Consider the following 55,778-nt stretch of genomic DNA (forward strand, 5'->3'; position numbering starts at 1 on the left):
TGCAGCTGCAGCCGATCCAGGCGGGTGCTGCTTTCCGGGCAATCACCGAGCGGATCGGTTTTGCCGAGCTTGCCGGTGTGCGCCGCCAGCGTGACGAATGGGCACGCGAGGCTTCACGGCTGTTTGCCCGCGGCGAGGTCGAGAAGGGGCTCGACGTCTATGCGCAACATGGTCATCTCGTCGAGGCAGCGACACGCCAGGAGGCAATCGGTCGCATCGTTGCTGATTGGACCGAAGCACGCAAACAGGCGATCGATCGCTCGGTTTCCGAGGGCAGGGATGGCCGCCTTCGCGGCGACGAGTTGCTGGTGCTCGCCCACACCAATGATGATGTCCACAAGCTGAACGAGGCACTGCGTCAGGTCATGAGGGCGCAGCAAGCGCTTTCTGACAGTCGGACGTTCCAGACCGAGCGCGGCACGCGGGAGTTCGCCGCTGGCGATCGCATCATCTTCCTGGAAAATGCCCGCTTCCTTGAGCCCCGGGAAAGGCATTCCGGTCCGCAATATGTCAAGAACGGCATGCTCGGCACGATCATCTCCACCGGCGACAAACGCGGCGATCCGCTGCTGTCGGTCCTTCTCGATAATGGCGACAAGGTCGTCTTCAGCGAAGACAGCTATCGGAATGTCGATCACGGCTATGCCGCAACGATCCACAAATCGCAAGGCGCCACGGTCGACCGCACCTTCGTGCTTGCCACGGGGATGATGGACCAGCATCTGACCTATGTGTCGATGACCCGCCATCGCGACCGCGTCGATCTCTATTCGGCGAAGGAGGATTTTGAGGCAAAGCCGGAATGGGGACGCAAGCTGCATGTCGATCATGCCGCCGGTGTGACCGGCGAGCTTGTCGAAACCGGAGAAGCCAAGTTCCGGCCGAATGACGAAGATGCCGACGACAGTCCCTATGCCGATGTCAGGACGGAGGACGGAACCGTCCATCGCCTTTGGGGCGTCAGCCTGCCGAAGGCGCTCGAGGAGGCGGGCATCTCTGCAGGCGATACCGTCACCCTGCGCAAGGATGGCGTCGAGCGGGTCAAGGTCCAGATAGCAGTCGTCGACGAGGAGACAGGCCAGAAGCGTTACGAGGAGAGGGAAGTCGATCGCAACGTCTGGACGGCGAGACAGATCGAAACCGCCGAAGCGCGCCAGCATCGCCTCGAGCGGGAAAGCCATCGGCCGGATATGTTCAAACAGCTCGTCGAGCGATTGTCGCGCTCCGGCGCCAAGACGACGACGCTCGATTTTGAAAGTGGGGCCGGTTATCGCGCCCAGGCGCAAGACTTCGCCCGGCGCCGCGGCATCGATCATCTTTCGTTGGCTGCAGTCGAGATGGAGGAAAGCCTCTCCCGGCGCTTTGCGTGGATTGCCGCAAAGCGGGAGCAGGTGGAAAGGCTCTGGGAGCGGGCAAGCGTGGCGCTCGGCTTTGCCATCGAGCGGGAACGGCGTGTCGCCTACAATGAAGAGCGGAGCGAAAGGATGGTCGAAGCAACCTCCAGCGAAGCACGCTATCTGATCCCGCCGACGTTCTTCGCCAGAAGCGTCGAGGAGGATGCGCGGCTGATGCAGCGTTCGTCCCCGGCCTGGACAGAGCGGGAAGCGATCCTACTTTCGCTGCTGGAGAAGATCTATCGCGATCCGGATGCAGCGCTTGCCGCCCTGAATGCGCTGGCATCGGACGCCGGCGTCGAACCGCGCAAGCTTGCCGACGATCTTGCCGCAGCCCCTGATCGGCTTGGCCGCTTGCGTGGTTCCGAATTGATCGTCGACGGACGCGCGGCACGTCAGGAGCGCAATGTCGCAATGTCGGCCGTGGACGAACTGCGGCCGCTCGCACGGGCCCATGCGACCGAATTCCGCAGGAATGCCGAACGGTTCGAACAGCGCGAGCAGACGCGGCGCTCCTATATGTCGGTATCGATCCCGGCGCTCTCCGAAAATGCGATGGCGCGGCTTATGGAGATTGAGGCGGTACGCACCCAAGGTGGTGACGACGCCTACAAGAGCGCCTTTGCGCTTGCCACCGAGGACCGCTCGGTCGTGCAGGAGATCAAGGCGGTCAGCGAGGCGTTGACGGCCCGCTTTGGCTGGAGCGCATTCACCGCGAAGGCGGATGCGGTTGCCGGACGCAACGTGGCCGAACGCATGCCGGAAGATCTGATGCCGAGCCAGCGTGAGACACTGATTAACCTGTTCGAGGCCGTGAAGCGTTTTGGCCACGAGCAGCATCTTGCCGAGCGTCAGGATCGCTCGAAGATCGTCGCAGCGGCCAGTGCCGTTCCGACTAAGGAGCCAAGGGAGGAGCCAGGCAAGGATTATGCGACGGTGTTGCCGATGCTTGCCGCCGTCACCGAGTTCAAGACGCCGGTCGACGAGGAGGCGCGATCGCGTGTGCTCGCAGCTCCTCTCTATCACCAGCAGCGTGCGGCACTGGCGAATACTGCAAGGACGATCTGGCGCGATCCGGCCGGCGCCGTCAGCATGATCGAGGAGCTGATCCTGAAAGGTTTTGCTGCCGATCGCATCGCGGCAGCAGTCACCAATGATCCAGCCGCTTACGGTGCACTGCGCGGTTCCGACCGTCTGATGGACAAGGTGCTTGCCTCTGGCCGGGAGCGGAAAGAAGCGGTGCAGGCCGTGCCGGAAGCCGCCGTCCGGCTGCGCTCACTCGGGTCATCCTATGTCAATCTGCTCGACGCAGAACGACGGAGCATTACGGCAGAGCGGCAGCGCATGGCGGTTGCCATTCCCGGCCTGTCGAGAGCGGCAGAGGAAGCGCTCATCCAACGGATGGCGCAGCGAAAGAATGGTCGCATGCTGAATATTCCGGCTGCACCTCTCGATGCAAACATCCGTCGGGAGTTTGCTGATGTCAGCAAGGCACTCGACCAGCGCTTCGGGCGCAATGCCATCATCCGCGGTGACAAGGAGCTCATCAATCACGTGTCGCCGACGCAGCGCCCGGCCTTCGCGGCGATGCAGGAGAGGCTGAAGGTCTTGCAGCAGACGGTTCGCCATGAAAGCAGCGAGGAGATTATTGCGGAACGGCGCCAGCGGGCGGTCAGCCGTGGCCGCAGTATCGATCTTTGAAGACCATCGAAGAAGTCAAGAGCCTGGCGAGATGTTCCCGCACGCGGTCTTGACCAGCATATGCAGGTCGTGCGGCCCGTTCGCCGAGCCCGATCAACATAGTCCCGCCTCCTTCCCGTAACCTGACCTTCCTCCCTAAGCTGGTCCGTGATCGCCGGTTGGCGGATGTGCCTGGCCGTCGCCTCTTCGCTGACTTCGAAGTGCTTCGAACAACGCACTTTCACGTGGGCTATCATTGATAGCGAGCGGCGATAGCGACCGGATGGGTGCTGAGCGCAAGGCCCGGAACGGCAAGCTTCCTCTTTGCCACCTGCGCATTCGCGATTTCGATGATCAGCATGTTCCGGACCGCGATCCGCTATCGAATCTGGGCGGTCGATCATTGCCTGCCGGCGCAGGCTCAGGGGAAACGTCCGAGGGCGTGGAGACAGGCCGCGGTTTATTGGGCAGCCTGCGCGATCATCAGCATGCTGATCCTCGCCCTCAGGCGGTTCAGCAAGATCGACGGCCGGGTCACTCCCATCATCGTCCTTTTGTCGGGCTTGGCCGTGGCAGCATTTTATCCGACGCGGAATCTGGACATTGCCAGCACCTTGATGGCGCTCCTTGGCGCTGGTTATAACTTGTCGAGAGTCCTGATCGATGTCGAGATACAGAGGCTCGTATCAAGCACCAAGCTCGGACGAGCGAAAGGTCGGGTACACGTCGCCTGTATGGGCTTCAGTCTGCTTGTCTATGTGGGCCTCGGTGTTTCCGGAGACGCGCTCGTTCCGTCCGCGGTATTCCTTGCTTTTGGAAGCGGAGTGATCGCCGTCGTTACCGCAGGCTATGGACTCCACTTGGTGAAAAAAAGAGCCTCATTACATCGGAGCATGCCGTTGTGACGGAGCCCAAAGATGCTGAAATTCTGGTGGTTTCAAAGCATGACGTGTTTGAATTTATCGGTACATTGTTTCCGTGGATCGCCGTGAGCGATCCCCAGCAGGCATTTTCGTAGGTGCTAATTTGGCGCCGCATTTTTCAGGTTGTGCGTGCCTGCGCGACACAAAATACACAATTCTGCCATCAAACCTTCGGCTTCCTTCCAGCCTTCATCGGTTGCGGTCTATCTCCCGGCAAAGGAATCGAAAATAACTGGGAGATATCTATTGATAGTGCGTCCGCGAGGCGATCGAGCAAATCAATAGAGATATTATATTTGCCTCTCTCCAAATCACTGATCACGGTCCTATCCACACGCGCATCTACAGCGAGTACTTCCTGCGTAAGCTTCTGCGCTGACCTGTGATGTCGCAAATTCCACGCAATGCGCGCACGAGTGTCCATGCACCATGGGCAACATCTTGCATGGAGTTAATCCATGGAATATATTCAACATATTAATCTTTTGAGTTCTAAAGTGCTCCTTTCGCACCTCCGCTCCTCGTTAACACAGGCGATGGGCGTCTCTCAGAGGAAGGCAACCCAATGCATGATCGGGTAGAAAAGCGGGTCGCGAGCCAGTCTCCGCGAAACACGTTTCGGACTGAAGACGACAACAATCAAGCATCGCACCCGGTCGACATCCATGTGGGCCAGCAGCTTCGCATCAGGCGCGTTCACACCAACCTGTCGCAAACCGAACTCGGTCAGAAAGTTGGTCTGAGCTACCAGCAGGTCCAGAAATATGAAAGTGGCAAGAACCGCATCAGCGCGTCGATGCTCTACGAAATCGCCGGCGGTTTGAATGTGCCAGTGGGCTGCTTTTTCGATGGGCTGCCGCAACCAGGTTCAGGGGAGGCGGCGACTATCGCACCCGAGGCAGATGAGCGTATCGCTTATCTCGCCACCGCGGAAGGACGCCGCTTTGTCGAGGAGATACTTCGTCTTCCGCCCAAACTCAGGACCCGCACACTGGCGGTGATCAGGGCAATCGCCGGAGATGAGGACAAAGCCGAAGAAGATTGATCGTCCCGTGATGCCCGGCAGATTTTAAGCAGGCGGCCGCCGATTGGCGTTGGAGCGGCGGAAAATGGTACCGTAGAAGTCGACTTCCTTGTCATTGTCCAGGACCCGCGGATCATCTGGCTGGGCATAGTTTGCCCTTTCCAGCTGGGAGCTTTGAAACGTCGCCTGAATGGTTTCCAGCATGTCGAATAGGGCTTGATCCGCCTCGAAGATCCTGGTCACGTCCAATTGGTTCACACCGGGTCTGGACGGTCGGCGGTTACTCGCATCTCGGCATACATGTTTCGAGGCCCAGGGCCTGCGTCCATGGCAACCAAGGCTATCTGTCGGTTACCGAAGGCTGCTGCGCCCGGCGTTGCGGCATGATCGCGGTCAAGACCGATACCAGTGTGGAGGAAACCATGGAGACGAACCTCCTCGAGCGTGGTCCTGCAACAGACGGTTCGCATGGAAAGCAGCCAGCAGGTTATCGCCGAAAGGCAGCAGCGGGCTGTTAGCCGTGGTGTCAAATTAGCGGGCCTTTAACAAACACCCAACGAACAGAAAACTCCAGCCTCTAGCGGTTGCCGAGATCTGAACAGCTAGGTCCCACTAAACCATACCGTTTTTTCCATAATAGAGGTCAAAACCTCGTTACGTTCATTTCGATGGAACCCAGGCCGCCTCGCGCCGTTCTCCAGGTTAACGGGAGAATATGCATGTCGAAAACTCTTCTCTACGGCGCGACCAAGATCGACGAGACAAACAGTGCCTATGCGCCGGTCGAAAGCCTTGCGGCGTTCCAGTGGAAGAACCGTGTCTTCGTCCTTTTCGCCGACAAGGACAATGCCCGCGCCGCTCGCCAGGAAAATCAGCTGCTGGCCGATCGCAGTGCACTCGATGAGCGCGACATGGTAGTGCTTAAGGTTTCCGGCGTCGGCGTCCGGCCGCTCTTCGGTGCGGCTGATGGTCTCGATAGCGAAGCCATCCGCCGCGATCTCGAGGTACCTGATGTGGGCGAACTCGCCGCTTTCCTTGTCGGAAAGGACGGCACCGTCAAGCTCAAGGTCAGCGAGCCGATCACCAATGGTGAGCTTTTCGCCATCGTCGACAGCATGCCGATGCGCGCTGCCGAAACGCTGAAGCCGGACAACTAGCGCCGGCCGAACATCCTCGCGAACATCATGAAAGGGAGGCGGTTATGTCCGTGCCCAACGAACCCATTCCCGATCAGCCGCCGATGCCGGCGCCCGGTTGGAAGCCGGTGCCGCCCATTACAGAGCCGGAGCCGGACCGGTTGCCCGACGAGGCGCCGGTTCCGAACCCGGATGAGAACGACGAGCCGGCAAAGCACGTCTCTTTCTAAAGGAAGATGTGGCGTTCGGCGCTGACCAGTTCCTGCAGGAAGTCGGCGACGCTTCTGACGCGCACGAGGTCGCGTGCCGTTTCGTGATAGGTCGTCCAGTAGGCGCGCCGGATCGAAATTTCAGGTAGGATGCGCTGGAGTTCCGGATACTGCCGGGCGATATAATCGTGCAGGATGCCGATACCGGCGCCTGACCGGACCGCTTCCGTTTGCCCGATCGACGTCGAAATCTCGAAGCTTGCATCCCAGCTTCGCATCACCTCGCCGGAGAAGTTCAGCGAGGCGGTGAAGATCAGGTCTTCGACATAACCGATGCGCGGATGGGCTTTCAGCGCGTCGATATCGCCGGGTGTGCCGTGGGAGGCGAGGTAATCGCGGGAGGCATAAAGACCGAGCGTGTAGTCGGTGAGCTTGGAGGATACCAGCCGGCCTTGTTCCGGCCGCTCCAGCGTGATGGCGATATCGGCCTCGCGCTGCGATAGCGAGAAGGAGCGCGGCACCGGCACGAGCTGGATCTTCAGCGCCGGATGGCGCTCGATCAGCCTGCCAATGCGCGGCGCCAGAAAGGAAACACCGAACCCATCCGGCGCACCGACGCGCACGGTCCCGGCAATTGCCGTATCGGTGTGGCCGAGGCTCGCCTGCACCGCCAGCATTTCCGTTTCCATCCGCTCTGCGGATGCCAGGAATACTTCGCCTTCGGCCGTCAGCTCGGAGCCGCTCGGGCGGCGGATGAACAGCCGGGTCTTCAGCGCCTCTTCCAGCGACGTCAGCCGACGCGAGAGCGTGGCATGATTGAGCCCCAGCCGCTTCGAGGCGGCGAGGATCTGCCCGGTGCGGGCGACGGCGAGGAAAATCCGGACATCGTCCCAGTTCATCGCTTGGCCCGCATAACGATCGGATCGACCTCGATCAGCGTCAGCGATGTCACCATGCCAGCCGTCCCATTCTTGTATTTGAGGAAATGCGGTGTCCGCAAATGAGCCTCGTATGCCTGCTGGTCGGCATAGACCTCCAGAATGCGAACCCGGTTTGGTTCGTCCCTGATGGAAACAGCGCTGAGCGAAAGGACGCCCTCTTCCAGCTCTACGGATGCCTCGATTTCTTCGGTGAGCAATGTGCGATAGGCCTCAAGCGTCTCCGGATCGATCTCCAGTTCCGCCATTCTGACGACGGGTTTCCTGCTCATCCCTTTGATCTCCTCTTCGGATTTGACTTGTCCGCGCGCCGGGCCAAATTTGGAAGCAGCAGCGCCTGATGCAAAGACGGGGCTATAATTTACGCACAACAGTTCCTTATATCAGCGCATTGATTTGTGCAAATTGAAGTGCGATTGTCTGCCATCCATAAACAGGAGGAGCATCCCATGCATGAGATCGGTCATTTCATCGGCGGCAAGCATGTCGCCGGCACCAGCGGCCGCGTAAGCAACGTCTATAATCCGGCAACCGGCGAAGTGCAGGCGACGGTCGCGCTCGCCAGCGTCGAGGAAATGCGCGCCGCCGTTGAAAACGCCAAGGCTGCGCAGCCGAAATGGGCTGCCACCAATCCGCAGCGCCGCGCCCGCGTCTTCTTCAAGTTCGTCGAACTCCTGAACAAGCACATGGACGAACTTGCCGAATTGATCTCCAAGGAACACGGCAAGACCATCGAGGATGCCAAGGGCGACGTCATCCGCGGTCTCGAAGTCTGCGAATTCGTCTGCGGCATCCCGCATCTCGCCAAGGGCGAATTTACGGAGGGCGCAGGTCCTGCGATCGACATGTATTCGATCCGCCAGCCGGTCGGCATCGGCGCCGGCATTACCCCCTTCAACTTCCCCGGCATGATCCCGATGTGGATGTTTGCGCCAGCGATCGCCTGCGGCAACGCCTTCATCCTGAAGCCTTCCGAGCGTGATCCCTCCCTGCCGATCCGTCTCGGTGAATTGATGATCGAGGCCGGCCTGCCGGCCGGCATCCTCAACGTCGTCAACGGCGACAAGGCTGCCGTCGACGCGATCCTCACCGATCCCGATATCGGCGCCATCTCCTTCGTCGGCTCGACTCCGATCGCTCGCTACGTCTATGGCACGGCAGCGATGAACGGTAAGCGCGCCCAGTGCTTCGGCGGCGCCAAGAACCACATGATCATCATGCCGGATGCCGACATGGACCAGGCCGTCAACGCGCTGATGGGCGCCGGCTACGGCTCGGCCGGCGAGCGCTGCATGGCGATCTCGGTTGCCGTTCCGGTCGGCGAAGACACCGCCAACCGCCTTGTCGAAAAGCTGACGCCGAAGATCGAATCGCTGCGCATCGGCCCCTACACCGACGACAAGGCCGATATGGGCCCGCTCGTCACCAAGGAAGCCTATACCCGTGTTCGTGGCCTGATCGACCGCGGCATCGAGGAGGGCGCCAAGCTCGTCGTCGACGGCCGCGATTTCAAGCTCCAGGGTTATGAAGACGGGTACTTCGTCGGCGGCTGCCTGTTCGACCACGTCACGCCTGAGATGGATATCTACAAGACCGAGATCTTCGGACCGGTTCTCTCCGTCGTTCGCGCCCAGAACTATGAGGAAGCGCTGTCGCTGCCGATGAAGCACGAATACGGCAACGGCGTTGCAATCTACACCCGCGACGGCGATGCCGCCCGCGATTTCGCCTCGCGCATCAATATAGGCATGATCGGCATCAACGTTCCGATCCCGGTTCCGCTCGCCTACCACTCCTTCGGCGGCTGGAAGGCCTCGAGCTTCGGCGACCTTAACCAGCACGGCACCGACTCGATCAAGTTCTGGACGAAGACCAAGACCGTCACCGCCCGCTGGCCCTCCGGTATCAAGAGCGGCGCTGAATTCGTCATGCCGACGATGAAGTGATCTGACGACAGATCGATTTGCAATTCGGGGGCCGTATGGCCCCCGTTTTGTCTGATCTCTCGACGCGGCCCATACCTCTCGGCAAATGGCCTCATAAGCTGATTGCGAATTTCATATTTTGGAATTGTTCAAAACTACCAAACCGCCTATATAGGTCCGAACAGGCACGAGTTAGGAGATCGGCATGCGGTTGACGAAGCAGACCAACTATGCGGTTCGCATGTTGATGTATTGTGCTGCCAACGATGGGCACTTGAGCCGGATTCCGGAAATCGCCAGGGCCTACGGTGTTTCCGAGCTTTTTCTTTTCAAGATCCTCCAGCCGCTGAACAAGGCCGGTCTGGTCGAGACCGTGCGCGGTCGCAATGGCGGTGTTCGCCTGGGCAAGCCGGCTGCCGACATCACCCTCTTCGACGTCGTTCGGGTCACGGAAGACAGTTTCGCCATGGCCGAATGCTTCGAGGATGACGGTGAGGTCGAATGCCCGCTGGTCGACAGCTGCGGCCTGAATTCGGCGCTGCGCAAGGCGCTCAACGCCTTCTTCGCCGTGCTGTCGGAATATTCCATCGACGACCTCGTCAAGGCTCGTCCGCAGATCAATTTCCTTCTCGGAATTACCGGCGAGCGGCCTTACCGCAAATCCGAAATCGTTGCGCCCGCCGCCTGAATTTAAAGAGCAGGACTGAGGTGTGAAACCGCGGTTGCCCCTGGCAATCGCGGTTTTTGTTTTTGTCGCGTCTTCCCGGCTCGGCAAGAATGAACACCCGAGCGTGGCAAGCGAATCTGATTGATCACCACACGCTTAAGAGGCGCAATATCCAAAATACGACGAAATATCGGACGTTTTTATCCGAAAATGTCCAAATGAGGCTGATTTTTGACCGAAAATTTCTAAAATTGTCCAACTGGAAAAATTTTCTCCGTAGCCCGTTGCTTTCAGTAAATAAATATCGTTCCATCGACCGTCGATCACGATGCCTATCGCGGTCTCCAAACATCAAAAAAGAACAACCGGGAAACAATATTATGAAAAAGATCTCTGTCATGCTGGCAGCGACGGCCCTGATTTCGGTCATGGCAACGTCGGCCTGGTCCAAGACCCTTGTCTATTGCTCCGAGGGTTCGCCGGAAGGCTTTGACCCGAGCCTCTATACGGCTGGCACGACCTTCGACGCCTCGTCGCGCACGGTCTATAGCCGCCTGGTCGAATTCAAGCATGGCGGTACCGAGATCGAGCCGGGCCTCGCCGACAGCTGGAGCGTTTCGGCCGACGGCACGGAATACACCTTCAAGCTTCATCCCGGCGTCAAATATCAGACCACCGACTTCTTCACGCCGACGCGCGATTTCAATGCCGACGACGTGGTGTTCTCCTTCGAGCGCCAGCTGAAAGCCGACAATCCGTGGAACAAGTATGTCGAGGGCGGTTCCTACGAATACGCCGCCGGCATGGGCTTCCCGGATCTGATCAAGTCGGTCGAGAAGGTCGACGACCTCACCGTCAAGTTCACGCTCAATCATCCCGAAGCGCCGTTCCTTGCCGACCTCGCGATGGACTTCGCCTCGATCGTTTCCAAGGAATATGCCGACAAGCTCGCAGCCGACGGCAAGATGGCGCAGCTGAACCAGCAGCCGCTCGGCACCGGCCCCTTCACCTTCGTCGCCTACCAGCCGGATGCCGTCATCCGCTACAAGGCGAACGAAACCTATTTCAAGGGCAAGGAAAAGATCGACGATCTGGTTTTCGCCATCACCTCTGATGCCGCCGTCCGCGCTCAGAAGCTGAAGGCCGGCGAATGCCACCTGATCCCCTATCCGAATGCGGCCGATGTTCCCGAGCTGAAGAAGGACAACAATCTGACGGTGATGGAACAGGCCGGCCTCAATGTCGGCTTCCTCGCCTACAACACCCAGATGGCCCCGTTCGACAAGCCGGAAGTTCGCCGCGCCCTCAACATGGCGATCAACAAGCAGGCGATCATCGACGCCGTCTTCCAGGGTGCCGCGGCCGTTGCCAAGAACCCGATCCCGCCGACGATGTGGTCCTATAACGACGCAGTTCAGGACGACAAATACGATCCGGATGCCGCCAAGAAGGCTCTCGCCGATGCCGGTGTCAAGGACCTCAGCATGAAGGTCTGGGCGATGCCGGTGTCGCGTCCCTACATGCTGAACGCGCGCCGCGCCGCCGAACTGATCCAGGCCGATTTCGCCAAGGCTGGCGTCAAGGTCGAGATCGTCACCCATGAATGGGCCGAATATCTGAAGCTCTCCTCCGACGTGAAGCGCGACGGCGCCGTCATCCTCGGCTGGACCGGCGACAACGGCGACCCTGATAATTTCATGGATACGCTGCTTGGCTGCGATGCTGTCGGCGGCAACAACCGCGCTCAGTGGTGCAACAAGGAATATGACGACCTGATGACCAAGGCCAAGCTGACCGCCGATGTCGGCGAGCGCACCAAGGCCTATGAGCAGGCCCAGCTGATCTTCAAGAAGGAAGCCCCCTGGGCGACCCTCGATCACTCGCTGGTCTTCGTTCCGATGAGCAAGAAGGTCTCCGGCTTCTTCATGGATCCGCTCGGCATTCACCGCTTCGACGGCGTCGACGTATCCGAATAACAAGAATAATGTAAGAATGCCCGGCAGTGCTGGGCGCAACCGGCGGTCAGGCACCCCCTGACCGCCGGAAACTATTGGACATCTGCCATGTTGCGTTTTTTCATCGGCCGCCTCGCGGTGCTGATCCCGACATTCCTCGGCGTTTCCCTCATTGCCTTCTCGTTCATCCGCATGCTTCCCGGCGATCCCGTAATGCTTCTGTCGGGGGAACGTGTCATGGCGCCGGAGCGACACGCCCAGATCATGCACGATCTCGGCTTCGACCGGCCCATGTATGTGCAATATTTCGATTATCTCGGAAAAATTCTGCACGGCGATCTCGGTACCTCGATCGTCACCAAGCGACCCGTTCTCGGCGAATTCCTGACGCTGTTTCCGGCAACGCTGGAACTTTCCTTCTGTGCCATCATCCTCGCCGTCTGTCTTGGCGTGCCCGCCGGCATCTTTGCCGCCGTCAAGCGGGGCACGTGGTTCGACCAGAGCGTGATGGGTGTGGCGCTTATCGGTTATTCCATGCCGATTTTCTGGTGGGGCCTGCTGCTCATCATCTTCTTCTCCGGCTATCTCGGCTGGACGCCCGTTTCCGGCCGTATCTCGCTGATGTATTTCTTCAAGCCGGTCACCGGATTCATGCTGATCGACAGCCTACTGTCCGGCCAGAAGGGGGCCTTCGCCTCGGCCATCAGCTATCTCATTCTGCCGACCATCGTGCTGGCGACCATCCCCCTTGCCGTCATTGCGCGTCAGACGCGTTCGGCGATGCTCGAGGTTCTCGGCGAGGATTATGTCCGCACGGCACGCTCGAAAGGCCTGAAGCCGCTGCGCGTCGTCGGCGTGCACGCGTTGCGCAATGCGATGATCCCCGTCATTACCACGATCGGTCTGCAGATCGGCGTTCTTCTTGCCGGCGCCATCCTCACCGAGACGATCTTCTCCTGGCCGGGCATCGGCAAATGGATGGTCGACTCGGTGTTCAAGCGTGACTACGCCGTGGTCCAGGGCGGTCTTCTGCTGATCGCCGGCGTCATCATGCTGGTCAACCTGATTGTTGATGTCCTCTACGGCTTCATCAATCCGCGCATTCGTCACTAGGAGCGGTTCATGAGCACCGTCACCGTCAAGACCGGCCAGCCATCCGCCGCTGCGGAGTTCTGGCACTATTTCTCCCGCAACAAGGGCGCCGTCATCGGCCTCTTCGTTTTCATCGTCATCCTGGTCGTCGCAATCTTCGCGCCGGTCTTTGCGCCGCATGCGCCGAACGAGCAGAACCGCCAGGCGCTGCTCGCCGTGCCGGCCTGGATGGAGGCCGGCAGCATTTCGTTCCCGCTCGGAACGGATGCGGTTGGCCGCGATATCCTCTCGCGCCTGATCTACGGCGCGCGCTTTTCGCTCTTCATCGGCGTCGTCGTCGTCACGCTTTCGGTCGTATGCGGCGTCCTGATCGGTCTCGTCGCCGGCTATTTCCGCGGCAAGGTCGATACGGCGATCATGCGCCTGATGGATATCATCCTGGCCTTCCCGTCGCTGCTGCTCGCCCTCGTGCTGGTGGCGGTGCTCGGGCCTGGTCTTACCAATGCGATGATCGCGATTTCGCTGGTCAACCAGCCGCATTTCGTGCGGCTGACGCGCGCCTCGGTCATTTCGGAGCGCGAGAAGGAATATGTGATCGCCTCGCGTGTTGCCGGCGCAGGCACCTTCCGTCTGATGTTCAAGACGATCCTGCCGAACTGTCTTGGGCCGCTGATCGTCCAGGCGACGCTCGCCTTCTCGGCGGCCATCCTCGATGCCGCCGCCCTCGGCTTTCTCGGCATGGGTGCCCAGCCGCCGACACCCGAATGGGGCACGATGCTGGCCGAATCCCGTGAGTTCATCTCGCGCGCCTGGTGGGTCGTAACATTCCCCGGTCTTGCCATCCTCATCACCGTTCTCGCCATCAACCTGATGGGTGACGGCCTGCGCGATGCGCTTGACCCCAAGCTGAAGAGGTCGTGATGCCACTTCTCGAAATCGAAAATCTGACCGTCGAATTCCAGACCTCTTCCGGTCTCTTTCGCGCCGTCGACCGCGTATCGCTTGCCTGCGACAGGGGCGAGATCCTGTCGGTCGTCGGTGAATCCGGCTCGGGCAAATCCGTTGCCATGCTGGCCCTGATGGGGCTTCTGCCCTGGACGGCGAAGATCACCGCCGACCGCATGCAGTTCGACGGCCAGGATCTGCGCGGGATTTCGGGCCGCCAGCGCCGCCGGATCGTCGGCAAGGACATGGCAATGATCTTCCAGGAGCCGATGTCGAGCCTCAATCCGTGTTTCACCGTCGGCTTCCAGCTCGGCGAGACCCTGCGTGTCCATATGGGCCTCAACCGGAAAGAACGCCGCGAACGGTCGATCGAACTCTTGAACCTCGTCGGCATTCCGGCGCCGGAGGATCGCCTGTCGAACTTCCCGCATCAGATGTCCGGCGGCATGAGCCAGCGCGTCATGATCGCCATGGCGCTTGCGTGCAATCCGAAGCTCTTGATCGCCGATGAGCCGACCACTGCGCTCGACGTGACGATCCAGGCGCAGATCCTCGATCTGCTCGTGCGCCTGCAGAAGGAGCAGGGCATGGCGCTGGTGCTGATCACCCACGATATGGGTGTGGTGGCCGAAACCGCCGAGCGCGTGCAGGTCCAATATGCCGGCCAGAAGGTCGAGGAGCAGCCGGTGAGGGCACTGTTTCGCGATCCGCACCACCCCTATACCGCAGCCTTGCTCGCCGCCCTGCCGGAACGCGCCCAAGTCGGCCAGCGTCTTCCCTCGATCGCCGGTGTCGTTCCCGGCCAGCACGGGCGCCCGACTGGTTGTCTGTTCGCGCCCCGTTGCGGCTATGCCACGGTCGAATGCGATCGCGGCGTCGTCCGCCAGGGGCCGGAGCTTGGGCTGGCGCTGTGCAACTATCCTTTGAAGGACGGCAAGCCGCTCGGGCATCCCGGCGTCATGGCCGTCGAAACTGCAGGAGACCTGGTATGACGGGCGCTGTTCTCGAGGGCAGGGATCTCGCCCGCTTCTACACCGTCAACCGCGGTCTCTTCAAAGCCGATGCCACGGTCAAGGCGCTGAACGGCGTCAGCTTCAGCCTTCATTCCGGCAAGACGCTCGCCGTCGTCGGCGAATCCGGCTGCGGCAAGTCGACGCTCGCGCGCCTGGTGACGATGATCGAGAATCCGACGGCTGGCGCATTGCTGATCGACGGTAAGCCGGCGCGCGTCGGCGACCGCAGCCTGCGCAGCCAGGTGCAGATCGTATTCCAGAATCCTTACGGCTCGCTCAACCCGCGCCAGAAGGTCGGTGCGATCCTCGAAGAGCCGCTGAAGATCAACACCGATCTCAACGCCGCTGCGCGCCACCGCAAGGTGGAGGAGATGATGGCCCGCGTCGGCCTGCGTCCGGAGCATCACGGTCGTTACCCCCACATGTTCTCCGGCGGCCAGCGCCAGCGCATCGCCATTGCCCGCGCTCTGATGCTGCGGCCGAAGGTGCTGGTGCTCGACGAGCCGGTTTCGGCACTCGACCTGTCGATCCAGGCGCAGGTGCTGAACCTGTTGATGGACCTGCAGAAGGAAATGGGGCTTGCCTATCTCTTCATCTCGCACGGCCTCTCCGTCGTCCATCATATCGCTGACGAGGTGATGGTGATGTATCTCGGCCGCCCGGTTGAAACCGGTCCGGCCGCCGAGGTCTTCGCCCGGCCGCGCCATCCCTATACGGCCGCCTTGCTGTCGGCCACACCGATCGCCGATCCCGAGCGCGAGAAGAACCGCATCCGCCTACAGGGTGAATTGCCGTCACCGCTGAAGCCGCCGTCGGGCTGCCATTTCAATCCGCGCTGCTGGAAGGCGCAGGACTATTGCCGCCAGGTTTCTCCCGAATTAAGGGGAGAAGGTGCACAGCAATATGCCTGTCATTTCCCGCTCGATTGAGCGGGATGAATAACTCCAGGAAAAGTGTGCAGCGGTTTTCCCAGGCAAAGCGCGAAGCGCTTTTGCCGGGAATTACGTAGACAACAGTTGGATGCTGGGAGGAGCCATGCCGGGTGAGCGGATGAACAAAGCCCATGCGATCATCGTCATGGGTGTCAGCGGCTGCGGCAAGTCCTCGGTCGGCGAGAAGATCGCGGGAGCCCTGCATCTCGACTTCGTCGAAGGCGATGCGCTGCATCCCCCATCCAATGTCGAGAAGATGTCGAAGGGCATTCCTTTGAGCGACGACGACCGGATGCCCTGGCTCGACCGCATCGGCGAAGACATGAAGGCCTCGCTTGAGAAAGGCGAGGGCATCATCGTCTCCTGCTCGGCTCTGAAGCGTATCTATCGCGACAGGCTGAGGGCGGCTGCCGGCGGCAATCTGTTCTTCGTCTATCTCGAAGGCTCCAAGGCGTTGCTGACGAACCGCATGGGCGAGCGCAAGGGTCATTTCATGCCGGTCTCGCTGCTCGAAAGCCAGCTGGCGACGCTTGAGGTTCCCACAGGCGAACCCGGCGTCGTTACCGTCGATATCGACGACACGATCGACGGCATTGCGGCAACAGCACTGAAAGGTCTCGCAGGTCTTGGTGTCACGGCCTGAAGCGCTGCGGCGCATAGGCTGAAATATCGATGAACGGCGTCTCGCCGGTCATGAGTTCGGCAAGCACGCGGCCGGTCACCGGCCCGAGGGTCAGCCCGTGATGGGCATGGCCGAAGGCGAACCACAGGCCCCGATGGCGCGGCGCCTTGCCGATAACAGGCATCATATCGGGTGTGCAGGGGCGGGCGCCCATCCAGGGTTCGGGATCGAGCCTGTCTCCCAGCGGAAAGATCGTCCGCGCCACGGCTTCGGCCAGGTCGAGCTGGACCGGCGTCTTCGGCGCGTCGAGGTTCGCGAACTCCGCCCCCGTCGTCAGGCGGATGCCGCGCTTCATCGGCGCCAGCAGATAGCCGCGTTCGGCGTCGAGCATCCAGTTGTGGAGCACGGCATCGCCCTTTGCGGCATAATGCATGTGATAGCCGCGCTTGATGCCAAGGGGCAAGGAATAGCCGAGCCGGCGTGTCGCAACAGCCGCCCAGGGGCCGAGCGCGATGACCGCGTCGTCGGCTTCGAGCGGACCTTTCCTGGTCATGACCTTCCAGCCGGATCCGTACTGGCCGAGCGAGGCGGCGTCCCCTATGACAAAACGGCCGCCGAGGCTTTCGAAATAGCGGCGATAGGCCGATGTCAGCGCCTGCGGGTCGAGCACCGACCAGGGATCGCGCCAGCGGATGCCGCCGGCAAAATCGCCTGTCATATCGGGTTCCATGCGGGCGATGTCGGCCGAGGTCAGACTGTCATATTCGACTCCGAATTCATTCTGCCAAGTCGCGGCCTCGGCCAGAGCCTCGTCGCGTTTGGCCGGCGTCCGGAAAATCTTCATCCAGCCATCTCTGCGGATCAGCGCTTCCGCATGCGACGCCTCGATCAGGTCCTTGTGCTCGGCAATCGAATTTTCGATCAGCGGCGCATAGGCCCGGGTGATGATCGCGTGGCGCCGCGCATTGGAATTCCACCAATAGCGGGCGAGAAAGGCGATCTGGCTCGGCAGCGTCTTGAGGTGATAATGCGCGTCGATGCGGTTATTCAGCGCATAACGCAGGAGAAGGCCGAGCTGTTGGGGAAAGCCGTAGGGCGCGACACCTTCGCGCTGGATCAGCCCGGCATTGCCGAAGGAGGTTTCGCTGCCCGGTTCCTTGCGGTCGATCAGCGTCACCTGCCGGCCGCGCCGCTGAAGATGGATGGCCGCCGAGACGCCGACGATGCCGGCGCCGAGCACGATTACGTTTTTCTTCATTCCCCTGAATTCCGCTGTGTTGCCGGGGTGAAAATGCTCCTGCCGATGCTGTGGCGCAAACGAAAAATCGTATTCATTTCAAAATCATTGCGCTTTTCAGTGCAGCATTTTCGGACTTCATGCGGACATAGAGGACGCAGGCGTTGAGAAGCGAAAAGCCGATCGCGTAAAACGGCAGGCCGAAGGCCAGCGGAAGGGCGGCGATCTCGCCGACGACGATCGCGTAGTTCGGATGCCGCAGGAAGCGATAGGGGCCCGAGGTCACCAGCGGTGCGCCGGGCAGGATGATGATGCGTGTGGTCCAGCGGTCTTTCAGCGTCGCCAGCACCCAGAGCCGGAGCGCCTGCAGCCCGATGAACACGACAAACCAGAAGAACTCGACCGGCCGGCCGGGCGCCAGCAGCCAGAGGCCGATGAGCCAGCCCGCATGCAGCGCCACCATGGCGGGATAGTGCTCCGGCGCCACCTCCCTGGCGCCTCTGGCGAGAAGGGCGGCGGTGTTGCGCCGGGCGAGCACGAGTTCGCCGAGCCGCTGCAGCGTCACGAACGCCAGGAGCGCGATCGACGGCCACATCATGCCACCCTCCGGAGCGTCACGCAGCTGGCCGAAAACCCCGGCCCCATGGCAATCATCGCCGAACGCCCCGGCAATCCGGCCTGGATCGCCCGCTCCAGCACGAACAGAATGGTCGGCGAGGACATGTTGCCGTATTCGGCAAGCACGGCGCGCTCGTGATCGAGCGTGCCCGGCGTCATCGACAGCGCGCTCTCCATCGCCGCCAAGACTTTCGTACCGCCGGGATGACAGATAAAGCGGTCGATATCATCAGGTGTCAGCCCGTTTCGCGCCAGAATGGCCATCACCGCCGGGCCGAGCTCCCGCTCGGCAAAGGGCGGCAGCGATTGCGCCAAAACGATGCCGAAGCCGCCGTCGTCGATCTTCCAGCCCATGATATCGAGCGTCTCGGGAAAGAGATGCTCGCCGGTCGATTCCACTGCTGCCAGCCCGCCTTCGCCGGATCGCAGCACGCAGGCGGCGGCGCCATCGCCGAAAAGCGCCGTCGCAATGATGTTCGGCCGCGTCAGCTCGTCCAGCCGGAAGGCCAGAGTGCAGAGCTCGATCGAGACGAACAGCACGACGGCGCCCGGTCTGCCCCGCGCCAGCCGCGAGGCGATCGCAAAGCCCGACACGCCCGCCGCACAGCCGAGCCCAAAGACCGGCACGCGCTCGATATCGGTCCTGAAACCCATCCGGCGGGCCATCTGCGCATCGAGGCTCGGCGTCGTAAAGCCGGTCGACGAAACCGTGACGACACAGTCGACATCGCCGGCATCAAGCCCGGCCTGACGAAGGGCCGAGGCGGCGGCCTTGACGAACAGATCGCCCGCCACCTCGGCATAGGCTTGCATCCGGTCCTGCCAGCCATGCGGCTCGTCGAACCAGGCAAGCGGCCGGGCCGCATGGCGCTTTTGAATGCCGGCGCTGTCGAAGACGCGGGCAAGGTGGCGGAAATCCTCGAAGCGGTCGGCAAACAGCCGGGCGGAGGCTTCGACTGCTTCTTTCTGGAAAACGACATGTTCGGGGGCGGCGGTCGCGAGGCTTACGAGTTTCACGGTATCGGTCACAAAATTCTCCTTGTCCCTCCGGCGGAACGAAGGAAAACACGTGGACGCCCAATTTATTCGGCCTCGTGGGCTTCACGAAGCAGTGATGAAGAAAATGGGAAGGCCTCCGAATAAAGCGAGGAGCAACGGTGTTCTCTCCTCGCAACGTCACTTCTCCAGGAGTTTTCCCATGACGATCATGACATCCCGAATTGCCTCAATCCTTCTCGGCGGCTGCCTTGCCGCTTCCGTTTTCTCCGGCCCGGTCTTTGCAGCCGGTAATGACAGCAGCACGATGCCGACCTGCAAGAAGGGCGAGATCTACGACCAGAAGACCAAGAAATGCGTCAAGCAGCAGAGCGCCAACGTCTCGGACGAGAACCGCACCGACTATGCCTATTCGCTGGCGAAAGCCGGCCGCTATGAAGAGGCGCTTGCCATGCTCGACAAGGTCAAGGACCAGAACACGGCCGAGGTGATGAACTATCGTGGTTATGCCACTCGCAAGCTCGGCCGCACCGACGAAGGCATCTCCTATTACCTCCAATCGGTGAAGATGGACCCGCAATACGCCAAGGTCCGCGAATATCTCGGCGAAGCCTATGTCATCAAGGGCCAGCTCGATCTTGCCAAGGACCAGTTGAAGTCGATCAAGGCGATCTGCGGCACAGCTTGCGAGGAATATCAGGATCTGAACGCGGCAATCCTCGACCCGTCGAAGATCTGACCCGGCCGGCAGAGCGGGAAAAACGGAACCACGAAGGATATCCGAATGTCGGTCGCGCCCACCCTGTTTCCCGCCTATAGTCGCGCGAGAATGGAATCGCCGGTTCATCCGGCGGTTCCGAGACATGCAGGATCGTCGGAGGCGGCCATCGCGAGCGCAGCGGATATCAGGAGCGGCCTGACGGAAAATCTGCCAAGGCTCTGGCGTTATGGTCTCGTTCTCTCGCATCAGCGCGATGTCGCCGACGACCTCGTGCAGGCGACCTGCCTTCGCGCGCTGGAGCGCGCCGATCAGTTCACCCCCGGCACCCGGCTTGATCGCTGGCTGTTTTCGATCCTGCATTCGATCTGGCTGAACGAGATCCGCTCCCGCCGGGTGCGCCAGGGCCAGGGGTTCGTCGATGCCGGCGAGGCGCTGACCTTCGACGGCGCGCACGACACCGAAACGCATGTGATGGCGGCTCAGGTGTTGAAACGGGTGAGTGCGCTGCCCGAAGCGCAGAGAACGGTGGTTTTCCTCGCCTATGTCGAAGGACTTTCCTATCGCGAAGTTGCAGGCATACTGGATATTCCGATCGGAACCGTGATGAGCCGGCTGGCGGCTGCCCGCGCCAAGCTCTCCGGCGACGGGCGGGAAGGGGAACGGCAATGAATACCAAGCACACCATTCCCTCCGACGAGGACCTCACAGCCTTCATCGATGGCGAACTGACGGCGGAAGAGGCCGCCCGCCTCGAGACCCTTGCCAACGAAAATGAAGCCGTCGCCGAACGGCTGGAATTCCTGTCGCGCGCCAGCCTGCCGTTCGAGCGGGCCTTCGCACCGCTGCTCACGGAAGCCCCGCGCGCGAAACTGGAGAAAATGCTCGCCGCCATCCCCGCGGCTGAAAGCGCAAAATCCGGTTCCTCACCCGCATTCGCAACCCGCCGCCGCTTCCTTGGCGCGCTTGCCGCCTCGCTCATTGCCGGCATCGCCATCGACCGTGCCGTCCTCGGCCTCGGCCGCAGCTTTTCGGCAAAGGACGAAAACAGCGAATGGCGCGCCGTCGTCGCCGACTATATTTCGCTCTATACGCGAGAAACCCTCGCCGGCCCCGTTCCAACCGCAGATATCCAGGCCGCCCAGCTCGGCGCCCTCGACGAAAAACTCGGCCTGTCGCTTTCCCCCGAAGCCGTCTCGCTTCCGGGCATCGATTTCAAGCGCGCTCTGCTGCTGCAATATGACGGCAGACCGCTCGCCCAGATCGCTTATCTCGACCCCGAAACCGGCCCGATGGCGCTCTGCATCGTCAGGTCTGACGCGGCCCCCAAGACGCCGGACCTCGAAAACCGCAGGGGCATGAACGTCGTCTACTGGTCGAACGGCTCGCACGCCTTCATGCTGATTGGCCATGCGGCGGGGGATAGGATGACGGCGATTGCCGATGGGGTGTCGGGGGAGGGGCATCGTGTGAGCACCACGCGCAATAATTGATCCACTGCAGTCAGATATCCGGGACGGTCTGATGACCTTGGGACATGCCCAGTTCAAGGCGCTGTTTACGGGACTCGACTGGCGTCGGGTACGCGCTGTTGAGGCAAGAGTGCCGACGGCAATCGAACGGGTGCGTCACGATCACTCGGTTGGCAAATTCCGACCGTTAAGCGAGGCAGAGTTTGATAACTTCCACCATATTGGACGCCACCGATTTGCCGGACGATATTGCTGCCTTGAAGGCGTTGCTAATCGCGGCGCAAGCGCGTGAAGTCCGCAATGATGAGCGGATCGAGCGGCTGGAGGAGTTGGTCGCTGCTTTCAAGCAGGCAGCCTTCGGCCGTAAAATGGGAGAGGGCCGATCCCGAGCAGTTCAATCTTACGCTGGAGGACCTAAAATCGCGCAGCGAACACACTGCTGAGGTCTGCTGCCGGCCCATGCGGACCTTCCCCGATCAAGAAGTAGGGTGTACTCCTGTCGAAAGGAAATCCGTTGGTGCATTCTATGGCTGGAAAGTTTTTAAGACGCGGCGCTATTGTAGATACGATCAAAAGCGAAGAGCGAATGAACTCGCAGCAAAGGCGAGCCAGTAAAATACGCTATCACGTCGATGTTGTACCGTGCGGTTGCCCGGACGAGAACTGTGGAGCGTTTCATGTATCCGCACCGAACGGCCATTACCCACGAACGCCGAAGCCGAGGCGACGCTTCGATTGCACCGACGCAGTCGCTGAGAAGCCGGAGAGGGCCCCACGGGACAGCCGTAGTCTGTTGTCGGCCCGAAGCGGACACCGCTCCCTACCTGCCCAGCAGAACTCGCGCGTTCTTTAACGTCTCATCGAGACGTATGCGGTGTTTTCCTTGGCCGATCTTGTTGCGATATTCCCCGATGGGAACTTTAACGATGTCTACGGCGTCAAGCGGTATCTTTCCACGAGGAACCTCGAACGACATAACAAGTTGGTCGTCGCATAGCAGTGTGAAGAGGTCTTCGCCCTGTTCGGGCATCTCGTTGAGTACGTGAAAGACGGAGCCAGCTATACCCAGCGATTGAACAAGCTCTAAAAGAGCAGCGTCTCGTTCGAATTTCGCGGGCTGAAGCCTTCTATATCCTTCAAAACGATTTGTGAGGCGGGAGAGCATGAAAACGTCCGGTTAGGTAGTCTAGCAGTCCTGCAATGACCGCAATTGGCGCAGTCTTGCCACCTCTATCACAGCGGTCGGAGCTTTGGCCTTGGCCGCGATTTCCGAGGACGAACTTCCAAGGCAGTATAGCAGAGTTTGGGTCATCGAATGCGGCGGCAACGTCTGATGTTCCTCATCCCTGCTCCGAAAACTGCCAAATTGCTGCGGGTCTCTTCGTGGCGGAACCGGGCGATCCGCTATTGGTGCGAAAAGGGGCGGTCTCGAAAATAGTGAGAGCGGTCCGAGCCGGCCGCAGGCACATCCGGCATGATCGGCCTGCGTCGACGTAGCTGGTCGCTCCTGACACGAGATCAAGGCCCGGCTGTGCTTGGTTGCAACGCAGGCCGCAGCCAGAATACATGACGCGCCCTTTGGAAAGTCAGCCGCGGTTCTTGACTCTTGGTTTCAGTCGCCAAAATATTAGTGTAGAAACACCTTTCCGAGGCAAATGAACATGACGAATTACGTTGAAACACAGCGTTTCCACTGTTCGAGCGCTGCAGGCCGAAATTATACCGTCATTGAGCAAATGAGGACGTCTCATCAGTTCATAGCGCCACGAACCGACTACGTCACCGAGGACGGCGAAGTTGCTGAGCGTCTTGACGACGGCAGCTTTCTCCTCCTTATGTCCAACGAAGTAATTCGCGTTTCCTAGGTGGCGTAAGGATCAAAAAAAAGCAAAAGGAAGCGGGCGTCGCGACCGGCAGCATCACATCCGCGGCAGAAGACCGATGTGCTGACCGCCGTAAATTCCGGCAATGAACAGCGCCAGCAGAAGCATTGCGATCAGAACCGCCCGCAAGCTGCTGCGCTGAACCATCTCGGCCTCCCATCCAATATCCCATAAGGTGGATGTAGCGCGACCAAGATTTGAGGGAATGGCGGCCAAAGCCCGCCATCAAAGGTAGCCGACATAGCTCCGCGCCTAGACCTTCGAGCCCCTGTCTGCTCTTATGCTTAGGCAACATAACCTGGAGGCACAGTTGGCCAGCAATCTGTGGGATACCGAGCATGGGGCCATGTTCGGGGCGAACTCATTCGCAGCAATGAACATTCTGTATTTATTGCTGGATAAAGGGCTTATTTCGCGGGAGGATGCCGCCGGCGTTCTCACGAAGACCGCTACCCAGGTTCGCGAAGGTTCCGAGGATGGAGCGGAGCCGCAGGTGGGCGAACAAGTCGCACGAAAATATGAGGCGATGGCTGCTTGGTGTTTAGGGTACAGCCCGGGCCAGTAATCGCGGAGAACGCGCCGCCGACGTGGCTGGCTGCGGCGAGGTGTGTGCTTTGTCGAGCAGCGGCTGCGAAGGCTTGTGGGTCGGCTTTGTCATGCCGCCAGTTCATCAGCAATGGATTAAAAAACAATTCACCCAGATTGACTAGTGGACCGTCTGGGGCGATGTTGCAGAACCATGCCCTACCAACCTCTCTACAAATGGGGCGGCCCGAAGATCGACCAGTCCGACCAGCCGACGGATCTCGACTGGCTGGGCTATGACGGGGAGATAATCATTGGGAGGATTCGGACGGAGAGTGGCGGCCCGAAAAGTGGTCAATGGCAATGGAGCGCCCTTGGCCCGAAGCCACATCAAGGATTCGAAGCTGAACCGCGTGAGGCTATGCGAAAGGCCGAGGATTATTACCACAGGCTGATGCGTAAGAACTGAGCGCGAGGAAGCAAGGATGATCGCTGAACTGATTGTCTGCGCATCGCTGACGGTCGTCGATGGCGACACGGTAAAATGCGACGGGCAGAACATGCGATTGTTGGGGGAAGGTGTTCCATTTATCAGCGGCATCGACACACCGGAGATTGGTAGCCACGCGAAATCCCTCAAGGAACGGAAATTGGCGCTGATCGCCAAGGGGCGCCGGAAAAGAGTTCTTGGCTGAAAAGGGCTTGCGGGTGATGTTCAGCGGCGCGGTGGACAAGACACAAACACACCGGCCGCTCGTCAACGTCTACCGAACGAATGGTGAAGAAATCGGCATGAAGCTGCCGCAGCAAGGGTTTGCTCGCACTTGCCGAAACAGCGGAATGATAGGTGCCGCTAACGCTCGGGCGATGATGGAGTAGATGGCGGCACCAATCGGCTGGTCTTCGGGGCGTGTATCTCCGGCCAAACCGTGGGCACGTAAGGATCACCTGCGCCGGCAAACACCGCTGCTAAAGCACCTGCAGTCAAAATTAAGAGTGCAATGATTTTACAGATCAAACCGGACGCGTCATTAAAACCAGGGGCATATCCCATGCAAGCCTGGGCGTGAATCTTCGGTCCGCCCTCAAAAGTAGCCGGCATAGATGCAGTAGCGGATCGCGACGAAGAAAAAGGCTCCGACTCCAAAGGCGACCGTGAATGCATTTCGGGTTGGATGTTCTTTGATCATATCTTAGCCTGACAATCTCGTGCGAGCGCTATAGCAGAAAAGTCAAATTGTCACTAGCGCTAAGGTTGCGTATGCCCCGGAGGCTGCCCCTAACCAACTACCACGACGTGGAAACCGCCGTCATACGCGGTGGCGTTCGCGTCGGCCATCCCTACCGCAAAAGATTCCGTTGCATGAGAGCTTCGGGTCGGCGGTAACGCCTGCCGCCCGCCCGGTCGCCATAGCAATCGAGGCCTCGCTCCGCCAGTTCCGCGACCAGTCCACGCAAGGTGAAAGCCAGCGCGCGGCAGCGCTCGATCAGCCAGTCCCGTTGTTCGTAAGCGGTGTCCCGCTTACACCTTGACCGAGCTTTGACGCCTTTTTGCCGCTTCCTTTTGGCAGACGGCAACTCCGCGCTACCGCGTTAAACGTTGTCGAGACGTGCCAGGCGACCCAGGTAACCGCCATGGTGGCGCGCCCCGTACTCGTTTCTAGTAAATCCCTTAGTTTCCATAACGGCCATCGCGACGGCGTCGCTGACTGCCAACATGACGGCAATGCTGGAAGTGGGCGTCATGCCGATCGGGCATCCCGACTCCTCGACTTCTCCCATATTGATGATGATGTCGCAGCATTCCCGAAGGGATGAGTCTGGATGAGATGTTACGCCGATGTGTCTTGCTACGCCGAGGTGGCTGGAAAGTTCGATAATCTCTAGTACTTCGCGCGATTTTCCGCTGGTGGAGAATGCGATCATCACGTCGTTCTTGCCTACGACTCCCAAATCGCCGTGTGCGGCCTCTGCTGGATGCAGAAAAACAGCGGGCGTGCCAGTGGAACATAACGTCGCCGCAAACTTGTTGGCTATATGCCCGGCTTTGCCGATGCCGGTCGTGAGTAGTTTTCCTTGGCATTCCAGGATGACGCGGACCGCCTCCTCAAAATGCTCATCGATTGCTACTGCAAGGATTGCCGAGGCTTCAGCTTCGAGCACCTTTCGCATACGTTGCTTTATATCCAATGAAACTGCCTTTCTCTCAAACATCTGCTGTTGCGGTCGGACGGTGATGGCTCCAAACTGCCATACAACCATTTCTTGCAAAAGCCATCTGGTCGTCCGGACCGAATCTATCGGATGATCCCATCGAGAGTGCATACCACGAGCAAGGCGATCCGCCTTGGGTCCTTATGCAGCTCATTTTTGACCAGTGCGGCAAATCCGCTGAAGTGTAAGCTCTGTTTTCAGGCCACGGCTTTGAGTTCGCGCTTTGCGGCGTAGGCCCACGGCAGCAGGTCGTCGATCTGGCTGTTTGGATGCCCGTTGACGATCTTGGTGAGGACGTCTGAGAGATAAGCCAGTGGCTCGACATCGTTGAGCTTGGCAGTTTATGCCGACCGGCGAACTATGCCGATTAAACAGGCTTTTCCTAACGTTTTCTGTAACATAGCGGTAGCCTGATCGGCATAGCGTAGGGTCTCTCCGTCGCAATTGAAGCGAAGGAGAGGACACATGAATGCAAGTGACTATTTGAAGCGCAGCGCCCTATACCGGAAGCTGGTCCACGGTCCATATCGGAAGTTTGCACGCGTTTTCGCTGCCAAAATGTCGAACGAAGGCCTGGGGCGGCAATGCACGTGGCGTTCGCTAAGCCTGTTTCGAGACCTGATGGACTGGCATGTTGGCAATGGACATGCTCCACAGGATTTGCGCGAAGTTCACGTCGATCGCTTTCTTGAGCATCGTTTCAAACACTGGAAGCCCGACTCGGGTGACCGATCGGCGCTCCGGCGCTTGCTTTCAGCGCTACGGGAAGAAGACTTAATACCAGTTGCCGCGCCACCTGAGCGTACAGAGCACGAGCAGATTGTCGATGTATTCGCTGCATATCTATCGAAAGAGAGAGGGCTTGCCGCCTCGACGGTGGGAAGCCACAAGCTGCTGTCACTTCGATTTCTCCGGGAGGTCTGTCCTGCCGGCGCAGATGGGTTTGCAGCGCTCACCCCGGAGATCGTCATCGGTTATGTCGAGCGACATGCGCTTGATGGCTCCGCAGATAGTGGCAAAGCCATGTGCGTGGTGATACGCGCCTTCCTGCGCTATTTGCATCTGAAGGGCTTCATTTCGACGGCGTTGGCGGATTGCGTGCCATCTATCCGCCGCTGGCGACTTGCCGGTCTTCCAACTTTCCTGCCGCCGGAGAAGGTCCAGAACGTTCTCGATGCCTGTGATCGGACGACTGCAATGGGTCATCGGGACTATGCGGTTCTGATGATCCTGGCCAAGCTCGGTTTGCGCGCCAGCGAAGTTGCCACCCTCAATCTTGACGATATCGACTGGCAGTCGGGCACGATCCTCGTGCACGGAAAGGGGCGGCGGCAAGCGACTATGCCGCTACGTCACGACGTCGGAACAGCTATCGTGGCCTATATCCGGCATGGGCGACCCGCTTCGTCGTGTCGGCGAGTCTTCTTGCGAACTCTTGCGCCGCACGTCGGTTTTGCCTCCGGTTGCGCCATCACAATGATCGCGAAGCAAGCACTCGAACGGGCAGGCATTGACGGCTATGCGCATCACGGTGCCCATCTTTTCCGCCACAGCCTCGCGACGGACCTTTTACGGTCGGGTGCCAGCTTCGCGGAGATCGGCCAACTGCTCCGCCATCGAAGCATCGACAGTACAAGGATCTATGCCAAGCTCGATATTGAGAAGTTGCGTGAACTGAGCCTGCCCTGGCCGGGAGGTGTCCAATGAGCCGGCTTCGCACTGCGCTTGAGCGCTACGTCGGCATGCGCCAAGGGCTGGGATACAAATATGATGGTCCAGCACGACGATTGTCGGAGTTCGTCACCTTCATGGAAGCCCGCAGCGCCGAGGCCATCACCACTGATCTGGCAATGGAGTGGGTCACCTCAATGGGCCGGCAGCCGAGTTGGTCCATCCGCCTGGCTGATGTACGCGGCTTTGCCCAGCACCTCGCTCATTTCGATCCCCTGACGGAAGTGCCACCAAGCGACGCTGTGCCGCCGGCGCGGCGAGCAAAACCCTACATCTATTGCGACACTGAGATTCAGGCGCTTTTGACGGCGGCCCTGTCGCTACCGCCGGCCAACGCTCTTCGACGCTGGACATATCACTGTTTATTCGGACTGATAGCGGTGGCCGGACTGCGCCATTCCGAAGCGCTTGACCTGCTCCGGGACGACATAGATCTCGAGCAAGGCATCCTCATCATTCGCGAGACAAAGTTCGGCAAGTCCCGACTGGTGCCGCTGCACGCCACGACAGTTGCTATTCTGTCGGACTATGCAGCCCGACGCGACGCACACCTCGGCACCCCACGCAGCCCCTATTTCTTTGTCGCCGAGCAAGGCGGCAGATTGCTGCATCAATACGTGCATCGTGTGTTCTGGCGCCTATCCCGGCAAATCGGGTTACGGCTGGAAGGACAGCGCGACGGGCCACGAATACACGACCTACGCCATCGTTTTGCCGTCCAGACCCTGATCAACTGGTATCGCGCGGGCGAAGATGTTGAGCGCGAACTGCCGGTTCTCTCGACCTTTCTCGGCCATGCCAATGTTCGCGACACCTACTGGTATTTGTCCGCCGCGCCGGAACTGATGAACCATGCTGTACGGCGATTGGACAAGCGCTGGGAGGCTCGGTCATGAGGCGCACAAACGACCTGGCCGTGCTGATCGAGCGGTGGTTCACAGATCGGCTCATGAAGCATCGAGGTGTAAGTTCCAACACCATCGCCTCCTATCGCGACACCTTCAGACTGCTGTTTGCGTTCGCACAGGCCCGCTTTGGCAGATCACCATCGCAGTTGACACTGCGGGATTTGGACGCGCCTTTCATCGGCGCATTCCTGGTAGATCTTGAGACGAAGAGAGCCGCCTCGGTAAGGACCCGGAATCTCCGCCTGACGGCCATCCGATCTTTCTTCCGATATGCGGCTTTCGAAGAGCCGGCACATAGTGCCCACATTCAGCGGGTGCTAGCGATCCCAAGCAAGCGATGTGACAAGCGGCAGCTTCAGTTCCTAACCAGGTCTGAGATTGAAGCGATCCTGGACTGCACGGATCGAAGCACGTGGCTGGGACGCCGCGATTACACTCTGCTCTTGCTGGCCGCGCAAACGGGGTTACGAGTCTCGGAGATCATCGACCTTGACCGGGACTCGGTAGTGCTCGGCCGCGGTGCGCATGTGCATTGTGTTGGCAAAGGCCGCAAAGAGCGAAGTACGCCGCTCACCAAGGTTGCACAGTACGCCCTTCGTTGCTGGCTCAGGGAACCCGGAAAGCGAGGTGCAACGGCTCTCTTTCCGAATATGCACGGTGGCAAGCTCAGCGCCGACGGCGTGCAGGCACTGCTGAACAAATATGTCACCAACGCGCGCAGGCACTGCATCTCCCTTCGCTCGAAGCGGGTGTCGCCTCATGTCTTGCGGCACTCCACTGCAATGGAGTTGCTGCAGGCGGGCGTCGACTGCTCGGTCATCGCCCTGTGGCTGGGCCACGAGGCAATGGAAACGACGCTGACCTATCTTCATGCACATCTCGAACTGAAGGAATCTGCACTCGCAAAGCTGAAGCCGTACGAACGCGCCAAGGCCGAGCGATTTCGACCAACCGACCGGCTTCTGGAATTTCTAAACGCCCTCTGAGCATGAGAACTATGCCGAGTGCCAAACAACAGCGACCCGCCGAACTGGCCGGGAGCGCACGGTTTGCTGCAAACAATAGAAGAGACATTCGGCATAGTTCGCCGGTCGGCATAAACCTGCTTATGCCGCGCGCGGCATAATGCCGTCTCGATGAGCGAGGCGATGGTCGCCCAGTGTTCGGCCCCGGCGTCCGACCCTGCGAAGAGTGCATTCTTCCGATTGATGGCAATTGGCCTGATTGACCGTTCGACGATGTTGGAGTCGATCTCGATCCGGCCGTCGTCGATGAAGCGGGTCAAGCCTTCCCAACGTGACAGGGCATATCGGATTGCTTCGGCGAGCTTTGTCTTCTGGCTGATATAGCCGAGTTGCTCACGCAGCCAGGGAGCGAGGCTGTCGGTGATTTGTCGGCTCGTCTCTATGCGCTTGGCGCTACGCTCCTCGTGTGTGCGACCACGTATCTCGTCTTCGATCTTGTAAAGTTCGGCGATGCGTCGGAGCGCCTCGCTGGCTATGGGTGCTGGACCGACGGCGGCGAGTTCATAGAAGCGGCGGCGAACGTGGGACCAGCAGAATGCCAGCGACACGGTGTTCTTTGCCGCGAGCGGGCGATATCCACTGTAGCCGTCTACCTGCAGGATGCCGACGAAGCCGTCGAGATGGGCCATCGGTCGTTTGCCTTTGCGATCTGGCGCATAGACATAGGCGACGCCGGGCGGGTCATCGCCCTGCCACGGCCGGTCATCCCGCGCATAGGCCCAGAGCTGTCCGGTTTTGATTTTGCCACGTCCCGGATCGAGCACCGGGGCTGTCGTCTCGTCGGCGAAGAGCTTGGACGACGACTTCAGATGATCAAGCAGCCGCTGATGGACCGGGCGTAGATGCCAGGCGGCGCGACCGACCCAGTCGGCGAGCGTCGAACGGTCGAGGTCGATGCCCTGACGCTTGTAGATTTGCGCCTGGCGATACAGCGGCAGGTGGTCAGCATATTTAGAGACCAGCACCTGGGCGACGGTTGCTTCTGTCGGGATGCCGCCTTCGATCAATCTTGCCGGGGCCGGAGCCTGGACAACGACTTCTTCACAGGCCCGGCAGGCATACTTCGGGCGGCGCAGCACAAGCACCCGGAATTGAGCGGGAACAAGATCGAGCTTCTCGCTGACATCCTCGCCGATCCGATGCAGGTCGTTGCGGCAGCAGGGGCAGGCATGGTCATCGATATCGACCACGATCTCGACGCGCGGCAGATGCGCTGGCAGCGAACCCCGGTTGGTTCGCCGTTTGGCGACCTGCGCCTGGCGCAGAGCAGTCGAGCCCTGTTCCTTCTCTACCAGCCCGGCAGCCTCGATCTGTTCGGCTTCTTCAAGCCCAAGCAGAAGCTGGTCCTCGGGAAGCGTCTCGGCACGGCGGCCGAAGCGGTGGCGCTGCAATTCCTTGATGATCTGACGCAGGCGGGTATTCTCCGCCTCGCGCGAAAGCACCATCGCTTTCAGCGCGTTCAGGTCATCCGGAAGCTCGTCTGCCGTTATCGTCATGGACCGAGAACAGCATATTTTGCCGCTCGGAACGAGAGGCTGGATGGCGCTGATTCAATTGGTCGCGGCCGTCATCCGGCCTTCACCGGCGTGCGCGTTTCGCTCGGCGTGTGAACGCGCTTCCAGTCCAATCCCTCGAACAGAGCCGAGAACTGGGCGGCCGTTAGATGCATCGCGCCGTCCTGCATCCGGGGCCAATGGAACTCGCCATCCTCGATCCGCTTGGCGACCAGGCACACGCCGCTGCCGTCCCAGAAGATCAGCTTGATCCGGTCCGTTCGTTTGGCCCGGAACACGTAGATCGTGCCCGAGAACGGGTCGGCACCCATCTGGGCCTTTACCAGTGCCGCCAATCCTTCAGCACCTTTGCGGAAGTCGACAGGCTTGGTGGCGATCATCACTTTTACCGCACCGGACGGACCGATCACGATTGAGCCTTCAACGCCTGAATGACGGCGGCAATGGTTGCAGCATCGGTGCCAGAGGCAATGCGCAGCATGGCTCCATCAATCTGCAATTCAATAGCCGCCTCCGGAGAAGTTCTTCTTTGCAAACTTGCTTGCCGCGCCTTCTTCGGCTCCGACTTCTCGGGCGACACGACGACTGCTGGTGCAAACATTGGTGCTTCCTCCGGCACCGAAAGAACATCAAGCGGCTTTCGGGCGAGCCGTCGCCATGTGAACAACTGCTGCGGCGTCAACCCATGCCGCCGCGCCACAGAGCATACTGTCACGCCGGGCTCGCAACTCTCCGCAATAATCTGCGCCTTCTGATCGTCGCTCCATTCGCGACGACGGCCATTGCCGATAAACACCTCAAACCGGCGTACCGGCTCATCCTTGGATTTAAGCGTAAGCTCTGAAATCGACATATGTCCAAGCCCTCTTTCGAGGTTGAACATCAATGATCAAGCGATGATCCGGAAGGTGGGATCAGGACAGCGCTTACCGTTGTTCCCCGCAGATCGCCCGTCGGCTTGTGCCCGCCCATCTGGCCGGGGCTGGGCTGCCTGTCTCACGCAACCGTCGCACCCAGTCGATCGCCGTGCTGACGCCAATGCCGAAACGCTTTGCCGCTGCGCGGCACGACAGCCCTTCGCGCGTCACCGCGCAAACAACTCGCTCACGAAGATCATCTGAAAAAGGTCTCGCCATCCAGGCCGGCTGGTGAATCTGATTTGCACCAGAAATGGAATCCACTTCCCCGATCCCGCCTAAAACAATCCCGCTCTAGTATTCGGTCGGGTACTGGAAAAGGTGATAATAACAACGCCGGTCGCCACCGTCGACCCTGAAGCGATGCCGGAGCTTGCACCCAGGGATTAAGTCCCCGCGCTGAAGTTGACCTTTGCATAGGCCGCCACCGCCAGGCCGGAAACATTTACAGATCAAGTCCATATTGAATCTAGTCGAAGACCTCCGAGGTGGGCTTCGTGTTCGCGCGCCCCTGCGAATTAACAAGAAACGTGTTGGCGGATGACGGATCACATCCATGGCGTAGCGGCAATGGTCTCACTCGCATGTTGTCCGGGCCTCGGTCCGGGTGACCCCGTCTGCGTCGCGAACATCGCCGCGGGAATAGATGCCGGATCTCACCGACCTATATCAGGCCGCCGGATCGGATCTATTTTCGAACTCCAGAAACCAAGCGTAGGTGGCTGCAATGCCATCCTCAAGCGAAATGCGCGGCTTCCAGCCCATGTTGTGCAGTTTCTGACTGCTCATCAGCTTTCGCGACGTGCCATCGGGCTTGGAAAGATCGTGAATAATCTCACCCTCGTAACCGACAACGCGGCAGACCAAACGTGTCAACTCGATAATTTCGAGATCTGTCCCCGAGCCGACATTGACGTGCTGCGCGCCCGAATAGGTTGTCAGCAGAAATACCAACGCGTCGGCACAGTCGTCGACGTGCAGAAATTCGCGGCGCGGGGTCCCCGTGCCCCAGACCACTAAATGCGGATCCTTGCGCAGCTTGGCAGCGTGCGCCTTGCGGATAAGGGCTGGTAGGACATGGCTGGATTTCAGGTCGAAATTATCGCCTGGGCCGTATAGATTGCTCGGCATGGCCGAAATATAATCGCGGCCGTATTGCTTGCGATAGGCTTCCGCGAGTTTGATTCCGGCGATCTTGGCGATCGCGTACCATTCGTTGGTGGGCTCGAGCGTACCGGTCAACAGAGCCTCTTCGGGAATCGGCTGTGGAGCGAGCCTGGGATAAATACAGCTTGAACCCAGAAACAGAAGCCGGTCGACTTCGCCGCGGTGGGCGGCTTCGAAGATGTTCGCTTCAATAATCAGATTGTCATAAATGAATTCTGCGGGATAGCTGTCATTGGCGAGGATTCCGCCAACTTTGGCAGCAGCAAGAATGATCGCGTCGGGTCGGTTTGCTTCAACAAACCTCTCGACCTCGTCCTGCCGCTTCAAATCGACCTCACGGCGCGTGGCCGTGATAACGTTGCAATCTTCGGATTGAAGCCTTCGCACGAGAGCACTGCCGACCATACCGCGATGGCCGGCAACCCAAATCTTTTTGTTGGACAAGTCGTACACTTAGATCTCTTTCCGGCTGTTTAGGGCCTTCCAGTGCTTGACATCCTCGCGCACCATTTCGGCAGCGAGCTCGCGAACCGGGGTCTTGTGCTGCCAGCCCAGCTTCTGCCGTGCCTTGGTCGGATCACCCAGCAGAAGGTCGACTTCCGTCGGGCGGAAATATCGAGGATCGACTTCCACGAGGCACGCACCGGACGCGGAGTCATAACCCTTTTCATCTACGCCGGAGCCCTTCCATTCCAAAGCAATGCCGACGTCGGCAAACGCCCACCCGACAAACTGCCGGACGCTTGTCGTCTCACCGGTCGCCAATACGTAGTCATCCGGCTTGTCCTGCTGCAGCATGCGCCACATGCCCTCGACATACTCACGGGCATGGCCCCAGTCGCGCTTGGCGTCCAGATTGCCGAGGAAGAGCTTATCCTGAAGGCCGAGATGGATTGCTGCCACCGCCATCGTGATCTTGCGCGTGACGAAGGTCTCGCCGCGAAGCGGGCTTTCGTGATTGAAAAGAATGCCGTTCGACGCGTGCATGCCATAGGCCTCGCGATAATTCACGACAATCCAGTAGGCATAGAGCTTGGCTACGGCATAGGGAGAACGCGGGTAAAACGGCGTCTTCTCGCTCTGCGGCACTTCCTGCACAAGACCGTAGAGTTCGGACGTCGATGCCTGGTAGAACCGGGTCTTTTCCTCGAGCCGCAGGATGCGGATGGCTTCGAGCAGCCTCAACGTCCCGACACCGTCGGCATCCGCCGTATATTCAGGCGTTTCGAAGCTGACACCCACATGGCTTTGAGCTGCAAGATTGTAGATTTCATCGGGTTGCGTCTGCTGCACGATCCGCAGGAGGTTGGTCGAGTCGATCATATCGCCATAGTGGAGTATGAAGCGTGGATAGGCCTCGTGCGGATCCTGGTAGATATGCTCGATGCGGCCGGTATTGAAAGACGAGGATCGCCGCTTGATTCCGTGCACCGTATAGCCTTTGCTCAGAAGCAAATCGGCCAAATAGGCACCATCCTGACCAGTCACCCCAGTAATAAGCGCGGTTTTTGTCATTTTTCACTGGTCTTTCGATGCAATCTTGGGAATACGAGGCCCAAGTTGACGCCAGTCCGAAACTCCAGGCCGACGACGCGGTGTTTAATGGTGCGGTCAATCCAATCACACAATCTGTCGATGTCAACAAAATCGTGTCCCACTTACGGTCGACACCTGCGCCTCACGTTGATAGGAGGGAGGAAGAGGTGAACCGATGACCGAACACAAAGACCAGTACAAAGAGGCCGAACGGCAGCCCAAAGCGCCGCTCCCGAATGGGGAGAAGTTTTTTGATCCTTGGGAAGAAGAATTTCGCCGGTTATATAAAGACGATAAAGCCTTTGATTTCTGACGGTAGGCGACGCCTCCGGCTCTCGCTGTGATGTAATGAGCGTGCCAGACGCCCGCAACGAGCATAAAAACATCCGATCTATCATACGGCACCACGTCAGATCCGGCTGAATCAGCCGACAGCTATCCATCAGCGGACGTGGAGATCCCCAGTCGACAAAGACTCCGACATGGAAAGTCGTAGCGGGTTTGTATCCCGTCTGCGCGACGCGTGGAGCCACGACAAACGACGGGAGCACGCTTGCCATCATGGCGGCGAAGAAGGCGAAGAGCTGAGCGGCCTTGCGTAACCGGCGGAAATTGAAAGTGACCGCCGAGGTGATTGAGAAATAAGCAGAAATCGTTAGGACTGGCCTCGTTATCGAAGCCTTTATGGGGAATATATTGCATGTGCGGCATTGTCGGGATCGTCGGAAATCAGCCTGTTGCCGGGCGCCTGGTCGATGCGCTGAAGCGTCTCGAATATCGCGGTTATGATTCCGCTGGTGTCGCTACCATCCATGAGGGGGTGATGGATCGCCGCCGTGCCGAAGGCAAGCTGTTCAATCTGGAAAAGCGCCTTGACGCCGAACCGCTGCCCGGTGTGGTTGGCATCGCCCATACCCGTTGGGCGACCCATGGCGTTCCGAACGAGACCAACGCCCATCCGCATTTCGTCGAAGGTGTCGCCGTCGTCCATAACGGCATCATCGAGAACTTCTCCGAGTTGCGCGACGAGTTGACGGCGGAGGGGGCGCTCTTCGAACCCCAGACCGATACCGAAGTCGTTGCCCAGCTGATGGCGAAATATTTGCGCGAAGGCCTGGAGCCGCGCGCCGCCATGCTGCAGATGCTGAATCGGCTGACCGGCGCCTACGCGCTCGCCGTCATGCTCAAGGCCGATCCCGGTACGATCATGGCCGCTCGTTCCGGTCCGCCGCTTGCTGTCGGCTATGGCCGCGGTGAAATGTTCCTGGGTTCGGATGCAATTGCGCTCTCTCCCTTCACCAACGAGATCACCTATCTGGTCGACGGCGATTGCGCCGTCATCACCCGCGACAGCGTCGCCGTCGTCGATTTCGCCGGCAAGCCGGTCAAACGTGCTCGCCAGATCTCGCAGGCGACCGCCTATGTCGTCGACAAGGGCAATCACCGCCATTTCATGGAAAAGGAAATCTACGAGCAGCCGGAGGTTATTTCCCACGCGCTCAGCCATTATGTCGATTTCGCCGAGAACACGATCGGCGCCAACGCCGCTGCGATCGACTTTAAGGCGGCGACCGGCCTGGCGATCTCGGCCTGCGGCACCGCCTATCTCGCCGGCCTCGTCGGCAAATACTGGTTCGAGCGTTATGCCCGCCTGCCTGTCGAGATCGACGTCGCTTCCGAATTCCGCTACCGCGAAATGCCGCTCTCGCCTTCGCAGGCTGCACTCTTCATCTCGCAGTCCGGCGAAACCGCCGACACACTTGCATCGCTGCGCTACTGCCGCGACAACGGCCTGAAGATCGGCGCCGTCGTCAACGTCCGCGAATCGACGATTGCCCGCGAATCCGACGCCGTCTTCCCGATCATGGCAGGCCCTGAAATCGGCGTCGCCTCGACCAAGGCTTTCACCTGCCAGCTTGCCGTGCTGGCATCGCTGGCGATCGGCGCCGGCAAGGCGCGCGGCACGGTGAGCCCTGAGGAGGAGAGGGCGCTGGTGCGCCATCTCGCCGAAATGCCGCGGATCATGAGCCGGGTGCTGAACCTCATCCAGCCGCAGATGGAAAGCCTGTCGCGCGAGCTGTCGAAATGCAAGGATGTGCTCTATCTCGGCCGCGGCACCAGCTTCCCGCTCGCCATGGAAGGCGCGCTGAAGCTCAAGGAAATCTCCTATATCCACGCCGAAGGTTATGCCGCCGGCGAATTGAAGCACGGACCGATCGCGCTGATCGACGAGAACATGCCGGTTATCGTCATCGCCCCTTACGACCGTTTCTTCGAAAAGACCGTTTCCAACATGCAGGAAGTCGCAGCCCGCGGCGGCCGCATCATCTTCATCACCGACGAGGCCGGTGCGGCAGCCTCGAAACTGCCGACCATGGCGACCATCACCCTGCCTGTGGTCGACGAAATCATCGCGCCGATGATCTTCTCTCTGCCGATCCAGCTGCTCGCCTATCACACCGCCGTTTTCATGGGGACCGATGTTGACCAGCCGCGCAACCTGGCGAAATCCGTGACCGTGGAATAAGCCTGCGACGCCCCGACCCCTACGGCGAAATTACGGCCGCAACAGCGCGTGATCACACAATCTATTCACAGCCGCAGATTAGTGTTCGATCTCAGATCGACTCACGCGCCCCACTTCGCTAAAGAGCTCGATGAGGTATCACTTGATCGATTCTACAGAACGATCGCCTGGGCGTTTAAGCCAGCCGAAATAACCACCGTTCTTCAGGAGGCCACCAAGCGATCCGGGACAGATTGTTGGCAAGTGTGGGCGGTTCAGCACCGATATCCTCCGCAGGCGTGTTCAGGGCGACAAGCGCGGCATCCGGATCGCGATAGATTTTCTCCATCAAAACGGCCGCTCTGTCCAAGCGGCCGACGAACGCTGCGCCAGCCGCCCATCCTCCTCCACGCTCCTACGAAGACAGTGGCCGACGGGATCAGATATCGTGGCCCTCTGGAAATCGCTTCGACCATCGTCTGCTGCGCTCTTTATTGTAGGCGACCCGCCGCTCCCGATCGATGGCAAAGCCGAGCGCCACGCTCGCCCTCTCCCAGAGCTTTTTCACCTGTCCCTCTTTGCGGCAATCCTCGTCCCGAGCCGGGAAAGGGTTTCGTCCATCTCCACCGTGGCGAGCGAAAAATGATCGATTCCCCTGCGCCGGGCGAAGTCGTCGGCATATGCGCGATAACCGGCCTCGCTTTCAAAATCGAGCGTTGTCGTCTTGGCGCCCGAGCGCGACAACCGTTCGAGCAGTTGCTTAAACACATCCGGCCGACGACTCTCCCGCTCGATGCGATCCCGGCGCGCTTCGGCGGTTTCAATCTGCTTGCCCGTCCAGACATTGCGATCGACTTTCCTCTCCTCGTAACGCTTCTGCCCCGTCTCCTCGTCCGCGACTGCAATCTGGACCTTGACCCGCTCGACACCATCCTTCGGCAGGGTGACGGTGTCGCCTTCTGAGACGCCTGCCTCCTCAAGCGCCTTTGGGGCAGGCTCACGCCCCACAGGCGATGGACGGTTCTGTCATTTGACATCGGCATAGGGGCTGTCGTCGGCATCCTGGTCATCGGGCCGAAATTTGGCTTCTCCGGTTTCGACGATCTCGCCGGTCACCCCGTGGCATGATCGGCACGCAGCTTGCGCTCTCATTCCGACCTCGGTGCAAAATCCTCGCCTGCTGCATAAAGATCGACGTGATCGCGATGCCGGGTCATCGACGCATAGGTCAGGTGCTGATCCAGCATGCCGGTGGCAAGCACGAAGGCGCGATCGACTGTAGCGCCTTGCGATTTGTGGATCGTTGCGGCATAGCCGTGATCGGCATTGCGATAGCTGCCTTCCTTGACGACGATATTGCGGCCATTGTCGATACGCACCAACAGCAATGCAACCTTGCATTCCGATTTCAGTTGCGCTCGTTGCATAAAATGACAAGAAGGTGCTTGTCCGATTGATCCACGAGACGCTGGTTGATAATGCCCGAAAATACGCCCACTGAGACACCGCGCTCGGCATGGTTCCTGATGTCGATGCAAGCGCTTGTCACCCCTTTGCTGGCGATGCCACGGGTCGCCAAACGCGCTCTGGCTTTGCTGGTGGATTCCAGCTTTTGTGTTCTGACGATCTGGCTGGCCTATTGCTTCCGGCTGAATGAATGGACGGTGCTGACCGGCGTGCAGTGGCTGCCGGTTTTCGTTTCGCTGTGCATGGCGCTTCCCATCTTCATCGTCATGGGCATGTATCGGGCGATCTTCCGTTATGCCAATCTGGCCGCTTTCATTACGGTCCTGAAGGCGATTGCGATCTACGGCTTCGCCTTCATGACGATCTTCACGGCTCTCAGCGTCCCGGGAGTTCCGAGAACCGTCGGCATTCTCCAGCCTTTCCTGCTGTTGATCGGGATCGGGCTGTCGCGGCTGGGTATCCGCTATTGGCTCGGAGATGCCTATCAGCGTATCCTTCACAAGAATATGCTCGCGAAGGTCCTGATCTATGGGGCGGGCAAGGCCGGGCGGCAACTGGCGGCTGCCCTGACGAACAGTGCCGAGCTCAACGTCGTCGGCTATCTGGATGATGATCCGCGCCTCAAGGGCGGCGTCATGGGTGGCTTGCCGATTTATGACCCCGCGGATCTCCCGGTGCTTGCCGAAACGCTTGGCGTGCACAATGTGCTTCTTGCTCTTCCATCGGCATCCCGCCAGCGGCGCAACGAAATCCTGGAGCATATCCGCAAAGCCAGGGTGAATGTTCGCACATTGCCGGATCTGACGGCACTCGCCCAGGGACGTGTCACTGTTTCCGACATTCGTGAGCTGGAGATCGAAGATCTGCTGGGGAGGGAAGCGGTCGCGCCGCGGCAGGAGTTACTCGACAAGGCGATGCGCAACAAGGTGGTGATGGTCACCGGCGCCGGTGGCTCGATCGGCGGCGAGTTATGCCGCCAGATTCTCCGAAACGCACCTTCCAGCCTGATCCTGCTCGATCAGAACGAGTTTGCGCTTTATAATATCGATGCGGAATTGCGGAAGCTGGCCGAACTCTACGAGCATGAAGATCTGCAGATCGTTCCGATCCTCTGTTCCGTCCGCGATCAGGATCGCATGGAGCATATCATCCAGAGCTGGCGACCGCAGACGATCTATCATGCCGCCGCCTACAAACATGTGCCGCTTGTCGAACATAATGCCGTGGAGGGCATCAAGAACAACGTCATGGGTACGCTTGTTGCGGCTCGCGCAGCGTATAAATACGGTGTCTCGAATTTCGTGCTGATCAGTACGGACAAGGCGGTGCGTCCGACAAATGTGATGGGCGCCAGCAAGAGGCTGGCGGAGATGGTTCTGCAGGCGCTCGCAGCAGAATCGACGACCGACAGAATGCGAACGAATTTTTCCATGGTCCGCTTCGGAAACGTGCTCGGCTCATCCGGATCCGTCGTGCCGCTTTTCAGGCAGCAGATCAAGGATGGCGGCCCCGTTACGCTGACACATCGTGAGATAACCCGCTATTTCATGACCATTTCGGAAGCCTCGCAGCTGGTCATCCAGGCAGGCGCAATGGGCGAGGGCGGCGATGTTTTCCTGCTCGATATGGGCGAACCCGTTCGCATTGCCGATCTCGCCCGCAAGATGGTGGAACTGTCGGGATTGGCCGTCCGTGACGAGGATAATCCGGACGGGGATATCGAGCTTTCCGTTACCGGTCTCAGGCCCGGCGAGAAGCTCTATGAAGAACTGCTGATCGGCGACAATCCGGAAACAACCGAACATCCCCGGATCATGAAGGCGCATGAGGATTTCCTGCTCTGGCCGGAGCTTTTGAAAAAGCTCAACGCGCTCAATGCGGCATTGGATCGGAACGATATGATCGCCGCACGTGCGACATTGGCGGAGCTTGTTTCCGGTTATTCGTCGACGGGTGAGGTCTCGGATCTGGCTTACACCGGCGCCGAAACCAACACGGCTGCCTGAAACATCGATCATCCTGCTCTAACTTAAAAACAGAGCAGGATCTCATATGAAAACCGCTCACGCTTTTTGGCATGGTGCTCTAGGTGCGGACGTCAGTCTCGAACCACCGGCGTAAAGCCCGTGGTGCCACGATCCACGCAAATAAGAGCGACGAGATAGGCGAAGATCGGATCCAAAGCCTTCTGATTGAACATGATGCCGAAGCTGCCGGTGATCACGTAGCTGCTGACGAGCAGCAGCGCGAGGGCAATGGCCAGATCCCGGCCGGGTCCGGCTTCCTTTCTCCATGCGCCGATCACTGGTGTTGCGAGCATTAGCGAAAGCGCTGCAATGCCGAAAATGCCGGCGTCGATCCCCGCGGTCAGAAAACCGTTGTGCACGTGCGAATAGGTCAGTTGCGGCCTTATGCTTTCGGGCAGCTCTGCCAGCACCGAAGCCATCCGGTTTTGCGGGCCATAACCAGTCAACGGGTCCTTGCTGATTGCCGATACTGCACCTTTATACAGAGCGAACCGTGCACTCAGCGACGTGACTTCGCCATCGCTGCGTTCGAGCGATGCCATATTTTCCTGCAGCGCTTCGATGCGATGGAGGATTTGGCCGCTGCCGAGGGCGATAAGTCCCGCAAACAGTAAGGAACCGGTGATGGCGAGGCTGCGCAAACTCAGATGGAAGCTGTGTTTGCGAAAATACCAGAGAAAGATGACGATATGAACCGGTATAACCAGCCAGGCCGAGCGCGTTCCGGAAAGCAGCACGCAGCCCAGGCCGGCGGCATATCCCAGTATGGCAATTCTTTGCTCAACGCTCTTGGGTGATTGAACGTTAAGAAGCGCAATACCGCCGAAAAGAACACCTATGACGCCCAGCAGTGCAGCGTTCGAAGTTCCGGCCTCTGCTCTCTCGAGCAGAAACATGATCTGCAGCAGGCTAAAGAGAAAGGTGACGATCATGCCGATACCGGCGCCGAGGATAAACAGCGGCACGAGGCGGCCGTCGGGAGATTGGCGCATCCGCGGCAATATCAGCCAGACCGAAAAGAAAGGCAGCAGCCGGAATATCCAGTCCAGTTCTTCGGAGTAGGGCGGATTGACGAATATGCTTGCGATCATCACCAGCGGGTAGATCGACATGCCAAGGGCAACCAGCCGGTCGGATCTCGACAGGTTAAAGGCCATGCTGCCTGTCGCCAGACAGTAGATGACCCACACCATCGAGCCCAGAAGGATGAAGGAATTGAAGTTCGGCGAAAGTCCGGGAAGGATTGCAAACAGAAAGACCGCAATGCGGTTGTTTCGATCGAGTGCGCTTCCCGCTCCATTTTCAGGATAAAGCACTGCTATCTTCAGTTGTCTGAGGTATTTCACTTGCCGATCCTGACCATGCTGATGCCGTCTCGCTAAGGACCGTAATCATCGCTGTCAAGTCGTTAATAAGGGGACAGCCGAGCCTTGCATATGGCTGTCGCAAACCGGCAACTGAGCATCAGCATGAGCCACGGCTCTGTTAGATGACGATAAGCAAATTGATGCGACTGCAAGCCAGTCCGCGTCGATTCGAACGCCTCACTGCACCGAAGGTAGTGGACGCCTGATCCGTGAGCGTCAACAGATAACAACGTTCCCACGGCCCCGTTCGCCCGGTTCCTCTTGCGGGCATGGCTCATAAGGCCGTGTCGGTTACGCATGCCGCATCCACGGTGCTTGTGGCGGGAATTCCAAATCGCCTGTCAGCCGTTTGACCAGAAGCTCCCGGATCTTGCGGCTCACCAAATATGGCTTCCCCTTCTTCAGCCACACGATCATCGCCGTGACCGTTCGGGCAACTTATTAACATTCGAACCGGCCGGCGTGACCAGTTCCTCACGGCATCGAGCCTTTCGTCCTTGTAGCAGTTGAAGATCTTGTAGCCGGTCTCACGCGAAATGCCGAATTTCCCGCATATCTCGCTCATCCCCTTCCCCTTCCAGACAATAAGCACCAGAACGTTTGACGTTCATCCATAACCGAAGTCTCTACACCTCCCGATCAAAACCGAAAAATGCAACCCAAGCCTTCGATATATATCGTCATCTACCTCTCAGGTCGGACAAACCCCATACCATCAGGCCCGCAACCAAAGTTGACAAAGCTTACACTTGGCATAATCCTTTGACGACTTGAGGCATCAGCTCGGCAAGCGGCTTGGGATACCCTGCCGTAGCCCCTCGCCCAGATGGAACAGAAGAGTTGTTAGACGGGAGGAGAATGATTCTCAAAGCCCGGCAACCGTAAAACAACTTCACCCCCCGGGAGATACTTGTCGGTGATAAGCTCCCTTTCGTTGGCAGTCGAATTGTGCGAAAGAGTGCAACTCGAACGGCTAGCGGCCTGTACATATTGAAGACGAGTTATGAAATTACCGATCAAGGAAAGTCTGGCACTTCTCGACCCGAAGACGCGCCGGAAGCTACCACTCATGACGCTGAGCTTTGCAGTTGCAGCAGCCTTGGATGCAATCGGCGTTGCGTTATTTTTTCCGCTTGTTCTCGCACTTGTCGATCCGGCGAGCTCCGCCAAGCTTCCGATGCTGGGACGATTTTTCAGTCCGACAGAGCTGGCCGAGCCGCGTTTCATCATTTTTCTGCTGGCTTGCCTGATTGCATGTGTTTTCGTGTTCAAGAACATACTCTCGGTGACTTTGCTCTCGTGGCAATACAAGGTTCTTTTCACTGCGGAAGCCGAACTTGGCAGCAGGCTTTACGCCAGCTACCTTCAAAGACCCTGGCCTTCCATCGCGAACAGAAACTCCTCTGAACTCATTCGCAATGCGTCGGTGTCCTGTAGCCAGATTTTCCTGACTTTCATCATTCCCTTGTTTACGATCATCGTTAATCTTTTGCTATTCTGCGTGATTTTCGTTGTCCTTCTTCTTGTTGATACACCGACCGCCGTTGGTGCGGCTATACTGGTTGCTATCTTCGGCGGCGCCTACTTCTGGGTCGTGAAAGCTCATCTTCATCGCATCGGCGTCCGCTTCCAGGATGCGAATTTCGAACTTCTGAACGAATTGAAGCAAGGAATAGGCGCCGGGCGTGAAATTCGAGTTCTGGGTAGACAAGACGAGTTTGTCAGAAGACTGCGCTTTTCGCGCGAGAAGTACGCCAATGCGCAAGCATTGCGGAATGTTCTGACGCAGTTGCCGCGGTACTATCTCGAAGTCGTTCTCGTATTTGTTGTACTGGCAATCATATCGATCATGGCTATTGTTCGGCCGGTCGTGGAAATTGCGCCTGTACTAGCAGTCTTTGGTTTTGCGTCGCTGCGACTTATGGATGCGACGAATGCAATCTTGGGGGCTGCGCAGCAGATGCGTATTGGCGCACCGGCCGTGATCGCAGTCAGCGCCGAGTTCCGTGATAAGGTCGTTGCCCAACCAGGTCCCAAAGAACTAGATCGTTCGCTCGAAAAGCCTGGCGAAACTGGATTGGTTCTGGAGAACGTGAATTTTGCCTATGGCCGAGGCGACCAAATCCTGAGAAACGTAGATCTTAGAATCGAATGGGGGGAATGCCTCGGCATCGTCGGCAAATCAGGAAGCGGCAAAAGCACTCTTTTCGACATAATGATCGGCTTGCTCCCGCCCACTGCAGGCACAATACGTTGCGACGGAAGTGACATCGCGCACCAGCGCGATGCTTGGCTGGCGCGGATAGGCTATGTTCCACAGTTCGTTTATCTGTCGGACGAGAGTCTTCGACAGAACATCGCGTTTGGTGTCGCGGAGGCGTCGATCGATAACAGCCGCGTTGCTAAGGCAATCGAACTCGCGCAATTGACCGATTTCGTTAATCAGCTCCCGCGAGGCGTTGTTACTCTGGTCGGCGAGCAGGGGGCCGCTATTTCCGGAGGCCAGCGGCAGCGAATTGGTATAGCGCGTGCGCTATATCACGATCCTGATGTCATCTTCATGGACGAGGCTACTTCTGCACTCGACAACGAAACCGAAAGCGCAGTCGTCGAGACCCTGGAATCGTTAAAGGGCGATAAAACCATTGTGGTCATTGCCCACAGGCTGAGCACATTGAAGCCCTGTGACCGGATTCTCCTTTTGGAGGATGGAGCGCTCCGACAATGGGGCCAGGCGAGCGAGGCTGTGGATGACGAGCACCAGGATTGCTCGGCTGGGGAGATGCAATGAACGCGCGTTGGTTGATCGTGGGTGGAAGCGGCATGCTCGGGCATGCGTTGAGTGCGTCGTTAATTGCCCGAGGCATCCAGGTTTGGGCAACCACGGGCAATCATTCCATGGCAGTATCCCAGGTTGCCTCTATACCCTTGGACCTTTCCAGCGATTTCGATGCGGGAACTCTCCTTCACCAGGTTAAGCCTGATGTCGTTGTCTATGCGGCGGGTCTGACCGATGTAGACAAATGTGAATCGAATGAGACTCTTGCTCGGCGCCTCCATGCTGGGGCTGCGCGTGAATTTGCGGCGGCCAGCGTGGGAACGTGCCGGTTCCTCTATATATCGAGCGATCACCTCTGGGACGGCGCGAGACCCAACGTCGCCGAGAGTGATCCAGTTCATCCATTGAACGCCTATGCCAGAACCAAGGTTACAGGCGAGCGAATGACACTGCAGGCGAATCCGGAAACACTAGTCTTACGCACCAATTTCTTTGGACGAGGGCTGCCTTGGCGCAAATCGCTTTCGGATTGGATGACGGATTGTTTGCGAGCAGGAGAGCCGCTAGGCGCATTTGCCGATGCCCATTTCACACCAATCGCGATGCCACTTCTCTCAGATTATATCGCCCGCTGCATGTCGAGCAACTTGTCGGGTGTCTATCATTGTGCGGGTTCAGAGCGGATTTCGAAATTCGAATTCGCCACCCGTCTGGCGGGCCGGCTCGGCCTTGATGAAAAACTCGTTGTTCCGCGCTTTCTTGCCGATGCAGGCTTGAAGGCCCTCCGTCCCTTAGACATGTCTCTGTCTACGCGGAAGCTCGCGGAAGTGCTGGGGCATCCGCTGCCGAATATATCGGCGAGCTTGGATGCGCTTTCCTATGAAAATGTCGCTTGAAAATCAGGATGACGTATTGAGCGAGCAGACCGATATAGACGTCTCGAAATGCAAAGTTCTGGTCTTCTGCGACTACTATTTGCCGGGATATAAAGGCGGCGGTCCAATCACGACCATCCGCAACCTCGTGACGCGGCTAGGCAATGAGATCGATTTTTCGATTTTCACCCGATCGAATGATCTCGGTGAAACGACATCGTACTCCGACGTTCCACACGATCTTTGGCACCTGTACGCCGGCGCCTCGGTTAGGCACGCAACCCCCGAAAATTTAACAGTTCCGAATATGCGGCGAATGCTGCGCGAGAAGAAGCCGGACGTCGTCTACATCAATAGTCTTCTTTCAAGAAAATTTTCGCTGCTTCCATTGATCGCCATTAGACTTGAAGGTCGCCAGATGCGGGTGGTTATCGCGCCTCGGGGGGAGTTGTCCGGTGGTGCGCTCGCATTGAAACAAACGCGGAAGAGGGTTTATCTCGCGATTCTGCGAGCCAGCGGTCTATTACGATCCGTCGTTTGGCAGGCGTCAAGTCAGTTCGAGGAAATGGATATACGTTCTGTTATGGGTAGGGCCGCTACAGTTGTGGTTGCACCCGATTTGCCGTCGATTCCATTGGAGCCAGCTGGCCGGCAAAGGAAGGCCCCGGGCGAGGCTCAGATAGTTTTTGTGGGACGTATTTCTCCCATGAAGAATCTGGTGGGCGCCCTCAATGTCTTACGTTCGCTCTCCGGGAATGTCATATTCTCTATTATCGGTCCGGTGGAGGACGAAGATTACTGGGCCGTTTGTAAGCGTAAACTGGCGATGCTGCCAGATAACATCCGGGTGGATGTTCTTGGGCCACAAAGCCCTGAAAGCGTTCTTGCATCGCTGTCTCGTTTCGATGCGTTCTTTTTGCCATCCTTGGGCGAAAACTACGCACATGTCGTTTTCGAATCCCTTGGCGCAGGTTGTCCGGTGATTCTAAGCAACAGGACGCCCTGGAGGGGACTCGCCGAAAAGGGTGTCGGCGTAGACGTGCCTTTGGAGGCACCGGAAGCTATGTCCGCTGCTCTTCAGCAAATCATCGACATGAATGAGAATGAACACCTGAAGATGAGGACAGCAGCCAAGGCTTATGCTCAGTCGATTCTGGCAGATGGCAAGGATGTCCAGGCTTCTCTTGCGCTATTTGATATCAGGATCCAATCGAACGGCCAGTGATTCTGACGATACTGCGTGTGGTGCGGCAAGGTTAGAGCCCACTGGCTTGCCTTGCATCCTGCCCAGTGATAACAGCGACAGAGTTTTGAAAGATCCCTCCGGTGTCCAATGTCGTTTGAAGCCACACTTACACGTCGACAAAACCTGAAACAAAAACTCCGCAACCGCGAGCGGGTTTTTGGCGGCTGGGTTTCTTATCCTGACCCGTCCATCGTCGAGACGTTTGCTCGGGCGGGTTTTGATTTCATCGCCATCGATATGGAACACACAACCATCTCGCTTGAGCAGGCCCGCCATATTATTACCTCCTGCCAAGCTGAGGGGACGACATGCCTCCCGCGTCCCGTGTCGCACAGCAACGACATCTTCAAACCGCTTCTCGAGGCCGGTGCCGATGGACTGATCGTCCAGATGGTCGAGACGAAGGAACAGGTCCGGGCTTTGATTGATCATGTCAAGTTTCCGCCGATAGGGCGTCGGAGCTATGGCGTTAACAGGGCGCACGGATATGGCTTCGATTTTGATCGATATATCACCAGTTGGAACGATGCATCGACCGTAATGCTGCAGGTCGAATCGATCGCCGGCGTTGAAAACATCGAGGAACTGCTGAGCTTCGACGAAGTCGATGCTGTTATGGTTGGACCATACGACATTTCCGGATCACTTGGATTGCCAGGCCAGACTAACCACCCGCGCGTCCGCGAGGCTGCGGCCAAGGTCGTTGAGGCATGCAAACGTCACGGAAAAGGGTGCTGCACCCAGGTTGCGCATGTGACGCCCGAGGCAGTTCAGGACGTTTTTGACCAGGGATATACCTTCGTTATTCTCGGCTCCGATCTGTTCGTGCTGTGGAAGTGGGCCGAACTTACGCGTTCGGTCGTCAATCAATTCAAGGGCGCGCAAAACAATGTCGAAATTCGTTGAGAAACTTTTCAATCTCGAAGGCCGTGTTGTTGCGATTACCGGTGGCGGTGGCCACCTATGCGGTGAAATGGCCCGTGCCTTCGGCGAGGCTGGGTGCAAGGTAGCCGTTCTCGATATCCGTCCGGAAAAGTCAGAAGCGGTCGCCGCGCAGATAAGGGATAGGGGTGGTTACGCCATCGGTCTTGCCCTGGACGCCACGAGCAAAAGCAGTTTCGAGACAGCTCTCGAATCAATCAACCGCGAATTCGGGGTGCTCGATATCGCCGTCAACGGCGCAGGTACCAACAGTTCCACACCGTTTTTCGAGATGGATCTGAAGGAATGGCAGGCGGTAATAGATTCTCAGATCACCAGCACCTTTCTCGGCTGCCAGGTTTTCGGTCGCCAGATGGTTGAGAAGCGCTCCGGCTCGATCATCAACATTTCGTCAGCTTCGGCGGGGCCACCATTATCGAGGGCGTTTCCCTACTCGGTGGCCAAGGCAGGCATCAAGAACCTTACGCAGAACCTTGGTCGCGAATGGGCCAAGGTTGGAGTGCGTGTGAATGCGATACGTCCTGGCTTTTTTCCGACCGACTGGAATCGAAAGAATTTCATCACCGCTGAACGCGAGGCTTCCATTCTTGGACACACTCCTATGGGCCGTTACGGCGAAGTAAGCGAGTTGGTCGGCGCGATGATTTGGCTTGCGTCTGACGCAGCTGGATTTGTGACAGGCGCAGAAATCGCTGTCGATGGCGGTTTCTCTGCGATGACAATCTAAGGCTGTGACCGTGAAAGTTGCAGTTGTCACTGGCGGAAGCCGCGGAATTGGACGCTCACTCGTCGAAGGCTTTGTCAATGCCGGGTACAAGGTGGTAGTTGGGGCTCGCAATGAAAGTGGAATCCGCGAAATATCGGAAACCCATGTGCGTTTTGAAGCCATCGACGTTTCGAATGAGGATGCGCACTGCCATCTCGTCGATACGGCGCTGGCATGGGGCGGCAAGATTGATGTCTACATCAACAATGCAGGCTTTTCGGAATGGCGCCCCCTAGAGGCGATCGACGAGTTGTTCTTCGATACGATGATCGACGTCAATTTGAAAGGCACCTTCTGGGGATGTAAGGCCGCCGCCGCCGCCATGCAGGAAGGCGGTTCGCTGATTAATATTTCCAGTCTTGCTGGCAAGCGCGGTAGCGCCAACAATGCCATGTATGTGGCTTCCAAATTTGGCGTGAATGGTCTGACACAGTCGCTCGCCAAGGAACTTGGCCCTAAGGCCATTCGCGTCAATGCGCTTTGCCCGGTACTCGTCCGTACGCCCGGGCTGATTGAGGCGCTCGAAACGGAATGGTCGCCTGCAAAGGGCAAGCCTGATGAGTTTCTGAAGGCATTCACGGTGGGAAATGCAGCCTTGGGCTGGTTGCCACGCGGCGAGGATGTCGCTGGAATGGCGGTTTTCTTGGCTTCCGAAGCCGCGGCGGCGATCACCGGCCAATGTATCAACGTGGATTGCGGCGTGTTTCCCCAGTAAGGTTTGTAAATACATGAAAGTCGTTGGTCTCATTCCTGCGCATCTTGCGTCGATACGCTTCCCGCGAAAGATCCTTTTTCCGTTTTACGGCGTTCCGATGATCGAACATGTGCGTCGCCGGGCGTTAATGGCAGAAGGACTTGATGAGGTATACGTTGCCACCTGCGACGAGGAAATCGCGACGACGGTAGCTGCGTCGGGCGGAAATGTTATCATGACCGCCAATACCCATCGGAACGGCACGAACCGATGTGCGGAAGCGGCTAAAATGCTCGATTGCACACATATACTATTGTTGCAAGGCGACGAACCTTTGCTGCTGCCGCGACACGTCTCGGCCATGATAGCAGCGATGCGATCTAATCCCGAAGGTGATGCCTGGAATGCTACCGCCCCCATCAGTGACGCCGGAGAACTCGACCGTCATTCTTTTGTCAAATGCGCCTTGGGGATGCATGGGCGGATCAACTTCTGCTTCCGGCGTTCGCCGTCAATCGCCCCTTTCGAGGCCCAACAGAATGCAATCCGCAAGATTCTGGGCATGATAGGCTTTCGTCGCGATTACCTGATGACAATCGCCGGCCAGCCCGCGACAACTTTCGAAAAATTGGAATCTATAGAACAGATGCGGATTGTTGAAACGGGTGGGTTCCTAACATCGGTTCCCGTTGACGAGAGCCTTCCTTCCGTGAACGAACCTACCGAAGCGCAACAAGTGCTGGATTATGTGCAACAGTCGGAGGAGCAGGCGGAATTACTGTGTCGGCTCCTCGCATGGTAAGGCAACGGTGGGCTTAGGTTGGCGATGACGGGAGAACAGGCAAATACGCGGCTGCAAGCGATAGCCTCGTCCGGAACCGATCTGTTGCGAAACGGTGCTAATCCGGCGGTTGTCGCTGCGCCGATGCTGCATTTTCGAAACGCACATCCAAACTCTCTGAAATTATACGCTGATGTGTTGCGGTCGCGTTTTACTGGCAGCCTCGCCCGCGCCTTTTTGCCAATGGCCTATCACAATCTTCTTCGACCGTTGGTTGGTGGCAAAGGGAGTAGGCTTCAGTCTGGTGATCAGTTGCCTGAGCGGACGGATATACTTTTCGTTTCACATCTTCTCGATGTCCGGCGTATGACGCAATGCGACGACATCTACATAGGCGATCTTGCCGAAAGGCTGCAACGCCACGGCATTTCATCGGTAAATGCCCTGATTGATCATACACAGAGTTCCTCGGCGCATATCTCGCAAAATTGGAGCCGGTCTCAGACCCCGAGAGTTGTGCTTCCCCGGCAGCTCGATATCGTTAATGAGCTGCAGATTTCAGCGCAGCTTGGGCGCGCGGCTCTTAGCCTAGCGAAGAAAAGCATTTCCGGAAACATAGAGTTGGCTCGGTTTGCTGCCCTGGACGCTTTGTCTCCCACCGCACGGGACGCGATGCGAATTGCTTATCAGATTGGCGAGTTGGTCAAGCGTTTAAATCCAAAGATCGTCATGACGACTTTGGAGGGGCACAGCTGGGAGCGACTTGCATTTCATGCCGCGCATGAAGCAGATCCCGCCACGGTTTGTATCGGCTATGCGCACGCACCTTTGTTTCCCATGCACCATGCTCTGACTGCCCAACTCGGCAACGGGTATGATCCCGACGTCATCATGGTGCCAGGCGATGTGTCGCTGTCGGTACTTAAGAACAATCCGACCATGTTAGGGAAGGATATTCGGGTTCTTGGAAGCGTCCGAAGTTTTGCCAAGGGCGAAGAATTTCCGAAGATGCCCACGTCGAGGGTTTGCCTTCTTCTTCCCGAAGGCCTGAACGATGAGGTTGCTGCGTTGATCCGGCTAAGCCTTGAGGCCGGTGCCAAATGTCCCGATGTTCGGTTTCGAATTCGGCTGCACCCTGCGATGTCGAAGGATCTTTTTTTTAGACAGCGGCCGGAATTTGCGAACCTACCCCCGACATTCGAATGGTCTAAAGAGCGCTCGTTGAACGCCGATTTAGCAGAAGCGAATTGGGCGCTTTACAGGGGAAGCACAGCAATTATCAGCGCGCCGCTCCTGCGCACGAAGCCGTTACACTACCGCGTTCCCGGCGAACTGGCAGATATCGATCCCCTGTTCGCGCTTGAAGGGTATCGTGAAAGCGTTGACTGTCCGGAGCAGTTGATACGAATCTTGTCGACTGAACACGTTGGCTCGGAAGCCGAGTTATCTGCCGCAATCGACTTTTGCACAAAATTTTATGTGCCGCTTCGCGAACAGGTTTTTGTCGATCTTATGCGTGGCCTCAAAAGTGATTTTTGAAGCAGACGGAGGTGATTCTCTTGCCAAGGTTTTTGACGCCGGATCCAGATTTAGCCAGCGTAAAATTGTTGACATGCGACGTTGATGGCGTGCTGACGGATGGAGGCATGTATTTCGGCTCGAACGGGCTCTCCTTTCTCCGTTTCCATGTTCAGGACGGAACTGGTCTCAAGCTGCTGATGTCGGAAGGAGTAGCAGTCTGTTTCATCTCGCAAAGCCAGAACGAGATCATTGCTCGGCGGGCATCCAGCCTTGGAGTGCCGTATTGTTTCCTTGGCGTGGACAACAAGTTGGCGCCGATCGTCGATTTGGCCGCTCAGCTTGGAATCGACTTCCAAGACATTTGCCATATCGCCGACGATATAAACGATTTGAGTCTACTCGAAAAAGTTGGCTTTCCGGTAACTGTTTCGGGCGGTGTGGCCAAGGTGAAGGCGGTTTGCCGCTACGAGACAAAAACGGCTGCCGGTCACGGGGCGGTCAGAGAGCTTTGCGAAGCGATCTTAGCCGCAAAAAGACTTGGGTAACTCGGTTGCCGGCTTGGATTGCGAGATCAAGCAAAGAAAACGCCGATCGGCTTGTTGTTTGCGCGGCTTTGATTTCTCATGTAGTGGAAACAATTTGCACGGTTCATTTGAACATGCGCATGCGTCATCGAGGTCGCGAAATGTGGAAAAACCGAGCGGTGATAAAATCATGCGGATACTGATATTGGGCGGCGACGGGATGTTGGGCCACCGGTTGCTGTTGTCGCTTCGTGATTGTCATACAGTCAAGGTGACGGTCAGACGTGCGCTGGCCGAGTACGAGGTCTATGGAATATTCGATCGGTCAAATGCGTTCGATCAGGTGGACTTGCGCGATCCGTCGCGCGTTTGTGAGGTGATGTCGGAGTTCTCTCCGGATTTGGTCGTCAACGCTGCCGGCATCGTCAAGCAAAGAGATGCGGCATCGGAAGCCTTAGTCAGTATCGAGATAAACTCCGTTCTTCCTCATAGACTCGCTGATTATTGCCGCTCTGTCGGTGCTTACTTCATACATTTCAGCACGGATTGCGTGTTCAGGGGCGACAAGGGGGGGTATTCCGAAACAGACATTCCCGATGCTGTCGATCTCTATGGCCGAACGAAGCTGTTGGGGGAGGTCGCTGACGACCACTGCATCACTTTGCGAACTTCCATAATCGGTTTGGAGTTGCATAGAAAGACGAGCCTTGTCGAATGGTTTCTCAGGCAGACCGGCGAGATAAAAGGTTATAGCCGCGCAATCTTCACGGGGATTACGACTACGGAGGCAGCCCGTCTCGTGGATTTCCTGACACCGCGTCTCGGGACACTCAGCGGCATTTACAACGCAGCCTCCCAGCCCATCGCGAAGTATGACCTGCTTTTATCCTTATCCGAGAAAATGGGGCGGACGGACGTAAGAGTTGTGCCCGACAGTAGTTTTCATTGCGACCGAAGTCTTTTAAATGACCGCTTGGCTGAAAAGACTGGCTACAGCCCGCCATGCTGGGACGCGATGCTTGAAGAATTGGCCCGACTGATCAGAGATAGACAAGCGTTGAACACAACGTCGGTCTGAGATTGCTAGAAAGAAGATCGCATGAAAAACATACTGGAAGAAAAGCGAATCCTCATTACCGGCGGAACCGGCTCGCTTGGCAAAAGTCTTGTTCGTCGGATTATTTCGGGGGAGCGTGGCAATCCGAAAAAAGTCATCGTGATGAGCCGAGATGAGGGGAAGCAGCATGAGATGCGCCTTTCCTATCTCAGCAGGGGTGCAAGTACCGATGAGGTTATCTATCGCAACTTCCTGAATATGCTGGAGTTCCGCATTGGTGACGTTCGTTCCTACGCAGATGTGTGTGCTGCAATGCGCGATGTCGATATCGTCATCAATGCGGCAGCTTTGAAGCAGGTGCCGACCTGCGAGTATTTTCCGGAACAGGCCGTCATGACTAACTGTGAAGGGCCGGTAAATATCGTTCGCTCCGTCCGCGAGCGTATGTCGACACCAGAAGTCGTGATCGGCGTGTCCACCGATAAGGCATGCAAACCCGTTAATGTGATGGGTATGACGAAAGCCATTCATGAGCGGATTTTCATTGCTGGCAATGTCTTGGCGGAGAAGACCCGTTTCGTGGGTGTTCGTTATGGCAACGTGCTTGCGTCGCGCGGTTCCGTCATTCCCGTCTTTCATGAGCAAATCAAGAATGGCGGTCCGGTGACATTGACGGTTCCGGAAATGACGCGTTTTTTGCTGACGCTCGACCAAGCCGTCGATACTGTCTTTGAAGCGATTGAACGAGCGTTCCCGGGTGAGATCGTCGTCCCCCGTGCACCGTCCGCCACTGTTCTCGACATCGCCAAGGCCTTGATTGGCGAACGCAATATAGCGACCAAAATCGTCGGTATTCGCCCTGGCGAGAAAATGCACGAGCTTATGGTATCAGAGGAAGAGTGCGATCATACCATCATCCGCGGGAATTTCATGGCAATTCTTCCCATGCTGCCAGAACTGCAGCGGGATTCACCGGATAAGTCCATTCTCGGAAAGGAGTTCAGTTCCGGCGACACGGTGATGACACTGACCGAAACCAGGAGCTTGCTTGAGCGGCATAAACTGCTGGTCGAACAGCGTGATTTTGCCGATACCTCTGAGCTTCTGCGCTGAGATCGGCCATGCCCAGATCACTGGAAGTATCGAGGTCGCGTTTGAAGGTTGCGACCATCGTTGGGACGCGCCCCGAAATTATCAAACTGAGTCGTGTTATCAATGAGTTGGATCGCTATGTCGATCATGTGATCGTTCATACCGGCCAAAACTACGATTACGAGCTGAATGAAGTTTTCTTCGAAGACTTAGGTATTCGCAAGCCGGATCATTTTCTAAATGCTGCCGGCACGACTGCTGCGGATACGATCGGATCAGTCATCGCCAAGAGCGATGCCCTATTACGTGAGATCAGGCCGGACGCCATTCTTCTCTACGGCGATACCAACAGTTGCCTGTCGGTCATCGCAGCCAAACGGCTGAAAATTCCGGTCTTTCACATGGAGGCGGGCAACCGTTGCTTCGACCAGAGAGTGCCGGAGGAAATCAATCGCCGGATCGTCGATCATCTCAGCGATGTCAATATGACGCTGACGGAGCATGCACGGCGTTACCTTCTGTCAGAGGGGATCAAGCCGGAGCTGACGTTCGTGATAGGGTCTTCGATGCCGGAAGTTTTGGCGTATCATCAACAGGCGATCGCAGCATCGACTATATTGGAAAAACTCTCGCTCGATCGAGGCGGATATTTCGTCGTGTCCAGCCATCGCGAGGAGAATGTAGATTCACCTGAGAAACTGCTTATGCTTCTCGACGGACTTGATATGCTTGCCGAGCGGTTTGAAAAGGAAATCATCGTTTCCACTCACCCGCGTACGCGCAACCGCTTGGGCGGTGCCGAGCTCGAGAGATCGCCTCGGGTTCGCTTTATGAAACCACTTGGCTTTCTCGACTATGTGAAATTGCAGCAGGAGGCTTTCTGTGTGGTTTCGGACAGCGGGACGCTGACCGAGGAGGCCTCCATTCTCGGCTTTCCCGCGGTTATGATCCGAGAGGCGCACGAGCGGCCGGAGGGAATGGATGTGGGCACCCTCATTATGAGCGGCCTGGATCCGGAGCGCCTGTGCGACAGTGTCTCAGTCGTCACATCTCAGGCGACGGATATTGCTGACGGCCGCGCCGCGCCGCTGATCGCGCCACGCGACTACATGATCGAAGATGTAGCGCGCAAAGTGGTCCGGATAATCTTGAGTTACACCGGGTACATTAACCGGACGGTTTGGTCGAAGTGATCGATTACGGACTGACGCCGGGACA

Annotated in this window: 52 protein-coding genes and 6 pseudogenes (1 of these 58 running past the window's edge); 39 read left to right on the forward strand and 19 right to left on the reverse strand. The window is 58.2% G+C overall.

All coding sequences use genetic code 11. From position 1 onward, the window contains the following. Positions 1-3,095: BID domain-containing protein (locus RLEG4DRAFT_RS36455; protein ID WP_003584344.1), on the forward strand; the 3,095-nt coding region annotated here is incomplete at its 5' end. 329 nt (positions 3,096-3,424) lie between these two features. Then, entirely contained in the window at positions 3,425-3,979 is a 555-nt protein-coding gene (locus RLEG4DRAFT_RS36460) for a hypothetical protein (protein ID WP_051040923.1), read from the forward strand. A gap of 181 nt (positions 3,980-4,160) precedes the next feature. Here the strand turns inward: RLEG4DRAFT_RS36460 and RLEG4DRAFT_RS39600 are convergent, their stop codons facing one another. After that, on the reverse strand, positions 4,161-4,421 hold the full coding sequence (locus RLEG4DRAFT_RS39600; RefSeq protein ID WP_003584346.1) for a helix-turn-helix domain-containing protein: 261 nt from the start codon (positions 4,419-4,421) through the stop codon (positions 4,161-4,163). A 141-nt stretch (positions 4,422-4,562) separates the two neighbouring features. On the opposite strand from RLEG4DRAFT_RS39600, the gene RLEG4DRAFT_RS36465 reads away from it, so the two are divergent. Continuing rightward, on the forward strand, positions 4,563-5,042 hold the full coding sequence (locus tag RLEG4DRAFT_RS36465; RefSeq protein ID WP_003584349.1) for a helix-turn-helix domain-containing protein: 480 nt from the start codon (positions 4,563-4,565) through the stop codon (positions 5,040-5,042). Positions 5,043-5,066: 24 nt separating this feature from the next. Here the strand turns inward: RLEG4DRAFT_RS36465 and RLEG4DRAFT_RS47350 are convergent, their stop codons facing one another. Continuing rightward, on the reverse strand, positions 5,067-5,264 hold the full coding sequence (locus tag RLEG4DRAFT_RS47350) for a hypothetical protein (protein WP_245278007.1): 198 nt from the start codon (positions 5,262-5,264) through the stop codon (positions 5,067-5,069). Between the two features lie 476 nt (positions 5,265-5,740). On the opposite strand from RLEG4DRAFT_RS47350, the gene RLEG4DRAFT_RS36475 reads away from it, so the two are divergent. Both RLEG4DRAFT_RS36475 and RLEG4DRAFT_RS41085 read left to right on the forward strand, forming a co-directional pair. Continuing rightward, positions 5,741-6,178, forward strand: a complete 438-nt coding sequence (locus RLEG4DRAFT_RS36475) for a DUF4174 domain-containing protein (protein WP_003584351.1) — start codon at positions 5,741-5,743, stop codon at positions 6,176-6,178. A gap of 44 nt (positions 6,179-6,222) precedes the next feature. Beyond that, complete coding sequence (locus tag RLEG4DRAFT_RS41085) at positions 6,223-6,387, forward strand: hypothetical protein (protein ID WP_003584352.1); 165 nt, start codon at positions 6,223-6,225, stop codon at positions 6,385-6,387. Here the strand turns inward: RLEG4DRAFT_RS41085 and RLEG4DRAFT_RS36480 are convergent. Then, positions 6,384-7,265: a LysR family transcriptional regulator gene (locus RLEG4DRAFT_RS36480; RefSeq protein ID WP_003584353.1), complete on the reverse strand. Its 882-nt coding sequence runs from the start codon at positions 7,263-7,265 to the stop codon at positions 6,384-6,386. The genes RLEG4DRAFT_RS41085 and RLEG4DRAFT_RS36480 overlap by 4 nt on opposite strands. Then, positions 7,262-7,576: a putative quinol monooxygenase gene (locus RLEG4DRAFT_RS36485; RefSeq protein WP_003584355.1), complete on the reverse strand. Its 315-nt coding sequence runs from the start codon at positions 7,574-7,576 to the stop codon at positions 7,262-7,264. Before RLEG4DRAFT_RS36485 ends, RLEG4DRAFT_RS36480 begins: the two co-directional genes overlap by 4 nt. A gap of 177 nt (positions 7,577-7,753) precedes the next feature. Here RLEG4DRAFT_RS36485 and RLEG4DRAFT_RS36490 point away from each other — a divergent pair, with 177 nt between their 5' ends. From RLEG4DRAFT_RS36490 to RLEG4DRAFT_RS36525, 8 genes are all read left to right on the forward strand, one after another. Further along, positions 7,754-9,250 carry a CoA-acylating methylmalonate-semialdehyde dehydrogenase gene (locus RLEG4DRAFT_RS36490; protein WP_003584356.1) on the forward strand — a complete coding sequence of 499 codons (1,497 nt, stop codon included), beginning with the start codon at positions 7,754-7,756 and terminating at the stop codon, positions 9,248-9,250. 184 nt (positions 9,251-9,434) lie between these two features. Continuing rightward, positions 9,435-9,917 carry an iron-responsive transcriptional regulator RirA gene (gene rirA, locus RLEG4DRAFT_RS36495; protein WP_003584358.1) on the forward strand — a complete coding sequence of 161 codons (483 nt, stop codon included), beginning with the start codon at positions 9,435-9,437 and terminating at the stop codon, positions 9,915-9,917. A gap of 359 nt (positions 9,918-10,276) precedes the next feature. Then, on the forward strand, positions 10,277-11,872 hold the full coding sequence (locus RLEG4DRAFT_RS36500) for an ABC transporter substrate-binding protein (protein WP_003584359.1): 1,596 nt from the start codon (positions 10,277-10,279) through the stop codon (positions 11,870-11,872). 87 nt (positions 11,873-11,959) lie between these two features. After that, a complete protein-coding gene (locus RLEG4DRAFT_RS36505; protein WP_003584360.1) occupies positions 11,960-12,964 on the forward strand; it encodes an ABC transporter permease subunit in 1,005 nt (334 codons plus the stop codon). A gap of 9 nt (positions 12,965-12,973) precedes the next feature. Beyond that, complete coding sequence (locus RLEG4DRAFT_RS36510; protein ID WP_003584361.1) at positions 12,974-13,864, forward strand: ABC transporter permease subunit; 891 nt, start codon at positions 12,974-12,976, stop codon at positions 13,862-13,864. Continuing rightward, on the forward strand, positions 13,864-14,880 hold the full coding sequence (locus tag RLEG4DRAFT_RS36515) for an ABC transporter ATP-binding protein (RefSeq protein WP_003584363.1): 1,017 nt from the start codon (positions 13,864-13,866) through the stop codon (positions 14,878-14,880). The genes RLEG4DRAFT_RS36510 and RLEG4DRAFT_RS36515 overlap by 1 nt, the downstream gene beginning before the upstream one ends. After that, positions 14,877-15,830, forward strand: coding sequence for a peptide ABC transporter ATP-binding protein (locus RLEG4DRAFT_RS36520; protein ID WP_003584364.1), 954 nt, complete (start codon positions 14,877-14,879; stop codon positions 15,828-15,830). The genes RLEG4DRAFT_RS36515 and RLEG4DRAFT_RS36520 overlap by 4 nt, the downstream gene beginning before the upstream one ends. Before the next feature lie 106 nt (positions 15,831-15,936). Then, positions 15,937-16,476, forward strand: coding sequence for a gluconokinase (locus tag RLEG4DRAFT_RS36525; protein WP_003584366.1), 540 nt, complete (start codon positions 15,937-15,939; stop codon positions 16,474-16,476). Here RLEG4DRAFT_RS36525 and RLEG4DRAFT_RS36530 read toward each other — a convergent pair. The 3 genes from RLEG4DRAFT_RS36530 to RLEG4DRAFT_RS36540 form a co-directional block, all read right to left on the reverse strand. Beyond that, a complete protein-coding gene (locus tag RLEG4DRAFT_RS36530; protein ID WP_003584367.1) occupies positions 16,466-17,713 on the reverse strand; it encodes an NAD(P)/FAD-dependent oxidoreductase in 1,248 nt (415 codons plus the stop codon). The genes RLEG4DRAFT_RS36525 and RLEG4DRAFT_RS36530 overlap by 11 nt on opposite strands. Positions 17,714-17,786: 73 nt before the next feature. Then, positions 17,787-18,290, reverse strand: a complete 504-nt coding sequence (locus RLEG4DRAFT_RS36535) for an isoprenylcysteine carboxyl methyltransferase family protein (RefSeq protein ID WP_003584368.1) — start codon at positions 18,288-18,290, stop codon at positions 17,787-17,789. Continuing rightward, positions 18,287-19,339 (reverse strand): type III polyketide synthase, encoded by a 1,053-nt coding sequence (locus RLEG4DRAFT_RS36540; RefSeq protein ID WP_003584369.1) that lies wholly within the window; start codon positions 19,337-19,339, stop codon positions 18,287-18,289. Before RLEG4DRAFT_RS36540 ends, RLEG4DRAFT_RS36535 begins: the two co-directional genes overlap by 4 nt. Positions 19,340-19,508: 169 nt before the next feature. Between RLEG4DRAFT_RS36540 and RLEG4DRAFT_RS36545 the strand changes: the two genes are divergently transcribed. The 5 genes and pseudogenes from RLEG4DRAFT_RS36545 to RLEG4DRAFT_RS39610 form a co-directional block, all read left to right on the forward strand. Beyond that, a complete protein-coding gene (locus tag RLEG4DRAFT_RS36545) occupies positions 19,509-20,045 on the forward strand; it encodes a tetratricopeptide repeat protein (protein ID WP_003584370.1) in 537 nt (178 codons plus the stop codon). Positions 20,046-20,090: 45 nt separating this feature from the next. Further along, positions 20,091-20,696, forward strand: coding sequence for an RNA polymerase sigma factor (locus RLEG4DRAFT_RS36550; RefSeq protein WP_003584371.1), 606 nt, complete (start codon positions 20,091-20,093; stop codon positions 20,694-20,696). Then, positions 20,693-21,517, forward strand: a complete 825-nt coding sequence (locus tag RLEG4DRAFT_RS36555) for an anti-sigma factor family protein (RefSeq protein ID WP_003584373.1) — start codon at positions 20,693-20,695, stop codon at positions 21,515-21,517. Before RLEG4DRAFT_RS36550 ends, RLEG4DRAFT_RS36555 begins: the two co-directional genes overlap by 4 nt. 31 nt (positions 21,518-21,548) lie before the next feature. After that, positions 21,549-21,788: a hypothetical protein gene (locus tag RLEG4DRAFT_RS41090; protein WP_171898210.1), complete on the forward strand. Its 240-nt coding sequence runs from the start codon at positions 21,549-21,551 to the stop codon at positions 21,786-21,788. Next, positions 21,715-21,919, forward strand: a pseudogene (locus RLEG4DRAFT_RS39610) (transposase domain-containing protein); the annotation flags it as partial. The gene RLEG4DRAFT_RS41090 and the pseudogene RLEG4DRAFT_RS39610, both read left to right, overlap by 74 nt. 397 nt (positions 21,920-22,316) lie before the next feature. Here the strand turns inward: RLEG4DRAFT_RS39610 and RLEG4DRAFT_RS36565 are convergent. Beyond that, positions 22,317-22,661, reverse strand: coding sequence for a hypothetical protein (locus RLEG4DRAFT_RS36565; RefSeq protein ID WP_003584374.1), 345 nt, complete (start codon positions 22,659-22,661; stop codon positions 22,317-22,319). Positions 22,662-23,689: 1,028 nt separating this feature from the next. Here RLEG4DRAFT_RS36565 and RLEG4DRAFT_RS36580 point away from each other — a divergent pair. Further along, positions 23,690-23,944, forward strand: a complete 255-nt coding sequence (locus tag RLEG4DRAFT_RS36580; protein ID WP_003584378.1) for a hypothetical protein — start codon at positions 23,690-23,692, stop codon at positions 23,942-23,944. Positions 23,945-24,389: 445 nt separating this feature from the next. Then, a pseudogene (locus RLEG4DRAFT_RS36590) lies at positions 24,390-24,761 on the forward strand (thermonuclease family protein). A 736-nt stretch (positions 24,762-25,497) separates the two neighbouring features. Here the strand turns inward: RLEG4DRAFT_RS36590 and RLEG4DRAFT_RS36595 are convergent. Together RLEG4DRAFT_RS36595 and RLEG4DRAFT_RS39615 are read right to left on the reverse strand one after the other, a co-directional pair. After that, positions 25,498-26,118, reverse strand: coding sequence for a KpsF/GutQ family sugar-phosphate isomerase (locus RLEG4DRAFT_RS36595; protein WP_210161341.1), 621 nt, complete (start codon positions 26,116-26,118; stop codon positions 25,498-25,500). Between the two features lie 197 nt (positions 26,119-26,315). After that, positions 26,316-26,459 (reverse strand): annotated as a pseudogene (locus RLEG4DRAFT_RS39615) (transposase domain-containing protein); the annotation flags it as partial. Between the two features lie 124 nt (positions 26,460-26,583). On the opposite strand from RLEG4DRAFT_RS39615, the gene RLEG4DRAFT_RS36600 reads away from it, so the two are divergent. Genes RLEG4DRAFT_RS36600 through RLEG4DRAFT_RS36610 form a run of 3 tightly spaced genes read left to right on the forward strand, consistent with a single transcriptional unit; the run spans position 26,584 to position 29,743 of the window. Next, entirely contained in the window at positions 26,584-27,825 is a 1,242-nt protein-coding gene (locus RLEG4DRAFT_RS36600; protein WP_003584385.1) for a site-specific integrase, read from the forward strand. Then, on the forward strand, positions 27,822-28,745 hold the full coding sequence (locus RLEG4DRAFT_RS36605) for a tyrosine-type recombinase/integrase (RefSeq protein WP_003584386.1): 924 nt from the start codon (positions 27,822-27,824) through the stop codon (positions 28,743-28,745). The genes RLEG4DRAFT_RS36600 and RLEG4DRAFT_RS36605 overlap by 4 nt, the downstream gene beginning before the upstream one ends. Continuing rightward, positions 28,742-29,743, forward strand: a complete 1,002-nt coding sequence (locus RLEG4DRAFT_RS36610; protein WP_003584387.1) for a tyrosine-type recombinase/integrase — start codon at positions 28,742-28,744, stop codon at positions 29,741-29,743. Before RLEG4DRAFT_RS36605 ends, RLEG4DRAFT_RS36610 begins: the two co-directional genes overlap by 4 nt. Before the next feature lie 110 nt (positions 29,744-29,853). Here RLEG4DRAFT_RS36610 and tnpC read toward each other — a convergent pair. From tnpC to gmd, 6 genes and pseudogenes are all read right to left on the reverse strand, one after another. Continuing rightward, positions 29,854-31,278 (reverse strand): annotated as a pseudogene (gene tnpC / locus RLEG4DRAFT_RS36615) (IS66 family transposase); the annotation flags it as partial. A 71-nt stretch (positions 31,279-31,349) separates the two neighbouring features. After that, positions 31,350-31,706 (reverse strand): IS66 family insertion sequence element accessory protein TnpB, encoded by a 357-nt coding sequence (gene tnpB, locus RLEG4DRAFT_RS36620; protein WP_003584388.1) that lies wholly within the window; start codon positions 31,704-31,706, stop codon positions 31,350-31,352. Beyond that, on the reverse strand, positions 31,703-32,179 hold the full coding sequence (tnpA, locus tag RLEG4DRAFT_RS36625; protein WP_125869679.1) for an IS66-like element accessory protein TnpA: 477 nt from the start codon (positions 32,177-32,179) through the stop codon (positions 31,703-31,705). Before tnpA ends, tnpB begins: the two co-directional genes overlap by 4 nt. A 71-nt stretch (positions 32,180-32,250) precedes the next feature. Then, positions 32,251-32,432: pseudogene (locus tag RLEG4DRAFT_RS39620) on the reverse strand (transposase); the annotation flags it as partial. 450 nt (positions 32,433-32,882) lie between these two features. Next, complete coding sequence (gene fcl / locus RLEG4DRAFT_RS36630; RefSeq protein ID WP_003584394.1) at positions 32,883-33,833, reverse strand: GDP-L-fucose synthase; 951 nt, start codon at positions 33,831-33,833, stop codon at positions 32,883-32,885. Continuing rightward, the gene (gene gmd, locus RLEG4DRAFT_RS36635; protein ID WP_003584396.1) at positions 33,834-34,895 is read right to left on the reverse strand and encodes a GDP-mannose 4,6-dehydratase; all 1,062 of its coding nucleotides are present in this window, start codon (positions 34,893-34,895) and stop codon (positions 33,834-33,836) included. A gap of 196 nt (positions 34,896-35,091) precedes the next feature. Between gmd and RLEG4DRAFT_RS41095 the strand changes: the two genes are divergently transcribed. Together RLEG4DRAFT_RS41095 and glmS are read left to right on the forward strand one after the other, a co-directional pair. Beyond that, positions 35,092-35,229: a hypothetical protein gene (locus RLEG4DRAFT_RS41095; protein ID WP_003584398.1), complete on the forward strand. Its 138-nt coding sequence runs from the start codon at positions 35,092-35,094 to the stop codon at positions 35,227-35,229. A gap of 387 nt (positions 35,230-35,616) precedes the next feature. Next, positions 35,617-37,443 (forward strand): glutamine--fructose-6-phosphate transaminase (isomerizing), encoded by a 1,827-nt coding sequence (gene glmS / locus RLEG4DRAFT_RS36640; RefSeq protein WP_003584400.1) that lies wholly within the window; start codon positions 35,617-35,619, stop codon positions 37,441-37,443. A 226-nt stretch (positions 37,444-37,669) separates the two neighbouring features. Here glmS and RLEG4DRAFT_RS39625 read toward each other — a convergent pair. Continuing rightward, positions 37,670-38,810: pseudogene (locus RLEG4DRAFT_RS39625) on the reverse strand (Ti-type conjugative transfer relaxase TraA); the annotation flags it as partial. 90 nt (positions 38,811-38,900) lie between these two features. Between RLEG4DRAFT_RS39625 and RLEG4DRAFT_RS36655 the strand changes: the two are divergent. After that, positions 38,901-40,895, forward strand: a complete 1,995-nt coding sequence (locus tag RLEG4DRAFT_RS36655) for a polysaccharide biosynthesis protein (RefSeq protein ID WP_003584402.1) — start codon at positions 38,901-38,903, stop codon at positions 40,893-40,895. A gap of 92 nt (positions 40,896-40,987) precedes the next feature. Here RLEG4DRAFT_RS36655 and RLEG4DRAFT_RS36660 read toward each other — a convergent pair whose 3' ends face one another. Both RLEG4DRAFT_RS36660 and RLEG4DRAFT_RS39820 read right to left on the reverse strand, forming a co-directional pair. Further along, positions 40,988-42,262, reverse strand: coding sequence for an O-antigen ligase family protein (locus tag RLEG4DRAFT_RS36660; RefSeq protein WP_003584404.1), 1,275 nt, complete (start codon positions 42,260-42,262; stop codon positions 40,988-40,990). Positions 42,263-42,557: 295 nt separating this feature from the next. Then, complete coding sequence (locus RLEG4DRAFT_RS39820) at positions 42,558-42,848, reverse strand: helix-turn-helix domain-containing protein (RefSeq protein ID WP_125869680.1); 291 nt, start codon at positions 42,846-42,848, stop codon at positions 42,558-42,560. Positions 42,849-43,286: 438 nt separating this feature from the next. On the opposite strand from RLEG4DRAFT_RS39820, the gene RLEG4DRAFT_RS36665 reads away from it, so the two are divergent. The 13 genes from RLEG4DRAFT_RS36665 to RLEG4DRAFT_RS36725 form a co-directional block, all read left to right on the forward strand. Beyond that, a complete protein-coding gene (locus RLEG4DRAFT_RS36665) occupies positions 43,287-45,074 on the forward strand; it encodes an ABC transporter ATP-binding protein (RefSeq protein WP_003584406.1) in 1,788 nt (595 codons plus the stop codon). Next, the gene (locus RLEG4DRAFT_RS39630) at positions 45,071-45,958 is read left to right on the forward strand and encodes an SDR family oxidoreductase (RefSeq protein WP_003584408.1); all 888 of its coding nucleotides are present in this window, start codon (positions 45,071-45,073) and stop codon (positions 45,956-45,958) included. The genes RLEG4DRAFT_RS36665 and RLEG4DRAFT_RS39630 overlap by 4 nt, the downstream gene beginning before the upstream one ends. Continuing rightward, positions 45,942-47,162, forward strand: a complete 1,221-nt coding sequence (locus tag RLEG4DRAFT_RS36675) for a glycosyltransferase family 4 protein (protein WP_171898262.1) — start codon at positions 45,942-45,944, stop codon at positions 47,160-47,162. Before RLEG4DRAFT_RS39630 ends, RLEG4DRAFT_RS36675 begins: the two co-directional genes overlap by 17 nt. 108 nt (positions 47,163-47,270) lie before the next feature. Further along, positions 47,271-48,089 carry an HpcH/HpaI aldolase family protein gene (locus RLEG4DRAFT_RS36680; protein WP_003584411.1) on the forward strand — a complete coding sequence of 273 codons (819 nt, stop codon included), beginning with the start codon at positions 47,271-47,273 and terminating at the stop codon, positions 48,087-48,089. Continuing rightward, positions 48,073-48,852 (forward strand): SDR family oxidoreductase, encoded by a 780-nt coding sequence (locus RLEG4DRAFT_RS36685; protein ID WP_003584413.1) that lies wholly within the window; start codon positions 48,073-48,075, stop codon positions 48,850-48,852. Before RLEG4DRAFT_RS36680 ends, RLEG4DRAFT_RS36685 begins: the two co-directional genes overlap by 17 nt. 10 nt (positions 48,853-48,862) lie before the next feature. After that, entirely contained in the window at positions 48,863-49,606 is a 744-nt protein-coding gene (locus RLEG4DRAFT_RS36690) for an SDR family NAD(P)-dependent oxidoreductase (protein WP_003584415.1), read from the forward strand. 13 nt (positions 49,607-49,619) lie between these two features. Continuing rightward, the gene (locus RLEG4DRAFT_RS36695; RefSeq protein ID WP_003584416.1) at positions 49,620-50,387 is read left to right on the forward strand and encodes a cytidylyltransferase domain-containing protein; all 768 of its coding nucleotides are present in this window, start codon (positions 49,620-49,622) and stop codon (positions 50,385-50,387) included. Positions 50,388-50,405: 18 nt separating this feature from the next. Then, positions 50,406-51,905, forward strand: coding sequence for a hypothetical protein (locus tag RLEG4DRAFT_RS36700; RefSeq protein ID WP_125869681.1), 1,500 nt, complete (start codon positions 50,406-50,408; stop codon positions 51,903-51,905). Further along, a complete protein-coding gene (locus tag RLEG4DRAFT_RS36705; protein ID WP_051040927.1) occupies positions 51,902-52,432 on the forward strand; it encodes a KdsC family phosphatase in 531 nt (176 codons plus the stop codon). Before RLEG4DRAFT_RS36700 ends, RLEG4DRAFT_RS36705 begins: the two co-directional genes overlap by 4 nt. 142 nt (positions 52,433-52,574) lie before the next feature. Further along, positions 52,575-53,489, forward strand: coding sequence for a dTDP-4-dehydrorhamnose reductase family protein (locus RLEG4DRAFT_RS36710; protein ID WP_003584421.1), 915 nt, complete (start codon positions 52,575-52,577; stop codon positions 53,487-53,489). A 21-nt stretch (positions 53,490-53,510) separates the two neighbouring features. Further along, the gene (locus tag RLEG4DRAFT_RS36715) at positions 53,511-54,581 is read left to right on the forward strand and encodes a polysaccharide biosynthesis protein (protein WP_003584422.1); all 1,071 of its coding nucleotides are present in this window, start codon (positions 53,511-53,513) and stop codon (positions 54,579-54,581) included. Between the two features lie 8 nt (positions 54,582-54,589). Further along, positions 54,590-55,753 (forward strand): non-hydrolyzing UDP-N-acetylglucosamine 2-epimerase, encoded by a 1,164-nt coding sequence (wecB, locus tag RLEG4DRAFT_RS36720; protein ID WP_003584423.1) that lies wholly within the window; start codon positions 54,590-54,592, stop codon positions 55,751-55,753. Further along, a protein-coding gene (locus RLEG4DRAFT_RS36725; protein ID WP_003584424.1) for a glycosyltransferase family 2 protein crosses the window boundary here: on the forward strand, positions 55,750-55,778 show its 5' portion. Its footprint extends 946 nt past the window's final position; only the first 29 of its 975 coding nucleotides appear in the window; its start codon is at positions 55,750-55,752; the stop codon falls past the right edge of the window. The genes wecB and RLEG4DRAFT_RS36725 overlap by 4 nt, the downstream gene beginning before the upstream one ends.

Source organism: Rhizobium leguminosarum bv. trifolii WSM2297 (assembly GCF_000271845.1).

What these genes read in the sequence shown, in the direction of transcription:
- RLEG4DRAFT_RS36460 (WP_051040923.1), top strand. Translation starts at nt 3,425, where the DNA reads ATGATCAGCATGTTCCGGACCGCGATCCGCTATCGAATCTGGGCGGTC.
- RLEG4DRAFT_RS39600 (WP_003584346.1), bottom strand. Translation starts at nt 4,421, where the DNA reads ATGGACACTCGTGCGCGCATTGCGTGGAATTTGCGACATCACAGGTCA.
- RLEG4DRAFT_RS36465 (WP_003584349.1), top strand. Translation starts at nt 4,563, where the DNA reads ATGCATGATCGGGTAGAAAAGCGGGTCGCGAGCCAGTCTCCGCGAAAC.
- RLEG4DRAFT_RS36475 (WP_003584351.1), top strand. Translation starts at nt 5,741, where the DNA reads ATGTCGAAAACTCTTCTCTACGGCGCGACCAAGATCGACGAGACAAAC.
- RLEG4DRAFT_RS41085 (WP_003584352.1), top strand. Translation starts at nt 6,223, where the DNA reads ATGTCCGTGCCCAACGAACCCATTCCCGATCAGCCGCCGATGCCGGCG.
- RLEG4DRAFT_RS36480 (WP_003584353.1), bottom strand. Translation starts at nt 7,265, where the DNA reads ATGAACTGGGACGATGTCCGGATTTTCCTCGCCGTCGCCCGCACCGGG.
- RLEG4DRAFT_RS36485 (WP_003584355.1), bottom strand. Translation starts at nt 7,576, where the DNA reads ATGAGCAGGAAACCCGTCGTCAGAATGGCGGAACTGGAGATCGATCCG.
- RLEG4DRAFT_RS36490 (WP_003584356.1), top strand. Translation starts at nt 7,754, where the DNA reads ATGCATGAGATCGGTCATTTCATCGGCGGCAAGCATGTCGCCGGCACC.
- rirA (WP_003584358.1), top strand. Translation starts at nt 9,435, where the DNA reads ATGCGGTTGACGAAGCAGACCAACTATGCGGTTCGCATGTTGATGTAT.
- RLEG4DRAFT_RS36500 (WP_003584359.1), top strand. Translation starts at nt 10,277, where the DNA reads ATGAAAAAGATCTCTGTCATGCTGGCAGCGACGGCCCTGATTTCGGTC.
- RLEG4DRAFT_RS36505 (WP_003584360.1), top strand. Translation starts at nt 11,960, where the DNA reads ATGTTGCGTTTTTTCATCGGCCGCCTCGCGGTGCTGATCCCGACATTC.
- RLEG4DRAFT_RS36510 (WP_003584361.1), top strand. Translation starts at nt 12,974, where the DNA reads ATGAGCACCGTCACCGTCAAGACCGGCCAGCCATCCGCCGCTGCGGAG.
- RLEG4DRAFT_RS36515 (WP_003584363.1), top strand. Translation starts at nt 13,864, where the DNA reads ATGCCACTTCTCGAAATCGAAAATCTGACCGTCGAATTCCAGACCTCT.
- RLEG4DRAFT_RS36520 (WP_003584364.1), top strand. Translation starts at nt 14,877, where the DNA reads ATGACGGGCGCTGTTCTCGAGGGCAGGGATCTCGCCCGCTTCTACACC.
- RLEG4DRAFT_RS36525 (WP_003584366.1), top strand. Translation starts at nt 15,937, where the DNA reads ATGCCGGGTGAGCGGATGAACAAAGCCCATGCGATCATCGTCATGGGT.
- RLEG4DRAFT_RS36530 (WP_003584367.1), bottom strand. Translation starts at nt 17,713, where the DNA reads ATGAAGAAAAACGTAATCGTGCTCGGCGCCGGCATCGTCGGCGTCTCG.
- RLEG4DRAFT_RS36535 (WP_003584368.1), bottom strand. Translation starts at nt 18,290, where the DNA reads ATGATGTGGCCGTCGATCGCGCTCCTGGCGTTCGTGACGCTGCAGCGG.
- RLEG4DRAFT_RS36545 (WP_003584370.1), top strand. Translation starts at nt 19,509, where the DNA reads ATGACGATCATGACATCCCGAATTGCCTCAATCCTTCTCGGCGGCTGC.
- RLEG4DRAFT_RS36550 (WP_003584371.1), top strand. Translation starts at nt 20,091, where the DNA reads ATGTCGGTCGCGCCCACCCTGTTTCCCGCCTATAGTCGCGCGAGAATG.
- RLEG4DRAFT_RS36555 (WP_003584373.1), top strand. Translation starts at nt 20,693, where the DNA reads ATGAATACCAAGCACACCATTCCCTCCGACGAGGACCTCACAGCCTTC.
- RLEG4DRAFT_RS41090 (WP_171898210.1), top strand. Translation starts at nt 21,549, where the DNA reads ATGACCTTGGGACATGCCCAGTTCAAGGCGCTGTTTACGGGACTCGAC.
- RLEG4DRAFT_RS36565 (WP_003584374.1), bottom strand. Translation starts at nt 22,661, where the DNA reads ATGCTCTCCCGCCTCACAAATCGTTTTGAAGGATATAGAAGGCTTCAG.
- RLEG4DRAFT_RS36595 (WP_210161341.1), bottom strand. Translation starts at nt 26,118, where the DNA reads ATGTTTGAGAGAAAGGCAGTTTCATTGGATATAAAGCAACGTATGCGA.
- RLEG4DRAFT_RS36600 (WP_003584385.1), top strand. Translation starts at nt 26,584, where the DNA reads ATGAATGCAAGTGACTATTTGAAGCGCAGCGCCCTATACCGGAAGCTG.
- RLEG4DRAFT_RS36605 (WP_003584386.1), top strand. Translation starts at nt 27,822, where the DNA reads ATGAGCCGGCTTCGCACTGCGCTTGAGCGCTACGTCGGCATGCGCCAA.
- RLEG4DRAFT_RS36610 (WP_003584387.1), top strand. Translation starts at nt 28,742, where the DNA reads ATGAGGCGCACAAACGACCTGGCCGTGCTGATCGAGCGGTGGTTCACA.
- tnpA (WP_125869679.1), bottom strand. Translation starts at nt 32,179, where the DNA reads ATGTTCAACCTCGAAAGAGGGCTTGGACATATGTCGATTTCAGAGCTT.
- gmd (WP_003584396.1), bottom strand. Translation starts at nt 34,895, where the DNA reads ATGACAAAAACCGCGCTTATTACTGGGGTGACTGGTCAGGATGGTGCC.
- RLEG4DRAFT_RS41095 (WP_003584398.1), top strand. Translation starts at nt 35,092, where the DNA reads ATGACCGAACACAAAGACCAGTACAAAGAGGCCGAACGGCAGCCCAAA.
- glmS (WP_003584400.1), top strand. Translation starts at nt 35,617, where the DNA reads ATGTGCGGCATTGTCGGGATCGTCGGAAATCAGCCTGTTGCCGGGCGC.
- RLEG4DRAFT_RS36655 (WP_003584402.1), top strand. Translation starts at nt 38,901, where the DNA reads ATGCCCGAAAATACGCCCACTGAGACACCGCGCTCGGCATGGTTCCTG.
- RLEG4DRAFT_RS39820 (WP_125869680.1), bottom strand. Translation starts at nt 42,848, where the DNA reads ATGAGCGAGATATGCGGGAAATTCGGCATTTCGCGTGAGACCGGCTAC.
- RLEG4DRAFT_RS36665 (WP_003584406.1), top strand. Translation starts at nt 43,287, where the DNA reads ATGAAATTACCGATCAAGGAAAGTCTGGCACTTCTCGACCCGAAGACG.
- RLEG4DRAFT_RS39630 (WP_003584408.1), top strand. Translation starts at nt 45,071, where the DNA reads ATGAACGCGCGTTGGTTGATCGTGGGTGGAAGCGGCATGCTCGGGCAT.
- RLEG4DRAFT_RS36675 (WP_171898262.1), top strand. Translation starts at nt 45,942, where the DNA reads ATGAAAATGTCGCTTGAAAATCAGGATGACGTATTGAGCGAGCAGACC.
- RLEG4DRAFT_RS36680 (WP_003584411.1), top strand. Translation starts at nt 47,271, where the DNA reads ATGTCGTTTGAAGCCACACTTACACGTCGACAAAACCTGAAACAAAAA.
- RLEG4DRAFT_RS36685 (WP_003584413.1), top strand. Translation starts at nt 48,073, where the DNA reads ATGTCGAAATTCGTTGAGAAACTTTTCAATCTCGAAGGCCGTGTTGTT.
- RLEG4DRAFT_RS36695 (WP_003584416.1), top strand. Translation starts at nt 49,620, where the DNA reads ATGAAAGTCGTTGGTCTCATTCCTGCGCATCTTGCGTCGATACGCTTC.
- RLEG4DRAFT_RS36715 (WP_003584422.1), top strand. Translation starts at nt 53,511, where the DNA reads ATGAAAAACATACTGGAAGAAAAGCGAATCCTCATTACCGGCGGAACC.
- wecB (WP_003584423.1), top strand. Translation starts at nt 54,590, where the DNA reads ATGCCCAGATCACTGGAAGTATCGAGGTCGCGTTTGAAGGTTGCGACC.